We start from the raw sequence: 55,902 nt of genomic DNA, 5'->3' as shown, positions 1-55,902 counted from the left end.
CCAGTGCATCGCGCTTCACGTAGTACTCGGCGACGCTCAGGTCATATTTGGCCAGACGGTTCTTCAGGCCAATCATGCGGGCACGAGCATCGGCGGCATAGACGCTGTTGGGGTAGTTCTGCAACAGGGTCTTGAAGTCCTGGAATGCCTGGCGGGCATAGGCCGGGTCTTTGTCATCGCGGGAGATACCAAAGAGGCTCTGGAAGAAGTTGTAATCCGCCGCCATGTTGGTCAGGCCGCGCATATAGAAGACGTAATCGATGTTCTTGTGCGCCGGATTGAGGCGGATAAAACGGTCGATATTGGCGATCGCCTGAGCGGTATCATCCTGCTTGTAGTAGGCATAGATGAGGTCAAGCTGCACCTGGTTGGAGTAGGCGCCGAACGGGTAGCGAGAGTCCAAGGCCTCAAGCAATTCAGTGGCTTGCACGTAATTGCCAACGTCCAGTTTGAGGCGTGCTTTCTGGTACAGGGTCTCCGGCGGTTCGTCGGGTACCTTGGGTTTGGTGCTGGAACAGCCTGTGATCAAGGTAGCGACCAAGGCGAGCGACATCAGCAGGTGAGACTTCTTTCCCATCAACAACATCCGGTCCATTTCCACGAAATTGGCAAAGTATCCGTTATGCTTGGCTAAAAGAAAAGCTAGAATACCCGGATTATTTCGAATTGATACCCCCCGCTCAAGAGACCATACATGAGCCAGCATATTGAACTGACAGGCGAATTCCAGGATCACCAATTCGGGCAGCGACTCGACCAGGCCCTGGCCGAATTGTTTCCCGACTACTCCCGAACCCGCATCAAGGAGTGGATTTTACAGGACAAAGTGACCCTGGATGGTCAGGTTGCCAACACCCCGCGCGAGAAGGTGATTGCTGGGCAACAGGTGCATGTGGATGTAGAGCTGGAAGATGACACCCGCTTCGATGCGCAGGATATCGAGCTCAACATCGTTTACGAAGACGAACACATTCTGGTGATCGACAAGCCGGCCGGTCTGGTTGTCCACCCGGGCGCCGGTACGCCGGATGGCACCATTCTCAACGCCCTGCTGCACCGCTACCCCGGCATTGCCGAGGTGCCTCGTGCCGGTATCGTGCATCGTCTGGATAAAGACACTACAGGTCTGATGGTGGTTGCCAAGACCGTTCCGGCCCAGACCCATCTGGTGGAAGCGCTGCAGGCGCGCCAGATCACCCGTGAGTACGAAGCGATCGCCATCGGTCACATGACCGCCGGCGGCACCGTTGATGCGCCCATCGGCCGTCACCCGACCCAGCGTACCCACATGGCCGTCGTGCCCAATGGCCGTCCTTCCGTGACTCACTACCGTGTACATGAGAAGTTCCGTGGCCACACCCGTCTGCGTCTGCGTCTGGAAACCGGACGTACTCACCAGATTCGTGTCCACATGGCCCACATCAAACATCCGCTGGTGGGTGACCCGGCCTACGGTGGCCGTCTGCGGCCGCTGCGCAACGCCACGCCGGAACTGACCGAGGCGCTGCGCGGCTTCCGTCGCCAGGCACTGCACGCCACCATGCTGCAGCTGGCCCACCCCATTACCGGTGAGGTCATGCAGTGGCACTCCCCCACGCCGCAGGACATGCTGGATCTGATGGAAGTGCTGCGTGCGGATACTTTGGCCAATCCGGACGAGCTGGTCTGGAAATAGTGGTGAATCTGGCTGTGTTGCGACGACTTCTGCCGTAACCCGCCGATCACACAGAACCTTGAAACGGGGCGTCTTGACTGGTTGCAGCCAAGAGCCCCGTTTTCATTTGAACGATAGAGCGTGAAGGAGTGAGCAATGAAATGGATTGAACCCGACTGGCCGGCGCCAGCACGCGTCCGGGCTCTTTCGACCACCCGTGATGGCGGTGTCAGCGAAGGGGTCTTTGCCGGTCTCAATCTGGGTGCCCACGTAGGGGACGAACCGGCCAGGGTCGAGGCCAACCGGGCCCGGCTGCAGCAGGTGGCCGCTATCCCGGGGCCCCTCAACTGGCTCAATCAGGTGCACGGCACCGTCGTTCATTCGGTCAGCAGCCATTATGAGCAGGCGCCGGATGCCGATGCCGCCTGCGCCCATGAGGAGGATCAGGCCTGCATCGTGATGACTGCCGACTGTCTGCCGGTGCTGTTTTGCGATCGGGCCGGCACAGTGGTGGCCGCCGCTCATGCCGGTTGGCGTGGACTGAAAGAGGGCGTGCTGGAGGCAAGCATCGCTGCCATGAGCTGCGAGCCGGGCGAGATCCTGGCCTGGCTGGGCCCGGCCATCGGCCCCAATGCGTTTGAAGTGGGTGGCGAGGTGCGCGAGGCCTTTATGGCCGAGCAGGCCGAAGCAGAAGCGGCGTTCGTCCCTTCGCCCAATGAGGGGAAATGGCTGGCGGATATCTACCAGCTGGCCCGGCTGCGCCTTGCCCGCGCCGGCGTCACCGCCGTCTATGGTGGCGAATACTGCACCTTCAGCGACAGCGAGCAGTTCTACTCTTATCGTCGCAACGGCCAGACCGGCCGGATGGCCTCCATCATCTGGTTGGCGTCCTGATGAAGCTCCCGCCCTGCATCTGGCAAGGGCGGGGATCCTGCTCTCGCCCCGTCTTGCAGAAAAAATAACCAGTGCAGCCCCTTGAAATAGCCCGTACGGGCCTCATCTTTCATCTCAGAAAGTTATGTTGTTTGCCGCGCAAGCGGCGTCTGCCTGTTTGAAGGGGGAGTGCAATGCGCCTCGATCGCCTTACCAGCAAATTCCAGATTGCTATTTCCGATGCCCAGTCTCTTGCGCTGGGTCGTGACCACCAATTCATCGAACCCGTTCATCTGATGACCGCACTGGTCAATCAGGATGGCGGCTCCATCCGTCCGTTGCTCACTCTGACCGGGATGGATATCAATGCCCTGCGCTCCCGCCTCGGCGAGGAGCTGGATCGCCTGCCGCGTGTCAGCGGTGTGGAAGGGGATGTGCAGCTCTCCAACGGCCTCGGCCGCCTGCTCAACGTCTGCGACAAACTGGCCCAGCAGCGCAAGGACCAGTTCATCTCCTCTGAACTGTTTGTTCTGGCGGCCCTCGACGAGAAGGGGACGCTGGGCGAGCTGTTGCGCGCTCAGGGGCTGACCAAAGAGAAACTCGAAGCGGCCATCGACAAGGTGCGTGGCGGCAAGAAGGTTGAGGATGCCAACGCCGAGGAGAACCGTCAGGCGCTGGAGAAGTACACCATCGATCTGACCGAGCGGGCCGAACTCGGCAAGCTCGACCCGGTGATCGGCCGGGATGACGAGATCCGCCGCACCATTCAGGTGCTGCAACGCCGTACCAAGAACAACCCCGTGCTGATCGGTGCACCCGGTGTCGGTAAAACCGCCATCGTCGAGGGGTTGGCTCAGCGCATCATCAATGGCGAAGTGCCGGAAGGGCTCAAGAACAAGCGGGTGCTGTCGCTGGACATGGGGGCGCTGGTGGCTGGTGCCAAATATCGCGGCGAGTTCGAGGAGCGGCTCAAGGCTGTGCTGAACGATCTCGCCAAGGAGGAGGGCAACGTCATCCTCTTTATCGACGAGCTGCACACCATGGTCGGCGCCGGCAAGGGCGAAGGGGCCATGGATGCGGGCAACATGCTCAAGCCTGCGCTGGCGCGGGGCGAGCTGCACTGCGTCGGTGCCACCACCCTGGACGAGTATCGCCAGTTCATCGAGAAGGATGCCGCGCTGGAGCGCCGTTTCCAGAAGGTGCTGGTGGAGGAGCCGACAGTCGAGGATACCATCGCCATCCTGCGCGGCCTGAAAGAGCGTTACGAGCTGCACCACCATGTGCAGATCACCGACCCCGCCATCGTGGCTGCGGCCCAGCTGTCGCACCGTTACATTGCAGATCGCCAGCTGCCGGACAAAGCCATCGATCTCATCGACGAGGCGGCGGCCAGCATCCGGCTGCAGATCGACTCCAAGCCCGAGGCGCTCGATCGTCTCGAGCGGCGCATCATCCAGCTCAAGCTGGAGCAGCAGGCGCTGATGAAAGAGGACGATGACGCCAGCCGCAAACGGCTGGAGCTGATCAATCAGGAGATTGGCGAAAAAGATCGGGAATACAACGAGCTGGACGAAGTGTGGAAGGCCGAGAAAGCCGCCCTCGCCGGTACCCAGCATATCAAGGCTGCGCTGGAGCAGGCCCGTCAGGATCTCGATGTGGCACGCCGCGCAGGCGACCTGGGCCGGATGTCCGAGCTGCAGTACGGCCGCATTCCGGAGTTGGAGAAACAGCTGGATCTCGCCACGCAAGCCGAGATGCAGGAGACCAGTCTGCTGCGCAACCGGGTCACCGACGTGGAGATTGCAGACGTCCTGGCACGCTGGACCGGTATTCCGGTCGCCCGCATGCTGGAAGGGGAGCGCGACAAGCTGCTGCGGATGGAAGATCAGCTGCACAGCCGGGTGATTGGTCAGGAAGAGGCGGTCGATGCGGTCTCCAACGCTATTCGTCGCTCCCGTGCCGGTCTCTCCGATCCGAATCGCCCTATCGGCTCCTTCCTGTTCCTGGGGCCCACCGGGGTGGGCAAGACCGAGCTGTGCAAGGCGCTGGCCGAGTTCCTGTTCGATACCCAGGATGCCATGGTGCGGATCGATATGTCCGAGTTCATGGAGAAACACAGCGTGGCCCGTCTGGTTGGGGCGCCTCCCGGATACGTGGGTTATGAAGAGGGCGGTTATCTGACCGAGGCGGTACGCCGTCGTCCCTACTCGGTGATCCTGCTGGACGAGGTGGAGAAGGCGCATCCCGATGTCTTCAACATCCTGCTGCAGGTGCTGGATGATGGCCGCCTGACCGATGGTCAGGGTCGTACCGTTGATTTTCGCAACACCGTGGTCATCATGACCTCCAACCTCGGTTCGGATCTGATTCAGGAGCACCACTCCGAGAAGGATTACGACGAGATGAAGGCCATGCTGATGGATGTGCTGACCCGCAGTTTCCGGCCGGAGTTTATCAACCGGATCGACGAGACGGTGGTGTTCCATCCGCTCGGCGAGGAGCACATCAAGTCCATCGCCCGCATCCAGCTCAAGAGCCTGATGGGCCGTCTCGAGGCTCAGGGTTACGAGGTGGAGGTGAGCGAAGCGCTGCTCAACAAGCTGGTTCACGCCGGGTTCGACCCCGTCTACGGGGCACGACCCCTCAAGCGGGCAATCCAGCAGAAGGTGGAGAACCCGCTGGCGCAGGCGCTGCTCTCCGGCCGCATCGTTCCCGGCAAGAAACTGCTGCTGGGAGCCGACAGCAACGGCCTCACCATGACCCAGTAACGGGATTGTCGATGGAAAACGCAGGCCTCGTGCCTGCGTTTTGTTTTCTGAGGGATTGAGATGCTGAAGTTTTCCGTGCTGGTGGATGACGACGTTCATCTGCCTGGCTGTCTGCCCGAACGGGGGTTGGCGCTGCTGCTGGAGTGTGACGGCCTCAGGGTGCTGTTCGACAGCGGCCGTGGCCGGGCGCTGTGCCACAACGCCGCCGTGATGGGGATCGATCTCGCCTCGCTCACCCATGTGGTGCTCTCTCACGGTCATTACGACCACGTGGGTGGGGTCGGCTCGCTGCCCGTCTATCCAAGACCCATCCCGCTCATCGCCTGTCCGGATGTGTTCTGCGAGCGGGGCTATTTCTTGTCGCTTCCCTTCTGGCGGCGCAACCTCTATCGCCTGTCGGGGGAGCTGGCTCGGGAGTCGCTGCCGGCCAGAGGTTTGCTCCCCCATTGCTCGGCCGAGCCGGTGTGGCTCTCGGATCGTCTGGTGTTTCTCAGTAGCATCATGCGGCGTGACCGGGCTGTGCCTTCGCTGCTTGGCTACATAGTGCGGGGTGGGCGGGTGGAGAAAGACCTTATCAGCGACGACTCGGCGCTGGCCTACAAGAGCGAGCAGGGGCTTATCGTCTTTATCGGCTGCGGTCATGCTGGGGTCGAAAACATCATCGAACGGGCCAAGGAGGTGTGTGGCGACGAGCGGATCCACGCCGTCATCGGCGGCCTGCACCTGAAGTTCTCCGGCCCACAGCGGGCGGCGGCGCTCGGCACCTATCTGCAGGGAGAGGCGGTAGAGCAGTTGTTTGCCTGCCACTGTACCGGCAGCAGAAAGGCGGGGTTGCCGCGCCAGCGCCAGATCGGGGCGGGTTTTGAGCACCTGTTTTCGGCGTAAAAAAAACGGCAATCCGAAGATTGCCGGGAGGAATGTAGTGAAGCGACCTGACGTGGGTTGAGCGGGTCGCAGGGGCAAGCCCCCGATTGCGAAGCGTGGCCACAGCTGGCCTCGCTTCTTACAGCCTGCCGGGGATGCGCTCGCTCAACCCCGACGGCCACCTGCCTGTTGCCATGCCGGCTGCGATGGCGCCGGCATGGCCTTCATTCGTTACAGCATGCCTTGCACGGCGGCTTTCATCTCGGCTGGCCAGACGCCGACCTGGACCTGACCAATATGCTCTTTTTGCAGCAACAGCATGGCCAGACGGGATTGGCCGATACCGCCACCGATGGTTTGCGGCATCCGTGCTGCCAGCAGATCCTGATGCCAGTCGTACTGCAGGCGATCCTCGTCACCTGTGATGGCGAGCTGGCGGCGCAGCGCCTCGGCATCGACCCGGATCCCCATGGAGGAGATCTCGAAGCTGTCTTGCAGTACCGGGTTCCACACCAGAATGTCGCCGTTCAGACCTGCCAGACCCAGCTCGCTGTGGCTGCTCCAGTCGTCATAGTCCGGGGCGCGTACATCGTGGCGCTCACCGTGGGAGAGGGCACCACCGATGCCGATCAGGAATACGGCACCCAGCTCCTTGGCGATGGCCCGCTCACGCCCCTTGGCATCGAGATCCGGGTAGCAGGCCAGCAGCTCTTCGCTGTGCAGGAACTGGATCTCGGCCGGCAGGAAGGGGGTCAGCTCATGTTCGGCGCAGACTGCGCGCTCGGTGGCCTTGATGGCAGCCCAGATGCCGCGCACGGTTTCCTGCAGATAGGCGAGATCGCGGCGCTCGCTCGGCATCACCTTCTCCCAGTCCCACTGATCCACATAGACGGAGTGGATGGGGGTGAGCTTGTCTTCATCCGGGCGCAGCGCCTTCATGTGGGTGTAGATCCCTTCACCCGGGCCGAAGCCGAAGCGACCCAGGGTCTGGCGCTTCCATTTGGCCAGTGAGTGCACCACTTCGTAGCTGTGCTCAGGCAGGGTCTTCACCTTGACTTGCACCGCATTCTCGTGGCCAGAGAGGTTGTCCTGAGTGCCATCACCGACCCGGCTCAGGATGGGGGCTTGTACCTCCATCAGACCCAGTTGCTGGGCGAGTTGGCGGGAGAACATCTCTTTGACGAAGCTGATCTGCTGTTGGCTGCGAATGTAGTGCTGTTTCATGCTGAATTCCTGTTTCAAATCTCGTTGGATGTGGTGATTCTTCAACGGATCGCCAACTAAATTCAATATTCGATAATAGAAATAGGCTTTGTGTGTTTTTTTCTTCAAAATAATGGTGTTTTTAATGATGTATCGCTAACGGGAGGGCAAAAAAATGCCGGAAAATTACCGGATCGATAATCTCGATCAGGCCATCCTCACCGCCCTGATGGAGAATGCGCGTATTCCTTATGCCGAATTGGCCAAGCAGCTGGCGGTCAGCCCGGGCACCATCCATGTGCGGGTGGAGAAGATGAAGCAGGCGGGGATCATCGAGGGGACGCGGGTGCAGGTTAACCCCAAGAAGCTGGGCTATGACGTCTGCTGCTTTATCGGGATCAATCTGAAGAGTGCCAAGGATTACCCCTCGGCGCTGGCCAAGCTGCAGGCGCTGGACGAGGTGGTGGAGGCTTACTACACCACCGGCCACTACAGCATCTTCATGAAGGTGATGACCCGCTCCATCGATGAGCTGCAGATAGTGCTGATCAACAAGATCCAGACTATCGACGAGATCCAGTCCACTGAAACCCTGATCTCGCTGCAGAATCCGATCCTGCGGGATGTGAAGCCCTGACCGGCTTATCAGGGTTCGATATAGGGAATGCCGTACTTGTCGTAGAGCGCCTTGAGCCGGCCATCCCGTTTCATGCGCAGCAGTTCGGCATCGTAGGCGGCCATCTGGGCCGGGGTATTCTTGTCCGCTTTGGCGCGAGTCCAGGTGTTGAAGTAGGGGCTGCTTTTGAGCGATTTGGGCAGGTAGTCGAGCTTGCCCTCCAGCCCTTCTTCCCTGATCTGGGCAAAGGCGGCGACCAGCGGCATGGGCACGGTATCGATTCGTCCGGCAAGCAGTTTGCGCAGTTGCAGCCGATTCATCGGAATTTGCTGAAAGTGGTAGGTTGGATCGGCCATGGCCGCGGTGAGCTCGGGGGTATAGGAGAAGTCTTTGGTCACGCCGATGCGCCAGGGTTTGAGGTCGGCCAGCGTCTCGTAACGGATCTTCAGCAGGTCTGCCTTGCGTACAAAGAAGTGCCAGCTGTGGCGAACGTGGGCCTGCTGGGGGTAGAGGAGATAGCGCTCGCGTGCGGTATTGTAGGAGTGGGTCAGTACCATATCGCAGAGACCGGTTTCGGCATTGCGGGTGAGGCGGGCGCCGGAGTCGATCAGTTCGATTCGGACAGGGATCCCCAGCTTGCCAAAGATGGCGGTGACGATGTCGATATCGATGCCGCGGGGCTGTTTGTCTGCATCAAGATACTTGAAGATAGGCTCGGGGATGCCACAGAGAACAAGCTCTTTGGCGGATAGGACGAGCGGAAACAAGAGTGGAAAGAGTAGCCACAATCGCTGGATCACACGCAAACTACCTCTCCTGAATCCATTATGCCTATTGCATCGTCGGGCCCCAGTATATTGGGTTGTGCATCATAAGTAAGGGGGGATTCGTTATGGCAAATCCTGAAATCGAGAGCCCGCTGGACGGGATAGACAAATTGACCGTCCTCCTGTATCGCCTTGGCTTGAGCGGTGCGGCGCTGTTGCTACTCTGTCTCGGTGCGGCCTTGCTGAGTCATGGTGACCTGCTGCCACCGGCACAATGGTTGATGTTGCTGGCGCTGGCAAGCGCTATCTGCGCCTTTTCGCTGCACATCTATGACAAACGGATTCGGCTGATACTTCAGGGGTCTGGATGGGCCGCACTGGCCTTGCTGTCCATCGGAGCACCGGATGCACTGGTGCTGGGGGCCGCCCTGGTCACCCTGTCCGGGCTGGCCTTCAAGGAGCAGTTCTGTTTTGCGATCCCCGGGATCAAGCTGGTGCCATTGCTGCTGCCGTTGTTGTGGTTGCTGGAGTGGTTGCAAGTGGCATGGGCCGCTGCTCTGGTTGCACTGGTGAGCGGGGCTCTGCTCACCCTGCTGGCGCTGGCCAAGTGGCGGATGCCCCTCCATTTTGATATTGGTGACAAGAGGCGTTACCAGATCTAGTTCTGTTACCGGAAGTGGCGTCGGTGCGACTCGGCTGATACTGCGTTAACGGCGCAACTCATGGATGAGGATGAAAGGAGAGGGAGGTCTTATGCGTGCATTGGTAACCGGTTGTGGCCGTCGGCTAGGGTTTTATCTGTGCGAGCAGCTGGTGGCTGCGGGCTGGCAGGTGACCGGCAGCTATCGCAGCGAGCGGCCGGAGCTGGCCAGACTGGCGGCGCTGGGTGTCGAGCTGGTGCAGGCCGATCTGGCAATTGAAGAGCAGGTGGGCAAATTGATCGACGTGCTGGCATCCCATCAGGATCTGGCGCTGGTGATCCACAACGCCTCGGCGTTCGAGTCGCAGGCGGCCGAGTCCGCGGCGCAGCTGGCCCAGTTTGATCAGTTCTACCGGGTGCACATGGCGGCCCCCTTCCAGCTCAATCGGGCGCTGGCGCCGCAACTGGCGAGCAACGCCAACGCCAGCATCATCCACATCACCGATATCTACATCCACGCCCCAGCCCCGCGTTTTGCCAGCTATGTGGCCACCAAGGCGGGAGCCCATTCGCTGGCCATGAGCTTTGCTCGCGAGCTGGCCCCGGCAATCCGGGTTAACACCATAGAGCCGGGCCCAATCCTGTTTCTCGACGAGCATGACGAGGCGTGGCGCCAGCAGGTGTTGGCGAAAACGCCGCTGGCGCGGGAGGGAGGGTTGGAGCCTATCTGGCAGGCGGTGCAGTTACTGATGGCGAACAGCTATATGACCGGGGCCAGCATCAAGGTGGATGGGGGGCGCGCTCTGGCCGTGCTCTGATGGCATGCAAACCGTGGTTGGCTCCAGACCTATCGACTGGATATGTACGGTTTTACCCGAGCCGGCGGGCAGATGCAGCTCCAGCGCAACCTTGGGATCGTGCACCTCGCCGCGTCCGTAGAGTTCGGCCAGCAGCTCGATGAGGTAGGAGTCGACCTGCTCAGCAGCAAAGTCGCCGTGCGGGTTGCTGGCGAGAATGTCGATGTCGAGCGGGCGGTCGTGCACCTTGCAGAGGGGATCGCTGCGGTCGCGGCCATGACCCACTTCCATGGCCACAAAGGTCTGTTTCAGGGCGGAGGCATCCAGTTCGCTCTCCAGGATCAGCAGACAGTTGAGAAAGTCATGGCTGGAGTGCATCCCCACCGGCTTGGTGCTGATCACCGAGCTGGTTTGCAGACGGCCAAAACGGCTGAGCAGCTCCTCCAGCACCTTGGTGACATGGCTATTTGGGTCAAGATTGGAACCAATGCTACACAGATAGAACATGTTCACCATCCTTGGTTGGGGCTCATCTGAAATGTATACGCAGCTCACGGTTATCGGATTAACTATGGCGTAACATTGTCTTATCTATTGTGATCCGGCACTGATTGGCAGAAAGGAGGTTTGCATGAGTGTTGAGCTGAAATGGGCGCTGTTGACCGCCTCGGGCGCGCTGGCGATGATCCTGACCATCTGTCTGGCTTCTGTCGCTTTGGCGTGAGTCACCACAATCCAGATAATCCGAACCGGCCTGTTGGCCGGTTTTGTTTTTTGGGCGCTGAGGGCTATGCTGGCGCACCGGTGAGAACGCAAGAGAAGAGACGATGACCAAGGTTCGCCCACGCTCCCTGCTGCAGGTGGTATTGATAGGGTTTGTGCTGGTGCTGATGCCGCTCGGTGGGATGATCTGGCACAACACCAATGCCCTGACCCACCTGAGCCAGCTCACCAGCGACGAGATGGAGCGGGCGGTCAAGGATACCCGCCGTGCCACCCTGCTTACTGCACAAGCCATCGATATCGAGCGCACCCTGCGCCGCTTTGCGGTGCTGGGGGACAGCCGCAGTCTGGCCAGCTACCGGCTGCAGCTTGAGGGGTATCACCGCCTGCTGGCGGAGCATCGCAACTCCCTCTCCGACCCTCAGCTCTATGGTGGCCTTGATGAGCTGCTCGCGCAATTTGGCTCGTTGCAGGAGGGGGCGCAGGCCAAAAAAGCGGTGGCGGGTGACATCCTCGACCAGTTCAATCGCTTGAGTCAGCAGCTGGAGGTGGGTACCCGCAGCCGGGTTGACGAGCAGATGGATCGGGTGCGTCTGGCCATTGATGCCCTGACCAAAGAGCTCTGGTGGGTCAGCGCGGTGGTGGCGGTGATCAGCCTGCTGCTGGTCTTTATCTTCACCTACCTGATCACCCATCCGGTACGACAAATTGAGTCGCGTATCTTGAGCTTGGGCGCGGGGGTCGAGCCGGATCCGCAGCCGGTGGATGGCCCCGCCGAACTGGTGTTGCTGGGGGAGCGGATCCTCTGGTTGCACGACAAACTCAAGGAGCTGGAGCTGCAAAAATACCAGTTCCTGCGCCATGTTTCCCACGAGCTGAAGACCCCGCTGGCGGTGTTGCGCGAGGGTTCGGATCTGCTCTGCGAGCAGCTGGTCGGGCCTTTGACACCGGATCAGCTGGAGATCTGCCAGATGCTGGATGAGAACAGTCGCCGCTTGCAGACCCTTATCGAGCGGCTGCTCGATTTCAACCGACTCACCCAGCAGGAGACGTTCGAACTGGAGCCGGTTCCCCTGTTGCCCATGCTGGCAGAACTTTCTGCCGAGTATCGGCTGGCATTGGAGTCCAAGCAGATCCGTGTACACTTGCCGACCGAACCGGTTACCTTGTGGGCAGAGCCCTACCGGTTGAGGTTGATCCTCGATAACCTCTTCTCCAACGCCGTCAGTTATGGTGCCCAGGGTGGCAATATCTGGATCCGCGCCGGAGCAGAGGAGCAGGCGAGCTGGTTGGAGGTTGCCAATGAGGGGCCCGAGATCCCCGAGGCAGATCGGCAGCGCATTTTTGAACCCTTCGAGCAGGGCAGCACAGTGCGGCAAGGTGTCCTGAAAGGCTCTGGCATGGGGCTTTCCATCGCTCGCGAGTCTGCCTCCAGCCTGGGAGGGGAGTTGGTTCTGGTGAAGGATGAACAGGCAGATGTCTGCTTCAGGTTGACGTTGAAATGAGGTCTATGAAAATACAGCGCGTATTTCCAGCCCTGCTAGCCGGGCTGCTCGCGGGTTGCTCCTGGCTGCCGCCGCAGGCACGGCAGGAGTCCTCCGATATCGCTTTTGCCAAGCGAATGGAGTTTGCCAACAAGGAGATGCAGGTGCGCCTGCAATACTCCGACTGGTTGCTGGCCAGCCATCCCCAGCAGCGGGTGCAGGAGCGGCAGCGCCTCAAGGGGGCTGACGATCTCGAGAGCCGGGTCAGTCTGGCGATGGTCGATTCCCACCCCGCCGAGGCAGTCGCCACTCGCCGCGCCGGCCTGGCGCGCCTGAAGAAGATGCTGCCGGAGCTGGGGCTCGACGCTCAGGCGTTTTTGCGCAGCTGGATCGCCCTTGGCGAGGAGCTGCTGGCCCGCGATAGCCGGCGCGATGACCAGAGTCAGGAGATCCAGAAGCTGCGCCGCCAGATCGAGCAGCTCTCGGCCATCGACGAGCAGCTCAACCAGCGCAAGCTGAATGAACATCGCGAGGTAGTACCATGAGCCGGATCCTGCTGGTGGATGACGACGTCAGCCTGCTCAAACTGATGAGCATGCGCTTGCGCAGTCAGGGTTATGAAGTGGATACCGCCGACAGTGCGGAGGGGGCGCTCGACCGTTTGCGGCAGCAGCGCGCCGATCTGGTGCTGAGTGACTTGCGCATGGGTGGCATGGACGGGCTGGCGCTGTTCGAGCGGATCCAGGCCCAGTGGCTCGGCTTGCCGGTCATCATCATGACCGCCCACGGCACCATCCCCGATGCCATTCAGGCGACCCGTTCCGGGGTATTCAGCTTTCTGACCAAACCCATCGACAAGGATGAGCTGCTGGCCACCATAGAGCAGGCCCTCAGCCTGACCCGCCCGAAGCAGCAGCTGGAGTGGCAGTCGTTGATCCTGACCCGCAATCCCCAGCTGGAGCAGTTGCTGATCCAGGCGCACAGCATCGCCACCATGGAGGTGCCCGTGCTGATCATGGGGCCGTCCGGTTCCGGCAAGGGGGCGATGGCACAGGCGCTCTATCAGGCGAGCCAGCGGCGTGATCGGCCGCTGCATACCATCAACTGTGCCGCCATTCCCTGGGCAGCCCTCGACCTGCAGCTGTTCGGGGAAGATGGTCACTCCGGTCTGTTCGAGCAGGCCAAGGGGGCGACCCTCTTTCTCGACGAGATCGGCAGCCTGTCGGAGTCGCTGCAGGCCAAGTTGCTGCAGGTGATGGAGGAGTATGGTCAGGGTACGCCGGAGGTGCGGGTGCTCAGCTCCAGCCATCAGGATCTGGTCAGAGCGATGGAGGAGGGGCGCTTTCGCGAAGATCTCTTCTACCGCCTCAACGTCGCCAATATTACCCTGCCATCCCTCAGCGCCCGCAGCGAGGATATCCCCCTGCTGGCCCGTCAGGCCCTCGATGACTACCGCAGTCGCAACAGTGACTGCGCCGCCATGGGCTTTTCACCCGAGGCGCTGGCGATGCTGGCAGCGGCGGCCTGGCCCGGCAACGTGCGCCAGCTCTGCAACGTGGTGGAGCAGCTGGCCAGCCTCTGCTGCAGCCCGGTGATCGGGGTATCCATGGTGGAGTCTGCCCTGAGCGGTGGTGGCGGTGGCATCCCCTCGTTCAACGAGGCGCGGGCCGAGTTCGAGAAGGAGTATCTGATCCGGCTGCTGCGCACCACAGAGGGCAACGTGACTCTGGCAGCCAATATGGCGGGGAGGAATCGTACCGATTTCTACAAGCTATTGAACCGGCACGGCATCGAGGCGGCAAACTTCAAATCGAAAGGGTAACTCTGTGCGAAACGGCCCTGAATGGGAGGGCCGCTTCGCCGTGGATATCGCTCAGGCTGGGTCGGTGACGCCATCCGCGTTGCGGGGCTTCAGGGTCTTTTGGGAGAGCCAGAGTCCGCTCGCCTTCATCAGATAACCGAACAGGGCACCTATCACCAGCGAGGGCAGCACCAGCCGCCACTCACCCGCCGCCCCGAAGGTGGCGCAGCAGCCGGCGAAGGTGCCGGGAATATAGCCGAGCCACTGCTGCTTGGCCTGCACGCACATCAGGGTCGCCACTACGCCCGTCATCACATAACCCGCCACGCCGGCCCCCCACAGGTCACCGCCATGGATCAGCAGCAGCGCCCACAGCATGCCGCTGGCGTTGCAGAAGATGGTCTGCAGCAGCGCCTTATAGCCGCCGCTGGAGGCGAAATAGCTGGTGCAGCCGAGGAAGCCGACCCAGGAGAGCAGGCCTAGCGCGACGGCCAGCCAGCCCCATACGGCGGAGAGAATACCTGTGGTGATAGCGATGGCGATCAGTGGGCTCATGGCGTGACTCTTCAGTTGGCTTCACGAAAACGGGCAGCCTACCCCTGGCAATCGGGGCGGCAAGCGGGGGCGGAATTGTGTGTGATCTCCATCACCTTTTTCAACTCAGGAATACGCTTGCGCTCGCGAAAAAAATTCATTGGTGACCGGCCAAACCCTCGACCATAGTTAGAGGCCCTGTCCTGCTCATGGAGTGAGTCTGATGGTGCCAAATGTGATCGTTCCCCTGCTGGTATTCGTAGTGCTGTTTCTGGTCGGAACCATGGCCAAGGCGCTGCCCCTGTACCACCTGATGTAATCCGGTGTGAAATAAAAATCTGCCGGGGCGGGTCTTATCTCTGTCGCCTCTAACTGCCCCGGGAGTTTTTCATGTTGATCAAACGTCGTGCCCCCCATCATCTCACCGAACAGGATGTCACCCCGGAAGCCGTCTATCAGGATCGCCGTCTCATTCTCAAGGGACTGGGTCTGGGCGCCGCCACCCTGGCGTTTCCCACTCAGGCCGGTGTGTTCGACCTGCTACGCGGTAAAGAGGATGCGCCCCAGCTACCCACCAAGCCGCTCAACAGCAAGCAGGCCACCCGGCCAGCCGGTCTGGTGCTGACACCGGAAGAGAAGGCGACCAGTTACAACAACTTCTACGAGCTGGGTACCGACAAGACGGATCCGGCCCGCAACGCTCATTACCTCAAACCGGAACCCTGGACGTTGAAGGTGGAGGGGGAGGTCGCCAAACCCTTCACTCTCGATGTGTGGGATCTCATCAACAAAACCGAGTTGGAGGAGCGGATCTACCGGCTGCGCTGCGTCGAAGCCTGGTCGATGGTGCTGCCCTGGAATGGCATCTCGCTGGCCGAGATCATCCGCCGTGCCGAACCGACCAGCCGCGCCAAGTTTGTCGCCTTCGAGACCCTGTTCGATCCGAAACAGCTGCCCGGTCAGGCCTCTGCCTCGCTGGGCGGCGGCATCGACTATCCCTACGTCGAGGGGCTGCGCATCGACGAGGCGATGCACCCGCTCTCCTTCCTCGCCATGGGACTCTACGGCAAGACCCTGCCCGCCCAGAACGGAGCGCCAATCCGGCTGGTGGTGCCGTGGAAGTACGGTTTCAAGAGCATCAAGAGCATCGTCTCCATCCGCTTGGTGGAGGAGATGCCGCCCACCACCTGGAATCTGCTCGCCCCCAACGAATATGGCTTCTACGCCAACGTCAATCCGCAGGTGGATCACCCGCGCTGGAGCCAGGCTAGCGAGCGGTTCATCGGCGAGGGCGGGCTGTTCGGTGCCAAGCGCCAGCCGACCCTGATGTTCAACGGCTATGGCGATGAGGTCGCCTCGCTCTATCAGGGGATGGATCTGCACCAATGGTACTGAAACTGAAACCCTCACATATCAGCGGCTTGCGGGCGCTGGTGCATCTGGGTTCCCTCGGCTTTCTGCTCTGGCTGGGGTACGCCCTGCCGGCCGGTCTGCTGGGGGGCGACCCCGTGCCCGAGCTTATCCACTACCTCGGCAAGGGGGCGCTCAACCTGCTGCTGCTCACCCTGCTGGTCTCGCCACTGGCCAAACGCTGGCGGCAGGGGCAGCTCATCAAGCTTCGCCGCCCCCTCGGGCTCTGGTGCATGGTCTGGGCGCTGCTCCACTTCATGGTGTGGCTGGGGCTGGATCTGCAGTTTGACTGGGGGCTGATTGGCGGCGAGCTGGTCAAGCGCCGCTATATCGTGGTGGGAATGGTGGCGCTGCTGCTGTTGCTGGCGCTGGGTATCACCTCGCTGCCGGCGTTGCAGCGGCGGATGGGGGCGGCGTGGCAGAAGCTGCACAACTGGGTTTATGCGGTGGCCCTGCTGGTGCCGGTGCACTACTGGTGGTCGCTCAAGAGTGGTTGGCTGGAGCCGCTCATCTATCTGCTGCTGGCCTGCGCCCTGCTCTGGCCGCGGCGGGAGAAGCTGCTGCGCCCGTGGCGGCTGCGCTGGAAAGCAAAAGAGGCCTAATCGGCCTCTTGTTTTTTGATCTCGCCAGTGTAGGCATCGACGATGAGATGTACCTTTTCATTCTGGCGGTCGAGGGTTTTGACCTCGAATTTGTCCCCTTCCAGCTCCACTTCGCGAATGTCGTGGTACCCTTGCGCCAGCAACAGTTTGACCAGCCCGGCCATGTCGAGGCGGCTCTGGGCAGCCCAGCTTGAGGCACTCAGCAGGCAGAGGATCAGCAGGAAACTGCGCGGGATCATATTCATTCCGGATTCATGGCTGGCAGACTATAAACGCCATTATGTTAGGTTTTTGGAGATGAATCATCCATGAATAGAGCGCTCCCTCTGATCGGGTTGTTGTTGCCAGTGCTGGCGCAGGCGCTGACGCCTGACGAAGCCCTGTTGCAGCAAGCTGTCCATGAGGGACGGGTTCGGCCCTTCCACGAAATGATGGAGGTGGCATCCAGATTGCCGGTGCGGGTGTTGCGGGTCGATCTGGGGGAAGAGGATGGTATCTGGCTCTATGAACTGCGCGTGATCGATCGGGAGAACAGCGTGCTCAAGGTGGCCTATCGGGCCGACAACCTGGAGATGGTGTGGGCCAAGGGCCACCATCTGGAGCGGCTGTTCGAGCCACCCAAGCCCCCGGTCGAGGATGATGAGTAACCTCTTTGTGGAAGCCTGTTCATGCGAATTCTGATTGTTGAAGACGAAAAAATTCTGGCCGGCCAGCTGGCTGAACAGCTGCGCCTCTCCGGCTTTGTCACCGACCTCTGCCACGATGGCAACGAGGCCGGTTTTCTCGGCGAGACCGAGCCCTACGACGCCATCATTCTCGACCTCGGTCTGCCGGGGCGCGATGGCCTGAGCGTGCTGAAGGAGTGGCGCAGCAAGGGGATCGATACCCCGGTGCTGGTGCTGACCGCCCGTGGCCAGTTGCACGAGAAGATCGAGGGGCTCAACGCCGGTGCCGACGACTACCTCACCAAGCCGTTCCAGGTGGCCGAGCTGGTTGCGCGGGTGCATGCGCTGGTGCGCCGGGCGGCGGGCAACGCCAGCTCCATTCTGGAGATCGGTGGGGTGCGCCTCGATATGGCGGCGTCGCAGGTGTGGTACGAAGGGACCCCCATCAAGCTGACCGCCCACGAGTTCCGGGTGCTCGGTTATCTGATGCAGCACCGGGGCAAGGTGGTGTCGCGCAGCGAGCTGATCGACCACATCTACGCCCAGGATTTTGACCGCGACTCCAACACCGTCGAGGTGTTCATCGGCCGGATCCGCAAGAAGACCAACCCCGATCTGATTGAGACAGTGCGCGGCCTCGGGTACCGGATCAACGAATGAGACTGGTGAGAACCCTGCGGGGGCGACTGCTCGCCATCGCGCTGGTGTGGTGCGGGCTGTTTCTGTTCGCCACCGGCTTCAGCCTGCAGACCATGATGCGCAACTACTGGCAGGAGGCGGAAGCCGACGGTCTGCGGTTGCAGCTCTATGATCTGCTCTCCCGGCTGGAAGTGGCGAAAACCGGCTTGCCGGTGGTCACCGAGCCGATGTCAGATCCCCGTTTCAGCCAGCCCTACTCCGGCTACTACTGGCAGCTGGAGCTGGATCACAAGGTAGTGGGGCGCTCCCGCTCCCTGTGGGACACCCATCTGGAGAGCCGCGGCCTCAAGTCCGCCTTTGGCGACCCCGACCTCTTCTTTGGCAAGGGGCCCAACAAGGAGCCGCTGCTGATCATGACCCGCGCCGTGCTGCTGCCCGGTTCGGATCGGCTGTTTACCCTGGTGATGGCGAAAGACAGCAGCGCCCTGACCCAGACCCTCAACAAGACCCGCATCAGCCTGTTCCTCGGCCTCGGCTTTGCCGCGACCGGTCTGGTGCTGGGCTTCATGTTCCAGATTGTCTACGGTCTGCGCCCCTTAAACCTGTTGCGGCGGGAGCTGGGGCGGGTTCATCAGGGCCATCAGGAGGGGTTCCGGCTGCGCTATCCGCTGGAGATCCAGCCGCTGGTGGAGGATATCAACCGGCTGCTGCACCACTACGGCGAGCTGTTGCAGCGGGCGCGCTCCCACACCGGCAATCTGGCCCACGCCCTCAAGACGCCGCTCAGCATCATGCGCAATCAGGTGGCCCAGCTCTCGCCCGAGGATCAGGCCGCCATCAGCGAGCAGCTCGACCAGATCCAGCGCCATATCGATTACCACCTCGGCAAGGCGCGGGTGACCGGCGCCGCCAAGATCCTCGGTGTCTCGACCCCGGTACGGGCACGGGTGGAGTACATCTGCCGCGCCTTCTCCCGCCTCTATCCGGGCAAGACGGTGGACTTGCAGGTGCCGGCCGAACTGGCGGTCGGGGTGGAGGAGCAGGACTTCGACGAGATGGTGGGCAACCTGCTGGAGAACGCCTTCAAGTGGTCTGCCAGCGAGCTGCGCATCTCCAGCGCCGAGCTGGGGGGCTGGATCACCTTGCGCATCGAGGATGACGGCCCCGGTATGAGCGAGGATCAGATCGCCAAGGCGGTGCTGCGCGGGGTGCGGCTCGACGAGAAGGTGCCGGGCTCGGGCCTTGGCCTCAACATCGTCTCCGATCTGGCGGAAGCCTACCGCGGCAGCTTCATCATGGGGCGCGCCGAACTGGGCGGGCTGGCTGCTTCACTCTCGCTGCCCAAGGTGGCAAGAGTGGAGAGCTAGGCATAAGATATGGCACCTGTTTTAGCCTGAGGAAGAGAACCATGACTGATGATCCATGGGCACTGTGTCACCTCGACGACTCATTCGATGCTTCGGTTCTGGGGATCAAGGGTGCCCAGATCCAGTGGTTTGAAGATCGGGATGGCCTGATTGCCTACCTGCTGGAGGATTATGTCGATCTGCTGGCCGACGTGGGCGAGCTGGAAGAGGAGCAGACCGAGCAGGCGCGCGACCGCTTCACCCTGCTGGTGGAGCAGAGCTTCGACGATCGTACCCTGATGGATGCCATCAACGATCTCGCCTCCGGCCTGCGTCGCATCGCCTGGCTGGGGCCGCTCTCGGAGCTTGCCGAGATCAGCGACGACTTTGCCTCCGGCCTGCGCCGCTACTTCTGGAGCCAGTACGATGGCGACGAAGATGACCCGGATGCCTGGGTGCCGGAAGAGCTCTGGCCGCAACTGGTGGAGTGCGCGCAGGAGTATATGGAAGAGGGCGAGTTCTGATTTCCCTCTCTCCTGTCATCGCAGCGATAAAGGATCGGCGCCTTCGGGCGCCGTTTCTATTGGCGCGGATGGCGCGTCCTTATGGTGATCGGGCGCAGCCCTGTGGGGCAGTAGAAGAGCCGGGCAGGGCAGCCAGAGGGCGGTTGGTCATTGGTATAAGTAAAAATCGGGTCATTATCGGAAAAGTCATAAATTAAATTTATGTAGGATAATCAGGCTCCCTCACGGTGCCTGCGAACTATGCCAGCGCCCCGCAAGGGGATCTGCCGATCCTCGGGATTGGTGCTGACGGTGGCGCTTATCCCGACAAGGGATCTCCCGCCACAACCGGGATAAAAAAACGGCGCCATGATGGCGCCGTTTTGTCCGGTTGCAACCGCCTTAGCCGTTGGCCGGTACCACGTGGGCGGTGTTGGCCAGCATCGGGCCTGTGTACTTCTCGATCTGCAGCTGGGCCATGTGGCCGCAGTTGCCCTGCGCCAGACTGGACGAGCCCTCGTCGAAGGTGAGGCAGTTGACGTTGCCGTTCTTGCAGATGCTGCCCGCTTCGCCCGGCTTGGCCGGGTCATACCAGGCCCCTTCGCAGATCCGCACTACCCCCTGACGCACATCTTCGGAGAGCAGGGCGCCCACCAAAATCTGGCCGCGCTCGTTGAAGGCCCGCACCAGATCCCCTTGGGCGATGCCGCGAGCCTTGGCGTCGGCGGGATGGATCATGATCGCCTCGCGGTCGGCGATGGCGAACTTGTCCCGCAGCGGGGTGTTGTCGAGCTGGGAGTGCAGCCGCTGGGTCGGGTGGGAGGTGTTGAGCGACAGCGGATAGCGCGCCGCCACTTCACTCTTCACCCACTCCTTGGGCTCATACCACTTGGGATGACCGGCGCAGTCGGCATAACCCATCCCCGCCACCGTGTTGGAGAAGATCTCGATCTTGCCGGACGGGGTACCGAGCGGGTTGAGCAGCGGGTTCTCGCGAAAATCGGCGTGACGGATCCACTGGCGGTTGGCCTCCGGGATCGGGAAGCGGATGTAGTTGTTGGACTCCCAGAACATATTGAACGGCGGCAGCGCCACGCGAGCGCCGCGAGCCTGCGCGGCCATGCCGTCGTACATCTGCTTGAGCCACAGCATCTCGTCCTTCCCTTCGGTGTACTGCTCCTGCACGCCCAGCTTGGCGGCGATGGCGCTGAAGATGTCGAAGTCGTTGCGAGCTTCAAACTGGGGCGGCACGCACTGGTGCATCGGGAACACATAGCGCTGGGAGTAGTCGCCGCCCATCTCCAGATCGTTGCGCTCGTAGCTGGTGGTGACCGGCAGCACGATGTCGGCGTGCTTGGCGGTGGCGGTCCAGTAGGGCTCGTGGACGATCACGGTCTGCGGCTTGCGCCACGCCTGCAGCAGGTTGTTGGTGTCCTGATGGTGGTGGAAGGGGTTGCCGCCCGCCACGTAGACCAGCTTGATGTCCGGATAGGTCACCTTGCGGCCGTTGAAGTCGATGGTCTTGCCCGGGTTGGCGAGACAGTCGGCGATGCGCGCTACCGGGATCGGGGCCGGGCTGTTCTTCGGCGCGTTGCCGGCGGAGATGCCCGCCAGAATGCCGCCCTTGGCGGTGGGGCTGCCACCGGAGGAGTAGTGGTAACTGAAGCCGTAGCCGCCGCCTGGCAGGCCGATCTGGCCCAGCATGGAGGCCAGAGTGACCAGCATCCAGTTAGGCTGTTCGCCATGCTGCTGACGCTGCATGCCCCAACCGGCCATGATCATGGTGCGCTTGGCGGCCATGTCGAGGGCCAGCTGGCGAATAACCTTGGCATCGACGCCGCAGACGCTGCTCGCCCACTCGGCGCTCTTCGGCTGACCATCATCCTTGCCGAGCAGATAGGCGAGGAACTTGTCGAAGCCGACGGTGTAGCGATCGAGGAAGGCTTGATCGTGCTTCTTCTCGCTGTAGAGGGTGTGGGCCACCCCCAGCATCATGGCCACGTCGGTGTAGGCGTTCGGGGCAATCCACTCGGCACCGACCAGCTTGGCAGTCTCGTTGTAGACCGGATCGATGCTGATGACGCGGGTGCCTTTCTCTTTCAGCGCCTTGAAGCCAGCCTGACCTTCGTGATCCGGCATGTTCCAGCTGTTCTTCAGGGTGACCTGAGCATTGACCCCCCACAGCACCACCAGTTCGGCGTTCTCCACCACGTTGGGCCAGGCGGTCTGCTGCTCGTACACCTCGATGGAGCCCATCACGTGGGACATGATCACCTGAGCCGCGCCGGTGGAGTAGTCACCGGCATAACCGGTGAAGCCGCCGGAGAGGTTCATCAGGCGGTGCAGCAGGGTGCGGCTGTTGTGGAACATGCCGACACTCTTCCAGCCGTAGGAACCGGCGTGGATCGCCTGCGGGCCGAAGTCAGACTGGACGCGCTGGATCTCGCCGGCCACCAGTTCAATGGCTTTCTCCCAGCTCACCCGTACCCACTCGTCGGCGCCGCGCAGCTCGGGTTTGGCGCCCGGGCCATGCTCCAGCCAGCTCTTGCGTACCATGGGGTACTTGATGCGGTTCTTGGCGTGCACCTGGAACGGCGCCATGTCGATGAGATCGTTCGGCGCCGGGTCATCGGCCACCGGCTGGACGCGCACCATGCGGCCATCCTCGACGATCGCCTCGAAGGCACCCCAGTGGGCGCCGGTCAGAATGCCCTTCTGGGCGGGCACCAGAGTCGGGAATTGGCTCAATGCGGTGCTGATGGCTTGCGCCAGCGCGCTTTTCGGGAAAATGCCGCCAAGCAGGGGCAGGGCGGCGCAGGCACCGAGCCCCTTGAGCAGGTTGCGGCGGGAGAGATTGGTCTGCTTGTCGTTAAAACGGGTCATTGGGATTCTCCTCTACCAGCCTCAGTGGGCCGCGTTCATGTCGCTGGCGTGTTTCTGGACATACTGGGTCAGCATGCGTGCCTGTTCCGGGGTGAGGGAGGTACGAGACTCCATCCCCTTGATGACGCCGATCCACTGGTTGGCGTTGAAGTGATCCAGCGCGGTGAGGCCGTGGCAACCGGTGCAGTTGTTGGACATCAGGGTGGAGGCGTATTGCCACAGCTTGCCCTGATCGCCGATGAGCTGGCTCTCGTCTACCCAGGCGGTCAGGCTGACCTGATGCCAGGTGAGGTTGGTGGCGCTGTCGGTTTCGCTCTTGCCGGTGACCAGCGCTTTCTTGGCGGCATCGCCGACCAGCACGCTGAGGATCCGTTTGCCGGGGGCGGCGTAGAACACTTCGCTCACGCCATCCTGCTGCCAGCCGTCGATGCGCACCCGGGCGCGGCCATTCTCCTTGCCCATCATTTCAACCTGAGTGGAGGGCATCAGGGTGCCTTCATCGGTCTTGGCGCTGGCATCCAGATAGAGCGGGGTGGTGGCGATGGCGTAGCGGGTGGTGACGCTGGCCGGGGTCTGGGCGGCGGCTTGCGCCAGTTCGCTGGCACCGGCGGCAGCCAGACCGCTCATGTCGGGCATGATGTGGGCGACGCCGCGGTGGCAGTCGATGCAGGTCTGGCCATCCTTGATGGCGATGGGGTGCTCGGCGCGGGCGTTGGGGCGCTGGGCCAGAATGTCCATGGCTGCGTAGCTGTGGCAGCTGCGGCAGGTGGCGGAGTCATTGGCTTTCAGCTCGTCCCACACGGTCTGGGCCATCCGCAGCTTGTGGGCCTCGTATTTCTCGGGCGTGTCGAGGGTGCCGATCGCCTCGTGATAGATATCCTTCACGGCGCGGATCTTGGTCCACAGATAGGAGGTGGGGTCGCCCGGGATGTGGCAGTCGGCACACTCGGCGCGGATCCCCTTGGTGTTCTGGAAGTGGACGCTGCCCTGATACTCGGCCAGCGGGGTCTGCATGGAGTGGCAGGAGACGCAGAATTCGGTGGAGCTGGTCTTGTGCAGCACGGTCACGGTGACGCCGAGGGCGGCGATACCCAGCATGGCGCCCAGCAGCAGGAGCCAGAACCAGGGTTTTCTTATCAGTTTTCCAATCATGGGGGCTGTGTCCTGTGGTCGATGAATACCAACATAGTAGTAGGTACATAGTAGTCATCGGAGGCGCAGGGGGCGTTGACCTCAATCATGGTTTGAATTTTAAGATGCGCGTCACATTGTGATTAATGTTTTGTTATTGACTGATTTGTCGAATTTAGTTCTGTAAATTGTCGATTTTATGATTGTTTTACTTTCTTCTGCCGCTGTTAGCCCACTCGCAAAACCCTGACGGATTCGTTGATATAGTCGGGATCGAGCCTCAACGGAGTGTCGCTGATGAGCCCTTTCTCCCTGCTGTGTGTCGCCGCCGATGTCCAGCTGCTGGCCGAGTTCGAACAGGAGCTGGCCCCGCTGCTCAGCCGCTTTGCGCTGGTGGTCGCCACCGGGCAGGAGTCGGCCGAGCTGGCGCTTGAGGAGCTGGAGCGCAAGGGGCAGCCGCCGGCCGTGGTGGTGTGCGACAGCGATCTGGGGGATGGGCGCGGGGCTGACTTTCTGATCCGCCTAGGCAGTCAGCACGAGGCGTGCCGCAAGATCCTGCTGGGCAGCCAGCCCGAGATGAAATCGATCATCGAGGCGGTCAACCTCGGCCGCCTCGACTACTACCTGCAGCGCCCCTGGCGCGATGGCAGCCTGCGCCGCGCCGTTATCGAGCAGGCGAGCCAGTTCGTGCTGCACTGCCCGGAGGCGGATCTGCTGAGCTATGCGACCGTGCTCGATAACCAGCGGCTGCTGCGGGCCCATGTCGATCGCCAGCTGGCCGAGTATCGTCAGGGCTTTATGGATTACACCCGCTGCAGCGACGAGGAGTTGTCGCGGGTGGTGATCGACGGCCTCTACCAGTTTTTCGAAGGCAACGACGAGGCGCGGGTCTGCCGCCACTACAGCCCGGGCCATGTGCTGACCCGCGAGGGGGAGCCCAACAGCTTCCTCTGGTTTATCGCCAAGGGGGAGGTGGTGCTGCGCAAGCGCGACGCCCATGGGGTCGATCAGGAGGTGGTGCACTACCGCTCAGGCGCGCTGGTAGGGGGCATGTCCTTCGTCACCGGCGAACCCGCCTTTACCACCGGAGTGACCCTGACCGGCGCCGAGGTGATCAAGCTCGACAAGCTGCAGTTCTCCCGCGTCATGGAGGCGCGCAGCGAGCTGCTCCCCTCCTTTACCAACCTGCTGCTGCGTCACTTCAACCGCCGCCTGCAGAACAGCATCCGCACCGAGATGCGGTTGCAACAGACCCTCGACTCCCTCGAAGCGGCTCATGCTCAGCTGATGGAGAGCGAGAAGATGGCGATGCTGGGCCAGCTGGTGGCCGGTGTTGCCCACGAGCTCAACAATCCGGTGGCGGCCATCATTCGCGGCAGCGAGACCCTGCGCGCCGCCATCCCCGATCTCATCAACCTCGAACTGCCCGCCCCCCTCAAGGGGCTGGGCAATCAGACCCTCTGTCAGGCGCTCTCCTCCCAGCCGGTTTCGACCAGCGAGATCCGCGACAAGACCCGGCAGGCCGAGCGGCGCTTTGGCGAGCGTCAGCAGGCGCGGCTGGCAGTGCAGATGAATCTGGATGACGAGCTGAGTTGGCAGCGCTGGTTTGCCGGGCGCACCGCCAGTGAGCGGGAGGCGCTGCTGGTGCAGCTGGAGCTGTTCCAGCAGACCGGCAGCTTCCTGCGCAATATCGAGGTGTGTGCCCGCCGCATCGGCGATCTGGTCAAGAGCCTCAAGCAGTATGCCCGGCAGGACAGGGACGAGCCCTCGCTGGTGGATCTGCACGAGGGGCTGGAAGATACCCTGCTGATGTTCGAGAACCGCCTCAAGCAGCATGAGCTCTGCAAGGAGTACCAACCCCTGCCGCTGGTGCGCTGCCATCCCGCCGCCCTGCAGCAGGTGTGGACCAACCTCATCGCCAACAGTCTGGATGCCATGAGCGAGCCGGGTAGATTGACGGTGCGCACCGGCCTGCCGGAGCCCGGCTGGGTGATGGTGGAGGTGGAGGATAGCGGCTGCGGCATCGAGCCCGAGCTGTGGCAGCGGATCTTCGATCTCAACTTCACCACCAAGCGGGAGGGGCACTTCGGTCTCGGCATTGGCCTGAGTGTCTCGCTGCAGATAGTGCAGCAGCATCACGGCCGGATCGAGGTGGCCTCCGAGCCGGGGCGTTACACCCGGATGCGGGTCTGCCTGCCGCTGGGGGATATCGGGATGGCCGACTACGGGGGGGAGCCCCGCCACAACGAGCATGCGGCCTGAGCGGGCGCATCAGCCAACAGAGGGCGTGCCGTGGTGCGCCGCCAAGGAGGAGCAATGAACAAACACTATCTGATCCTGTGCGTGGACGATGAGCGGGAGGTGCTGGAGGCGGTGCTCCACGACCTCGCGCCGTTTCGCAGCCATTTCGAGCTGGATGGGGCCGAGAGCGTCGATGAGGCGCGCGAGGTGGTGCACGAGTGGGAGCGGGAGGGGGGCCGGCTGGCGCTGATCCTCTGCGATCACATCATGCCGGGAACCTTGGGGGTCGACTTTCTGGTAGAGCTGAACCGGCGTAGCGCGACCCGGGCCAGCCGCAAGCTGCTGCTCACCGGACAGGCGGGGCTGGAGGCGACCATAGAGGCGGTCAATCGCGGCGGATTGCACTACTACCTCGCCAAGCCGTGGAAGCTGGAGACCCTGCAAGAGGCGGTGCGCGAGCAGCTGACCGACTATCTGCTGACGGAGGATGGCGACAACGCCTTCCACTATGCCCCCGTGCTCAATCAGGCGCGGCTGTTTGCCGCCATTCACGACAATCCGTTCGACGAATAGTCGCGGTTGGGCTTTACCGGTAGGCGCTGTATACTGTCTGCATATACAGTATTTCAGGTAGTCACCGATGCGACTCTTCATCGCCGAGAAGCCCACTCTGGGGCGCGCCATTGCCGATGCCCTGCCCAAGCCCCACAAGAAGGGCGACGGTTTTATCGAGACCGCCCAGGGGGATGTGGTCACCTGGTGCATCGGCCACCTGCTGGAGCAGGCCGAGCCCGATGCCTATGACGCCGCCTTCAAGCAGTGGCGGATGGAGCATCTCCCCATCGTCCCCGCCCAGTGGCAGCTGGTGGCCAAACCCAAGACCAAAACCCAGCTCACCGTCATCAAGCGGCTGATCAAGCAGGCTGACTGCGTGGTCAACGCCGGTGACCCGGACCGGGAAGGACAACTGCTGGTGGACGAGGTGATCGACTTTCTCGGCTACCCGAAAACCAGGCCGGTGCAGCGCTGCCTCATCAGCGATCTCAACCCGCCCGCGGTGCGCCGTGCCCTCGACAAGCTCAGAGACAACAAGGAGTTCGTGCCGCTGGCGGTCTCGGCGCTGGCTCGCAGTCGGGCCGACTGGCTCTACGGCATCAACATGACCCGCGCCTACACACTGCTTGGACGCAAGGCCGGTTGCAGCGAGCTGCTCTCGGTTGGTCGGGTGCAAACCCCGCTGCTCGGGCTGGTGGTACGGCGGGATCTCGAGATCGAGGCCTTCGTCCCCAAACCCTTCTACGAGGTGCTGGCCCATCTGCTGACCGACGGCAACGAGCGTTTCACCGCCAAGTGGCTGCCGTCCGAAGCCTGTCTGCCGTGGCAGGACGAGGAGGGGCGGGTGCTCAACCGGGCGCTGGCCGACAAGGTGGTGAGCCGGATCAATGGCCAATCCGCACAGGTCGAATCGGTGGAGGAGCAGGCCCGCAAGCAGGCGGCGCCGCTCCCCTATAACCTATCCAGCCTGCAGATCGATGCCGCCAAACGCTTCGGCATGGATGCCAAGCGGGTGCTCGACATCTGCCAGAGCCTCTACGAGCGCCACAAGCTCATCACCTATCCGCGCTCTGACAGCCGTTATCTGCCGACCGACCACTTCAAGCGGGCCGAGCAGGTGCGCAGCGCCATCGCCGCCACTGCTCCAGCGTTGGCCAGGGCGGTTGCCGAGGCTGATGGCAATATCCGCAGCAAGGCGTGGAACGACAGCAAGGTGGATGCCCACCACGCCATCATTCCCACCGAGAAGCAGGGCAATCCCGCCACACTGGGGGCCGACGAGGCGAAGCTTTACGGCCTGATTGCCCGTCAGTACCTGCTGCAGTTCTATCCCCCGTTCGAATACAACGACAGCAAGGTGCTGCTGCGCATCGCCGGTGGCCTGTTTCAGGCCAAGGCACGCCGCATTCTGAAGGCGGGCTGGAAGGCGCTGCTCGGAGTGGAGGAGGATGACGACGAAGAGAAGGCAGGCACGCTGCCCGCTCTAAAGGAGGGCGAACAGCTGCTCTGCGAGCGGGGCGAGTTGCAGGAGAAGATGACCCAGCCGCCCAAGTCATTCACCGATGCCACCCTGCTGGCGGCCATGACCGGCATCGCCCGCTATGTGCAGGATCCCGAGATCCGCAAGACCCTGCGCGACACCGACGGCCTTGGCACCGAGGCGACCCGGGCCGGTATCATCGATCTGCTGTTCAAGCGCCGCTTTCTGGTGCGTCAGGGCAAGAGCATCAAGGCGACCCCGACCGGGCGGGCACTGGTGCAGGCGTTGCCAGCCACCGCCACCACGCCGGATATGACGGCGCTGTGGGAGCAGAGCCTCGCCCAGATCGCCGAGCGTCACGGCAGTTACCAGCAGTTTATGGGGCCGCTCACCGAGCAGCTGCACGGTCTGATCGAGGGGGCGCGGCAGGACTCTGGCGCCAGCTTCAGCGCCCTGCCCAAGGAGGCGCCGGGGGCCGGCAAGCGGCGCTTTGCCAAGCGCAAGAGTCCGGCTGCTGGCGGCGCTGCAGCTCGCAAGAGTTCAGGCAAAAGTGCAGGCAGGAGCACGGGCAAGCGGACGACCAAAAGCCAGGCGGCCTGACCATGGGGTGTTGGCAGGAAAAAAAGAGGGGCCATGATGGCCCCTCTTTTTTGTCGGCGTAATGATCAGCAGCCATTAGCCGGTGTAGACACTCTCTTCCGGATACTTGATGCGGGTCTCGCTCGGGCGGGCCAGCATAAAGGCGAGGGTGAGCGGGCCGAGACGGCCGCAGATCATCACCAGCACCAGAATGAACTTGCCCGGGCCGCTCAGGCTCGGGGTGATGCCGGTGGAGAGACCGACGGTGGCAAAGGCCGAAATGGTTTCGAACATGATTTTGTCGAACGGCAGCGCGTCGGTGATCATCAGCAGGAACATGGCCAGCATCAGTACCATGGTGCTGACGATGATGATGGCCAGCGAGCGGGTGACGATCTGGGGCGACAGGGTGCGGCCGAAGGCGGTGACGTGAGGGCGCTTGGTAAGAAATGCCTTGGTCGCCAGCAGCACCACGGCAAAGGTGGTCACCTTGATACCGCCACCGGTGGAGGTGGCACCGGCACCGATAAACATCAGCATCATCATGAACAGCAGCGAGGCGGGCACCATCTGGCCGATGTCGATGGAGTTGAAACCTGCGGTACGGGCGCTGGCCGACTGGAAGAAGGCCGCCAGCAGCTGGCCGCCAATACCGGCGTTGCCAAAAGTGCCCGGGTTGTTGCGCTCCAGCAGCCAGAAGACCACGGTCCCCAGCAGCAGCAGGGCCGGCGTCATCAGGATCATCAGCTTGCTGTGCAGCTTCAGTTTGCGCCAGCGACGGTTGCGCACCAGATCGACGATAACGGTAAAGCCGATACCGCCGAGGATCAGCAGGCCGGCGATGGTCAGACAGATGAGGGGGTCATCCCGGTAGCTGATCAGGTTGTTGGCAAACAGCGAGAAACCTGCGTTGTTGAAGGCTGAGACAGCGTGGAAGAAGCTGACATAGAGGCCGCGACTCCAACCCATTTCGGGCACCCAGCGAATGGCCATCAGGCCGGTGCCGATCAGCTGGGCGATGAAGGCGAACAGCACGATACGCTTCACCAGCTGGATGATGTTGACCGAGCCCTCCTGTCCCAGCGCCTCCTTGGCGAGTACCTGCTGGCGCAGGCCGACCCGCTTGCTGAAGATGGCGATGAGCAGCAGGGTCATGGTCATCTGCCCCAGCCCGCCAATCTCCATCAACATGATCAGAAAGATCTGCCCCTGCAGGGTGAAGGCGGTGCCGGTGTCCACCACGCCAAGACCTGTCACGCAGATGGCCGAGGTGGCGGTGAACAGGGCGTTGATGAAGCTCACCTCGCCGTTATGGCTGGAGGGCTGCACCAGAAAGATAGTGCCTATCAGCAGGATGATCAGAAAGCTGCCAAGGATCAGCTTGGCCTCGCTCCAGCGGGAGTCATCCTCCCGGTGAAGGGCGAAGGCAAAGCTGTTGCGCCAACGGGTCATAGGGTTTCCAGCCAGTGGTCGATCGCGTGTTTGTTGCCTGCCAGGATGAGGATGTCACCCAGTTGCAGCTCCATCTTGCCGGTCAGTACGTTGTGCAGCACCTCGCCGCGCTTGATGGCGAGCAGCTGGAAGTCGTTCTGCTGCAACAGGTGGAAGTCGCTGAGCGCCTTGCCATTTTGCTGCAAGCCGATGACGAACTCGGTCAGCACCATGTCGTGACCCAGCTCGAGATAGTCGAACAGGCGGTTGTCGAGCATGCTCTGCGCGACCCGGCGGCCCATGTCCCACTCGGGGTTGATCACCTTGTCGGCGCCCACTTTCTGCAGGATCTTGGCGTGGAACTTGTCGCGTGCCTTGACCCACACCTTCTTCACGCCCGCTTCTTTCAGCACCAGGGTGGTGAGGATGCTGGTCTCCAGGTTGTCACCGATGGCGACGAAGACGATGTCGAAGTTGGCCAGCCCCAGCTCGGCGACGGTGGCCTCATCGGTGGCATCAGCCACGACGACGTGGTTGCAGAGGGTGGCGATTTGGCGGGTCTTGCTCTCGTCGATATCGATAGCCAGCACCTCGGCATCCTGCCGCTGCAGCTCTTCGCACAGCGCGCTGCCAAACAGGCCCAGGCCGATGACGGCAAACTGGTTGTTCATGAGTTATTCCTCAACAGTTGAAGCTGACTACTCTAAACCACTGTTATTCGTCCGAAAAGAGCACAGATTTTTCGTCACCGGCAACTTGAGGTAGACTGCGTCCTTGCACCAAGCCGGGATAGACAGATGAAACTGAATGCCAACGCCTCCTTGTTGAAACTCAACACCCTCGCCCTCGATGCTTACTGCCTCTGGTTGGCCGAGGTGGAGCTGATCGCTGATCTGGCTGCCCTGCGAAGTGATGCCGAGCTGAACACACTGCCCCGTCTGAATCTTGGTGGTGGCAGCAATGTGTTGTTTACTACCGACTTCCACGGTCTGGTGGTGCTCAACCGCCTCAAGGGCATTACAGCTCAGGATCAGGGCGATCACTGGCTGCTCCATGTCGCAGCGGGTGAGGATTGGCATCAACTGGTCTGCCATAGCCTGCAACAGGGGTGGTACGGACTGGAGAATCTGGCGCTCATCCCCGGCACGGTCGGTGCGGCTCCAGTGCAAAACATCGGCGCCTACGGGGTCGAGTTGGCGAACTTCTGTGCCTATGTCGAGGCCTTCAACTGGCAGAGCGGCGAGATCGAGCGGATTGAGGCGCAGCAGTGCCGCTTCGGCTATCGCGACAGTATCTTCAAGCACGAGTATCAGGACTCCCATCTGATCACCGCAGTCGGCCTCAAGCTACCCAAAGCATGGCAACCGGTGCTGGGCTATGGCCAGCTGGCCTCGCTTGGCGACCAGCCGAGCGCGCAGGCCATCTTCGACACCGTCTGTGCAACTCGCATGGCCAAGCTGCCGGATCCCGCCGTACTCGGCAACGCCGGCAGCTTCTTCAAGAATCCGGTGGTGTCCGCCGCGCTGGCCGATTCGCTCAAACTGACATATCCGCAGATGCCTTGTTATCCGGCCGGGGAGGGGCAAGCCAAGCTGGCGGCTGGCTGGCTCATCGATCAGTGCGGTCTCAAGGGATTTGCCATCGGCCGCGCCGCCGTTCATCAGGAGCAGGCGCTGGTACTGGTCAATCTGGGGGGCGCCAGCGCCATGGAGCTGATCGCGCTTGCGGCCCACGTGCGCGACAGCGTGGAGCAGAAGTTTGGTGTGGTGCTGGAACACGAGGTGCGCTTCATGGACGCGCAGGGTGAAACCTGGCTCGATGAGGTGCTCTCATGACGTTGACTCCTATCAGACAGACCTTGATCACCCTGCTCAGTGACGGCCAGTTTCACTCCGGCGAACAGCTGGGCGAGCAGCTCGGCATCAGCCGGGCGGCAGTGAGCAAGCACATGGCTGCACTCAAGGAGCTGGGGCTGGATCTCTTTAGCCTGACCGGCAAAGGTTACCGGCTGGCGGTGCCGATGGCGCTCTATGATGAGGCGAAGCTGCAGGCGCTGGCACCGATGGCGCCGGTGCACTGCTTCCCGGTGATCGGTTCGACCAACCAGCATCTGCTGGAGAGGGTCAATCAACTGCGCTCTGGCGAGAGTTGCCTTGCCGAGTGCCAGACCGCCGGGCGCGGTCGTCGTGGCAAGCCCTGGGTCTCGCCGTTCGGTTGCCAGCTGATTCTCAGCATGTACTGGCGGCTGGAGCAGGGCATGGCTGCCGCCATGGGGCTGAGTCTGGCGGTCGGTGTTGCCGTGGTAGAGGCGCTGGAGTCGCTCGGTTATCACGGTGTCGAGCTGAAGTGGCCCAACGATCTTTACTATCAGGGGCGCAAGCTGGCGGGCATTCTGGTGGAGATGAGCGGCAGCGCCGGAGCCAGTTGCCATCTGGTGATCGGTATCGGCCTCAATCTGGCGATGCCGTCCCGCGAAGGGGAGAAGATCGATCAGGCTTGGGCCGAGTTGCGCCACATCAATCCCGAGCTGGTTGATCGCAATGAGCTCGCTGCCCGGATGATCGCCTATCTGCAGCGGGCGATGCAGACCTTCGAGCAGAGCGGATTGGCGAGCTTTGTCGATCAGTGGAACCGGCTCGACCACTTTGCCGGTCGCCCTGTCCGTCTCTTGATGGGGGAGCAGGAGATCCGCGGTATCGCCCGTGGTATCGACGATCGCGGCGCACTGCGGCTGGAGACGGAGGAGGGCACCAAGTTCTATCTGGGTGGCGAACTATCCCTGCGTCGGGGTGATTAAGCATTGCGCATGGCGATAACCGTTAGCGACAAAAAAGAGAGGGGACCTGCGGGTCCCCTCTCTTTTATCCGGCTATCTGCAACGGTGGGAACTACCGTGCTTATTTGCGCAGCTTGATCTGTTCGATGGCGTGCTCGTTGCCCTTGGTCAGGATCAGGTTGGCCCGCTCCCGGGTCGGCAGGATGTTCTCCTGCAGATTGAGATAGTTGATATCCTGCCAGATGTTGTTGGCGATCTGGGTCGCTTCGCTCTCGGTCAGCTTGGCGTAGTGGTGGAAGTAGGAGTCCGGGTCCGAGAAAGCGCCACTGCGGAACTTGAGGAAGCGCTCGATATACCAGGTGCGCAGCAGGTCGGCTTCGGCATCCACATAGATGGAGAAGTCGACGAAATCGGAGACAAACACCCGGTGCGGTTCCTGCGGATAATCCATACCGCTCTGCAGTACATTGAGCCCTTCCAGGATCAGGATGTCCGGCTGCTCCACCACCTTCTTCTCGTCAGGGATGATGTCGTAGATAAGGTGGGAGTAGACCGGCGCTTCCACCTTCTCGTGGCCAGCCCGGATATTGGCAACAAACTCCACCAGATGGCGGATGTCGTAGGATTCTGGGAACCCCTTGCGGCGCATCAGGCCACGCTCCTCCAGCACCTTGTTGGGATAGAGGAAGCCATCGGTGGTGACCAGCTCCACCCGCGGGTGCTCCGGCCAGCGCTCCAGCAACGCCTGCAGGATACGAGCCGTGGTGCTTTTGCCCCCCGCTACACTGCCGGCAATGCTGATGATATAAGTACCCTTGCCGCGTGACTGGCCGAGGAACTGTTCCAGTACCCGGCTACGGCGCTGCTTGGCTTTGACATAGAGATTGAGCAGGCGGGAGAGGGGCAGATAGATCTCCTCTACCTCCTTCAATGACACCTTTTCGTTGATCCCGCGCAGGGTTTGCAGATCGTGTTCGGTCAGGGTCAGGGGGACCGAATCGCGCAATAACGCCCATTTTTCGCGGGTGAATTGCAGATAGGGGTTATGCTCTGTCGTCATGGTGTCATCACTGTTTCTTTGGCACGGCGACCATACACCAAGGGGTGGAGAGCGACAAGGGACGCATCCAGATTGGCCTGAATCCCTCCACTTTTTTGCCCGGATCCCGGCAATAATCCACATTTTGCAAGGTGCAATGGTTGCATCCCCCAAATCCTTACAATAAAATGCGCGACGCTTGGATGTCTGTCGCCTGTTTGCTCGGCAAAAGCGATAAAAAAAACAGTGGGTGCAAGCAGAATTACCACTGTGACAATCTGGCATCTGGAGGGGTTCCCGAGCGGCCAAAGGGATCAGACTGTAAATCTGACGGCTCTGCCTTCGAAGGTTCGAATCCTTCTCCCTCCACCATATTTCTCTGCGGTTTGAGTTCTTTGGGTTAGAGAAATGCGGGCATCGTATAATGGCTATTACCTCAGCCTTCCAAGCTGATGATGCGGGTTCGATTCCCGCTGCCCGCTCCAAGATGCTGATATGGCTCAGGCGATACCAAGAGCTACGCCCTCAGGGTGAAGTCGGCAGTCGAACCTGTCTGTCAGCACCAGCCTCTCTTCCCCACCAGATTCAAATCCATCATATAAACTGTTCTGTGGTTAGCTTGCCACCGCGTACTCAGCGTTAGTTTAGAGGGACGATCATGTCTAAAGAAAAATTTGAGCGTAATAAACCGCACGTTAACGTGGGTACCATCGGCCACGTTGACCACGGTAAAACCACCCTGACTGCAGCTATCACCAACGTGCTGGCCAAGCACTTCGGTGGTAAAGCTTTCGCCTTCGACCAGATCGACAAGGCACCGGAAGAGCGTGAGCGTGGTATCACCATCAACACCTCCCACGTAGAATACGACACCGCTACCCGTCACTACGCGCACGTAGACTGCCCGGGTCACGCCGACTACGTTAAAAACATGATCACCGGTGCTGCCCAGATGGACGGCGCGATCCTGGTAGTAGCAGCGACTGACGGCCCGATGCCGCAGACTCGTGAGCACATCCTGCTGGGTCGTCAGGTAGGCGTTCCGTACATCATCGTGTTCATGAACAAGTGCGACATGGTAGATGACGAAGAGCTGCTGGAACTGGTCGAGATGGAAGTTCGCGAACTGCTGTCCGAGTACGACTTCCCGGGTGATGACCTGCCGGTAGTCCGTGGTTCTGCACTGAAAGCGCTGGAAGGCGAAGCTCAGTGGGAAGAGAAGATCCTGGAACTGGCTGGCCACCTGGACAGCTACATTCCGGAGCCGGAGCGTGCAATCGACCTGCCGTTCCTGATGCCTATCGAAGACGTATTCTCTATCGCTGGCCGTGGTACTGTAGTTACCGGTCGTGTAGAGCGCGGTATCGTTAAAGTTGGTGAAGAAGTGGAAATCGTTGGTATCAAAGATACCACCAAGACCACCTGTACCGGCGTTGAAATGTTCCGCAAACTGCTGGACGAAGGTCGTGCAGGCGAGAACATCGGTGCACTGCTGCGTGGCGTGAAGCGTGAAGACGTAGAGCGTGGTCAGGTACTGGCCAAGCCGGGCACCATCAAGCCGCACACCAAGTTTGAATCTGAAGTGTACGTACTGTCCAAAGAAGAAGGTGGTCGTCATACCCCGTTCTTCAAAGGCTACCGTCCGCAGTTCTACTTCCGTACTACCGACGTGACCGGTACCATCGAACTGCCGGAAGGCGTAGAGATGGTAATGCCGGGCGACAACATCAAGATGGTTGTTACCCTGATTGCGCCGATCGCGATGGACGACGGCCTGCGTTTCGCTATCCGTGAAGGTGGCCGTACCGTAGGTGCTGGTGTTGTAGCTAAAGTTATCGCTTAATCTTTGGCTTACATAAATAAAGCAAAGCCCCTATAATAGGGGCTTTCTTATGCAGGGGCGTAGTTCGAATTGGTAGAACAGCGGTCTCCAAAACCGATGGTTGCGGGTTCGAGTCCTGCCGCCCCTGCCATATACCTCGTCTCGTACGGGGCTTTTGTGTCTTTGGTTACGTCAGATACAGGTGGGTTGTATGAGTGTTAGTTCTGAGAGCCAGGGCGGAAGCAAGGATACCCTGCTTTGGGGCCTGGTTTTCATTATCCTGGCGGCTGCTGTAGTGGGTAATTACCTGCTCAACGATGTTGTCGCTGCCGTCCGCGCCCTGGGTGTGGTCGTTGTCGTTGCTGCTGCTGGTGCAGTAGCCCTGCAAACCACCAAGGGAAAGGCTACGCTGGCATTCGCCCGTGAGTCTCGCCTGGAAGTCCGCAAGGTCGTATGGCCAACCCGTCAGGAAGCCATTCAGACAACCCTGATTGTGCTGGCGGTGACCGCCGTGATGGGGCTGCTGCTGTTCGTTCTGGACGGCGCCTTGGTCTGGTTGGTCAACCTGATTACCGGTGTGTAAGGATAAGCCATGACTGAACAACGTGAACAGCGTATGAGATGGTATGTCGTGCAGGCGTTTTCCGGCTATGAAGGCCGTGTTGCCAAATCCCTGCGTGAACATATCAAGATGCATGGCATGGAAGACATGTTCGGTGAAGTACTGGTCCCGACCGAAGAAGTGGTCGAGATGCGTGCAGGCCAGAAGCGCAAGAGTGAGCGCAAGTTTTTCCCGGGTTATGTCCTGGTCCAGATGATCATGGATGAAACCACATGGCACCTGGTACGCAACGTACCGCGTGTAATGGGCTTCATCGGCGGTACCTCCGACCGCCCGGCACCGATCTCCGACAAAGAGGCCGATGCCATCCTGAACCGTCTGCAGGATGCCCACGACAAGCCGCGTCCGAAAACCCTGTTTGAACCGGGCGAAATGGTGCGGGTTGCCGATGGTCCGTTTGCCGACTTCAACGGTACCGTTGAAGAGGTGGATTACGAGAAGAGCCGCGTGAAGGTCTCTGTACTGATCTTCGGTCGTTCTACTCCGGTTGAGCTGGATTTTGGTCAGGTCGAAAAGGGCTGATTGATTTCTGTTCACTCAACAGTTGTCAGGGGCAGCGAATATCTCTATAATTCGCTGCCCCTTTATTAGTTGGGGAGCCGTTTGCAGGAGCATGTCTCCGAGGCGCTAGAACCCATTTTTGAGGTAATTTCCTAATGGCTAAGAAAGTCACAGCTTATATCAAGCTGCAGGTTGCTGCTGGTGCAGCAAACCCGTCTCCTCCCGTTGGTCCTGCACTGGGTCAACACGGTGTGAACATCATGGAATTCTGTAAGGCGTTCAACGCCCGTACAGAGAAGCTGGAAAAAGGTTCACCGACTCCGGTCGTGATCACCGTTTACAGCGACCGTTCCTTCACCTTCGAAACCAAGACTCCGCCTGCTTCCTTCCTGCTGAAGAAAGCTGCTGGCATCAAGTCTGGTTCTTCCAAGCCGAACAAAGACAAGGTTGGTAAGGTGACCGTTGCCCAGCTGCAAGAAATCGCCAAGACCAAAGAGCCGGATATGACCGGTGCCGATCTGGATGCAAAAGTACGTTGCATCGCCGGCTCCGCTCGTTCCATGGGTCTGGTAGTGGAGGAGTAAGACAATGGCTAAACTGTCCAAGCGTATGCGCGTTATTCGCGAAAAAGTTGACGGTACCAAAGAGTACTCCATCAACGAAGCCATTGCCCTGCTGAAAGAACTGGCTACCGCCAAGTTCGTTGAAAGCGTTGACGTTGCTGTCAACCTGGGTATCGACGCTCGTAAATCTGACCAGAACGTACGTGGTGCAACTGTACTGCCGCACGGTACCGGTCGTGACGTTCGCGTTGCCGTATTTACCCAAGGTGCCAACGCCGAAGCTGCTAAAGCTGCCGGTGCTGACCTGGTAGGTATGGATGACCTGGCCGATCTGGTTAAGAAAGGCGAGATGAACTTCGACGTAGTTATCGCATCTCCGGATGCCATGCGCGTTGTTGGTCAACTGGGTCAAATCCTGGGCCCGCGCGGTCTGATGCCGAACCCGAAAGTTGGTACTGTAACCCCGAACGTTGCCGAAGCCGTCAAGAACGCCAAGGCTGGTCAGGTTCGTTACCGTAACGACAAGAATGGTATCATCCATACCACTCTGGGTAAGGTTTCTTTCAACGAAGTTCAGCTGAAAGAAAACTTGGAAGCTCTGCTGGTTGCCCTGAAAAAAGGCAAGCCCTCTTCCGCCAAAGGTCAATTCATCAAGAAAGTCAGCATCTCCACCACCATGGGTGCCGGTGTTGCCGTAGACCAAGCTTCTCTGGAAGCTCAGGCCTAATTGATGGGTTTTACAAGGCGCAAAATTTAATCTATAATTTTGCGCCTTGATTGGTTGGGGGTTTCGACCTCCGTCCAAGACCGCAGGAGGCTGCAAAGCCTTAATGTTTCCTGCGTAGACGGTGCCGGAAACCCAGCGAGAAAGATTCTTTCTCTTCTGGAATCCTGCTACCGCATCGTTCCCCTCTGTTGTAAAGGTAGGGGGGATGTGTCAGTACTGGGTCATTTGACCCGGATTCAATCCAGGAGTTAAGCCAATGGCATTGGGACTCGAAGACAAAAAGGCAATTGTTGCTGAAGTCAACGAAGCTGCCAAAGGCGCTCTTTCTGCAGTTGTTGCCGATTCTCGCGGTGTAACTGTAGACAAGATGACCGTCCTGCGTAAAACCGCTCGTGAAGCCGGTGTGTACATGCGCGTTGTGCGTAACACCCTGCTGCGTCGCGCGGTAGAAGGTACCGAATACGAGTGCCTGAACGACGCATTTACCGGTCCTACCTTGATTGCTTTCTCTAATGAACACCCGGGCGCTGCTGCTCGTCTGTTCAAAGAGTTTGCCAAAGCGAACCAAAAGTTCGAAATCAAGGCTGGCGCTTTTAACGGTGAGTTTATCGCCGCAGCACAAATTGATCGTCTGGCCACGCTGCCGACTTACGAAGAAGCAATTGCGAAGTTGATGGCTACCATGAAGGAAGCCTCTGCTGGCAAGCTGGTTCGTACTATCGCTGCTGTTCGCGACCAGAAACAAGCTGCTGCTTGATTCTCGCCTATCTAGGCTGTTTGAGTTTATTCAACATCAGGAATTTTTGTCATGTCTATCACTAAAGACCAAATCATCGAAGCCGTTGCTTCCATGTCCGTAATGGAAGTTGTTGAGCTGATCGAAGCTATGGAAGAGAAGTTCGGTGTTTCTGCCGCTGCTGCCGTAATGGCTGGCCCGGCTGCTGCTGAAGCAGTAGAAGAGAAGACCGAGTTCGACGTAGTTCTGACTGCTGCCGGTGCTAACAAAGTTGCCGTTATCAAAGCCGTTCGTGGCGCTACCGGTCTGGGCCTGAAAGAAGCCAAAGATCTGGTAGAAGCTGCTCCGGCTAACCTGAAAGAAGCCGTCTCCAAAGACGAAGCTGAAGCTCTGAAGAAAGAGCTGGAAGCTGCCGGTGCTTCTGTTGAGATCAAATAATCTGCATTTATGTAGATTAGCCTGATAAAACAGGCTAGGGCTGGTGAATTTTTGTTCACCAGCCTTTTTGCGCTGTAGACTGAGAGCATTTCACACCGTTTACGACTCTCGGTGCACCAGCAATCCGGACTGTCTTCTTTCGTCCGGGCCAACACAAAACGGTGTTGAGACAGAGCTGTCCCGCGGGACAGAGTGGGTCACTTATCAGCGAGCTGAGGAACCCTATGGTTTACTCTTATACCGAAAAAAAACGCATTCGTAAGGACTTCGGTAAGCGAGACCAGGTACTGGACACGCCTTATCTGTTGTCCATTCAGCTGGACTCCTTCAAGCAGTTCATCGAGGCTGACCCGGAAGGTGAATATGGCCTAGAGGCCGCTTTCCGTAGCGTTTTCCCGATCACCAGTTACTCCGGTAGTGCTGAGCTTCAGTATGTCAGCTATCGCCTGGGTGAGCCGGTATTTGACGTAAAAGAATGCCAGATCCGTGGAGTGACCTACTCCGCGCCGCTGCGTGTCAAGCTTCGTATGGTTCTGTACGACCGTGAAGCAGCTGCCGGCACCGTCAAAGACATCAAGGAACAAGAAGTATACATGGGCGAAATTCCGCTCATGACCGAGAACGGCACCTTTGTTATCAATGGTACCGAGCGGGTTATCGTTTCCCAGTTGCACCGCAGCCCGGGCGTCTTCTTCGACCACGATAAAGGCAAAACACATTCATCCGGTAAGGTGCTGTATAACGCTCGCGTTATCCCCTACCGTGGCTCCTGGCTGGACTTCGAGTTCGATGCGAAAGACAACCTGTTTGTCCGTATCGACCGTCGTCGCAAACTGCCGGCATCCATCATTCTGCGCGCCCTGGACTTCACTTCCGAAGAGATCCTGGCCACCTTCTTCGAAACCATCGGTTTCGAGGTCAAAGATGGCAAGTTGATGATGGATCTGGTGCCGGAGCGCCTGCGTGGCGAAACTGCGACCTTCGACATCGTGGCCAATGGTGCCGTGGTTGTTGAAACCGGTCGTCGTGTGACTGCCCGTCACATCCGTCAGCTGGAAAAAGATGCCGTTACCCAGATTGAGGTACCGGTTGAGTACGTTGTTGGCAAAGTTGCTGCCAAGGACTACGCACATCCGCAAACTGGCGAACTGGTAGTGGCAGCCAACCAGGCTCTGAGTCTGGAAGCGATTGCCAACCTGTCCCAGGCCGGCTTCAAGCATTTCGAGGTTCTGTTCACCAACGAACTGGACCACGGTGCCTACATGTCCGAGACCCTGCGCGTCGATTCCAGCACCAACCGTCTGGAAGCGCTGGTAGAAATCTACCGCATGATGCGTCCGGGCGAGCCGCCGACACGTGAAGCAGCAGAGCAGCTGTTCGAAAACCTGTTCTTCTCTGCCGAACGTTACGACCTGTCTACCGTAGGTCGGATGAAGTTCAATCGCCGTCTGGGTCGTGAAGACGAGACTGGCGCGGGCGTACTGACCAAAGACGATATCGTCGATGTGATGAAGCGCCTGATCGACATCCGTAACGGTAACGACGAAGTGGACGATATCGACCACCTGGGTAACCGTCGTATCCGTTCTGTCGGTGAAATGGCTGAAAACCAGTTCCGCGTCGGTCTGGTGCGTGTCGAGCGTGCGGTCAAGGAGCGTCTCTCCCTGGGCGACCTGGACACCCTGATGCCGCAGGATCTGATCAACGCCAAGCCGATCTCCGCCGCAGTCAAAGAGTTCTTTGGTTCCAGCCAGCTGTCCCAGTTTATGGACCAGAACAACCCGCTGTCCGAAGTGACCCACAAGCGCCGTATCTCTGCGCTGGGCCCGGGCGGTTTGACTCGTGAGCGTGCCGGCTTTGAAGTCCGAGACGTACACCCGACCCACTACGGTCGTCTGTGCCCGATCGAGACTCCTGAAGGTCCGAACATCGGTCTGATCAACTCCCTGTCCGTGTACTCTCGTACCAACGAGTACGGTTTCCTCGAGACTCCGTACCGCAAGGTCATTGACGGTGTGATCACCGACGAAGTGGACTACCTGTCTGCTATTGAAGAAGGCAAGTACGTGATCGCACAGGCTAACGCCGCGACCACCGAAGATGGCCGTCTGAAAGATGAATTGATCCCGTGCCGTCACAAAGGTGAATCCACCTTTATGAACGCCGACCAGATCCAGTATATGGACGTGAGCCCGCAGCAGATCGTATCTGTGGCAGCGGCCCTGATCCCGTTCCTGGAACACGATGACGCGAACCGCGCATTGATGGGTTCAAACATGCAACGTCAGGCTGTACCGACCCTGCGCGCTGACAAGCCGCTGGTAGGTACCGGTATGGAACGCGCTGTGGCCGTTGACTCCGGTGTAACCGTAGTTGCCAAGCGTGGCGGCATGATCGACTACGTCGATGCCTCCCGTATCGTTATCAAGGTAAATGAAGATGAGCTGATGCCAGGCGAAGCCGGCATCGACATCTACAACCTGACCAAATACACCCGTTCCAACCAGAACACCTGTATCAACCAGCGTCCTTGCGTGATGTTGGGTGAGCCGGTCATGGCTGGCGACGTACTGGCTGACGGCCCGTCCACCGATCTGGGTGAACTGGCTCTGGGTCAGAACATGCGCGTCGCGTTCATGCCGTGGAACGGTTACAACTTCGAAGACTCGATCCTGGTGAACGAGCGTGTTGTTCAGGAAGATCGCCTGACCACCATCCATATCCAGGAACTGGCCTGTATCTCCCGTGACACCAAGCTGGGTCCGGAAGAGATCACTGCTGACATCCCGAACGTGGGTGAAGCCGCTCTGTCCAAGCTGGACGAGTCCGGTATCGTCTACGTGGGTGCCGAAGTGAAGGGCGGCGACATTCTGGTCGGTAAGGTAACGCCGAAAGGTGAAACCCAGCTGACTCCGGAAGAGAAGCTGCTGCGCGCCATCTTCGGTGAGAAGGCGTCCGACGTGAAGGACTCCTCCCTGCGTGTACCGAACGGTGTGTACGGTACCGTGGTTGACGTACAAGTCTTTACCCGCGATGGCGTGGAAAAAGACAAGCGCGCCAAAGAAATCGAAGAGATGCAGCTGAAGGAAGCGAAGAAGGACTTGACCGAAGAGTTCAAGATCCTGGAAGACGGCATTTTCGGCCGCTCCCGCAACCTGCTGCTGGCCGCCGGTTACAGCGAAGATCGTCTGAACAAGCTGGAGCGTTCCAAGTGGTTTGAACTGGCCATCGAAGATGAAGCCAAGCAGACCGAACTGGAGCAGATCGCTGAACAGCACGTTGAGCTGAAAGCCGAGTTCGACAAGAAGTTCGAGAACAAGCGTCGCAAGATTATCCAGGGTGATGATCTGGCGCCGGGCGTACTGAAAATCGTCAAGGTTTATCTGGCAGTCAAGCGTCGCATCCAGCCGGGTGACAAGATGGCGGGCCGTCACGGTAACAAGGGTGTTATCTCCAAGATCTGTCCGGTCGAGGATATGCCTCATGACGAGTTCGGCCGTCCGGTCGACATCGTACTGAACCCGTTGGGCGTACCGTCTCGTATGAACATCGGTCAGATCCTCGAAGTGCACCTGGGCCTCGCGGCCAAGGGTATCGGCGAGAAGATCGATCGCATGGTCAAAGAGCAGCGCGAGCTGCACGAGATGCGCAACTTCCTGCAGCAGGTCTACGACCTGGGCGAGAAGGACACCCAGCAAGTGAACATCGCCGAACTGTCTGACGACGACGTACGTACCCTGGTGGGTAACCTGCGTAAGGGTCTGCCGGTTGCTACTCCGGTCTTTGATGGTGCCAAAGAGCGCGAAATCAAAGCCCTGCTGAAGCTGGCCGATCTGCCGGAGTCCGGTCAGATTGATCTGTTCGACGGCCGTACCGGTAACCGTTTCGAGCGTAAAGTAACCGTTGGTTACATGTACATGCTCAAGCTGAACCACTTGGTCGACGACAAGATGCACGCGCGTTCTACCGGTTCTTACAGCCTGGTTACCCAGCAGCCGCTGGGTGGTAAGGCTCAGTTCGGTGGTCAGCGTTTCGGTGAGATGGAAGTGTGGGCCCTGGAGGCTTACGGTGCGGCATATACCCTGCAGGAGATGCTGACCGTCAAGTCTGACGATGTGAATGGCCGTACCAAGATGTACAAGAACATCGTGGATGGCGACCACCGTATGGAGCCGGGCATGCCCGAATCCTTCAACGTATTGCTGAAGGAAATCCGCTCTCTGGGTATCAACATCGAGCTGGACGAAGAGTAAGAGCTCGCTCTTATTGTTCGAGAATTGACGTGGGCGCCCCGAGAGGGGCGCCGAGGTTAGACTCCTGACAGGGGAAACACGTGAAAGACTTACTCAAGTTTTTGAAGGCTCAGACCAAGACCGAAGAGTTTGACAGTATCAAGATCGGTCTGGCCTCTCCTGACATGATCCGCTCCTGGTCATTCGGTGAGGTCAAAAAGCCTGAGACCATCAACTACCGGACTTTCAAGCCGGAGCGTGATGGTCTGTTCTGCGCCCGTATCTTCGGACCGGTGAAGGACTACGAGTGTCTGTGCGGCAAGTACAAGCGCCTGAAACACCGTGGTGTGATCTGTGAGAAGTGCGGCGTTGAAGTGACCCAGACCAAGGTCCGTCGTGAGCGTATGGGCCACATCGAGCTGGCCAGCCCGACTGCCCACATCTGGTTCCTGAAGTCCCTGCCGTCCCGTATCGGTCTGCTGCTGGACATGACCCTGCGCGACATCGAACGCGTGCTCTACTTCGAATCTTTCGTAGTTATCGAGCCGGGCATGACCAACCTCGAACGCAGCCAGATGCTCTCTGAAGAGCAGTACCTGGATGCGCTGGAAGAGTGGGGCGACGAATTTGACGCCAAGATGGGTGCCGAAGCAATCCTGGCATTGCTGCGCGCCATCGATCTGGAAGGTGAAGTCAAAGCGATGCGTGAGGAGCTGGATCAGACCAACTCCGAGACCAAGCGCAAGAAGACCACCAAGCGTCTGAAGCTGATGGAAGCTTTCCTGCAGTCCGGCAACAAGCCGGAGTGGATGATCATGACAGTGCTGCCTGTGCTGCCGCCGGACCTGCGTCCGCTGGTACCGCTGGACGGCGGCCGTTTCGCGACTTCCGATCTGAACGATCTGTACCGTCGCGTGATCAACCGTAACAACCGCTTGAAGCGTCTGCTGGATCTGGCTGCTCCGGACATCATCGTGCGCAACGAAAAGCGCATGCTGCAAGAGTCCGTCGATGCGCTGCTGGATAACGGCCGTCGCGGTCGTGCCATCACCGGTTCCAACAAGCGCCCGCTGAAATCCCTGGCCGACATGATCAAGGGTAAGCAGGGTCGTTTCCGTCAGAACCTGCTCGGTAAGCGTGTCGACTACTCTGGTCGTTCCGTTATCACCGTAGGCCCGACTCTGCGTCTGCATCAGTGCGGTCTGCCGAAGAAGATGGCGCTGGAACTGTTCAAGCCGTTCATCTATGGCAAGCTGGAAACCCGCGGTCTGGCGACCACTATCAAGGCCGCCAAGAAGATGGTGGAGCGCGAAGAAGCTGTCGTTTGGGATATCCTGGACGAAGTTATCCGCGAACACCCGGTTCTGCTGAACCGTGCACCGACTCTGCACCGTCTGGGTATCCAGGCATTCGAACCGACTCTGGTCGAAGGCAAGGCAATCCAGCTGCACCCGCTCGTTTGTGCTGCGTATAACGCGGACTTCGACGGTGACCAGATGGCTGTTCACGTACCGCTGACCCTGGAAGCCCAGCTGGAAGCGCGTGCGCTGATGATGTCTACCAACAACATCCTGTCGCCTGCATCCGGTGAGCCGATCATCGTTCCTTCTCAGGACGTGGTCTTGGGTCTGTACTACATGACCCGCGCCCGCATCAATGCGAAGGGTGAAGGTATGGTGCTGTCCGGCCCGAAAGAGGCCGAGAAAGTGTACCGTGCCGGTCTGGCCGACCTGCATGCTCGCGTCAAGTGCCGCATCACCGAGTACGTGAAGAACGAAGCCGGTGAACTGGTTGCCAAGACCGAGATGAAGAACACCACCGTTGGTCGTGCGATCCTGAGCCTGATCCTGCCGAAAGGCATGGAATACGCCCTGATCGACGAGCCGAAGGTGCTGACTGCTGCCGAGCAGGCCGATCTGGACGCCAATCCGCAGAACTGGATCAAATCCGTATCCAACAAGGCGCTGGGCAAAAAGCTCATCTCCCGTCTGCTGAACACCTGCTATCGCAAGCAGGGGCTGAAGGACACCGTTATCTTCGCTGACCAGCTGATGTATACCGGTTTCCACTACGCGGCGCTGTCCGGTGCTTCCGTTGGTATCGATGACATGGTCATCCCGGATGCCAAAAAAGACATCATCGCTTCTGCCGAAGCCGAAGTTGCCGAGATCCAGGACCAGTTCCTGTCCGGTCTGGTAACTGCGGGCGAACGTTACAACAAGGTTATCGATATTTGGGCCAGCGCCAACGAGCGCGTCTCCAAGGCCATGATGGAGAACTTGTCCAAAGAGCGTAACGTCAACTCGCTGGGTGATGAAGAAGAGCAGGCATCGTTCAACAGCATCTTTATGATGGCCGACTCTGGTGCGCGGGGTTCCGCAGCCCAGATCCGTCAGCTGGCCGGTATGCGTGGCCTGATGGCCAAGCCGGATGGCTCCATCATCGAGACCCCGATCATCGCGAACTTCCGCGAAGGTCTGAACGTACTGCAGTACTTTATCTCTACTCACGGTGCTCGTAAGGGTCTGGCGGATACCGCACTGAAGACTGCGAACTCCGGTTACCTGACTCGTCGTCTGGTAGACGTGGCGCAGGACATGGTGATCACCGAGGACGATTGCGGCACTACTGAAGGTCTGTGGATGACACCGCTGATCGAGGGTGGCGACGTGGTCGAGCCGCTGCGTGAGCGCGTGCTGGGTCGTGTGGTGGCAGAAGATGTCATCAAGCCGGGTACCGAGGACGAGATCCTGGTTGCTCGCAACACCCTGCTCGACGAGCAGCTGTGTGACCTGCTGGAACGCAACTCCGTTGACCGTGTGAAGGTACGTTCTGCCATCACCTGTGAAACTGACTTCGGTAACTGTGCTCACTGCTACGGCCGTGATCTGGCCCGTGGTCACCTGGTTAACAAGGGTGAGGCTGTCGGTGTTATCGCCGCCCAGTCCATCGGTGAACCGGGTACCCAGCTGACAATGCGTACGTTCCACATCGGTGGTGCCGCATCTCGTGCCGCAGCCGAGAGCAGCATCCAGGTGAAGAACACCGGTAGCATCAAGCTGCAGAACGCCAAGTTCGTTCACAACAGCGATGACAAACTGGTTATCACCTCCCGTTCTACCGAACTGACCATCATGGACGACATGGGCCGTACCAAGGAAAGCCACAAGCTGCCTTACGGTTCCGTGCTGGAAGTGAAGGACGGCCAGGCAGTGAACGCTGGCGAAACCGTTGCTAACTGGGATCCGCACACTCACCCGATCATCACCGAAGTGGCAGGTCGTCTGCACTTCGAACACATGATCGATGGCGTGACCATCACTCGTCAGACCGACGAGCTGACCGGTCTCTCCTCTATCGTCGTGCTGGACGTCAACGAGCGTCCGAGCGCCGGTAAAGAGATGCGTCCGACCGTTAAACTGGTCGACCTGAACGGCAACGACGTGATGATCCCGGGTACCGATGTAGCCGCCCAGTACTTCCTGCCGGGCAAGGCGATCGTGAACCTGGAAGATGGTGCCAACGTGGGCGTGGGTGACGCGGTAGCGCGTATCCCGCAAGAGTCCGGCGGTACCAAGGACATCACCGGTGGTCTGCCGCGCGTTGCGGATCTGTTCGAAGCACGTCAACCGAAAGAACCGGCTATTCTGGCCGAGATCTCCGGTACCATCTCCTTCGGGAAAGAGACCAAAGGCAAGCGCCGTCTGGTCATCACCCCGACCGATGGTGGCAACGTCTACGAGGAGATGATTCCGAAGTGGCGTAACCTGAACGTGTTCGAAGGTGAAAAAGTTGAGAAGGGTGAAGTGCTGGCGGACGGTCCTGAGTCTGCTCACGATATCCTGCGTCTGCGCGGTATCAGCCCGGTCGCCAACTACATCGCCAACGAAGTGCAGGACGTTTACCGTCTGCAAGGCGTTAAGATCAACGACAAGCACATCGAAGTCATCGTTCGTCAGATGCTGCGCAAGTGCGAGATCCTGACTGCTGGCGACACCGATCTGATCGAAGGCGAACAGGTTGAAGTGGCTCGCGTGAAGATTGCCAACCGTAAGCTGGTTGCCGAGGGCAAGACCCCTGCGACCTACCGTCATGTTCTGATGGGTATTACCAAGGCATCTCTGAGCACCGAGTCCTTCATCTCCGCGGCTTCCTTCCAGGAAACCACTCGCGTTCTGACCGAAGCCGCCGTTGGTGGCAAGCGTGACGAACTGCGTGGCCTGAAAGAGAACGTCATCGTGGGTCGTCTGATCCCGGCTGGTACCGGCTTTGCCTACCACCACAGCCGGATCAACCAGCGTGCTGCTGCAGCTCGTGCTGTTGGCACCCCGCAGGTGACCGCAGATGAAGCTGAGCAGAACCTGGCGGATCTGCTGAACGCTGCCGGTAGCTTCGACGAAGAGTAACTCGTCAACAGTGATTAAAAAGGGCTCCTTCAAGGAGCCCTTTTTGTTGGCCATTTGATCGGCAAAGACTGACGCCACGCGGGTTTCAGGATGATCCAGAGCAAAGTTGCAGAGTAAAAAATCAAAAAAAGTTGACTTTGCTCTCCTGCGATTTGACACTCGGCAAAGTTGAATGGTTATTACAGGGGTAGAACATGACTGTCGGTATCGAGGAAGCCATGCTTCCCGAAGAACAGCTGATCAGCCGCACTTTTACAGATGAAGACAGGGAATTGTTGCGCTCATACGATGGGCTCATCGACGGCTTGGCCGAATTGTTCGGCAAGCATTGTGAAGTGGTGCTCCACTCCCTGGAAAATCTGCACGAGTCGGTGATCAAGATCGCCAACGGCTTTAACACCGGACGCACCCTCGGGGCGCCCATCACCGATCTGGCACTGCGGATGCTCAAAGACATCGAGAGCACCGGCCAGGATTACACCCAGAGCTATTTTGCTCGCAGCCGCACCGGCGCCCTGATGAAGTCGAGCACCATCGCCATCAGGAACAGTGAACGCCAGGTGATCGGTCTTATCTGCATCAACCTGCATATCAATGCACCTTTCCACGAGTTCGTGGCCGAATTTTTCCCGACGCCCCAGCAGGCGGCACGCCAGTCACCAGAGACCTTTGCCAACAGTGTCGAAGAGCTTGTTGCCCAGACTGTGGACAATACCATCGACGAGATCAACCGCGATCCCACTGTGGCCAACAATGCCAAAAACCGCTTCATCGTCACCCAATTGTTCGAGAAGGGTATTTTTGACATCAAGGACTCCATCAACATGGTGGCGGACAAACTCAATATTTCGAAACATACCGTTTATCTCTACATCCGACAGCGCAAGCAGGGTGAAGACGAAAACGAGTAACTCAATTCCATAAGGGGATAGATGAATGGCTAAAGAAGTGATTGCAACCGACAAGGCGCCTGCCGCCATTGGTCCTTATGTTCAGGCGACCAAGGTAGGCGAGATGATCTTCACCTCCGGGCAGATCCCGCTTGATCCTGCCACCATGGAGATCGTTGCCGGTGGCATCGAAGCTCAGGCCGAGCAGGTAATGAAGAACCTGATCGCCGTATTGCAGGCTGCCGGTGCCGATGCTGGCAAGGTAGTGAAAACCACCTGCTTCCTGAGCGATATGAACGACTTCGTAGCCTTCAATCAGGTCTATGCCCGTTACTTTGGTGATGCCGCACCGGCTCGCTCCTGCGTGGAAGTTGCCCGTCTGCCCAAAGATGTGCTGGTCGAGGTTGAGGCCATCGCCCATCTCTGATCGGCAACTGCTAAAAAGCCCCTCATGGCAGGGGCTTTTTTGTTTTTGGCGTAAAATGGACAGGCATCAGTACAGGAGCCATGTTATGAGTCTGAGTTTTGCCCTGCTGGTGACCGGGCCTGCCTATGGCACCCAGTCCGCCAGCACCGCCTACCGCTTTGCCCGCAGCCTGTTGGCTCAGGGTCATACCCTCTCTCACCTCTTCTTCTATCAGGAGGGGGTCTGCAACGCCAACGGTCTGCATCTTCCCGCCACCGATGAGACCGACCTGGTGCGCCTGTGGCGAGAGCTGGCAGAGGAGCAGGGGATCCGCATCGATGTCTGTGTCGCTGCCGCCATGCGGCGCGGGGTGGTCGATGAGCAGGAGGCCAAAGGGGCAGGGCAGGCCCACTTCAATCTGCAAGCGCCATTTTGTCTGAGCGGGCTTGGCCAGCTGGCCGAAGCTGCCCTGACCGCCGATCGGCTGGTTCAGTTCTAGGGAGTGACCATGAACAAGAAAATCGCATTTATTTGCAGTCGTGGCCCCCATGGCCACGCTGCCGGTCGGGAGGGACTGGATGCCTTGCTGGCCACCTCGGCCATGACCGATGAGCTGGCACTCTTCCTGATTGGTGACGGCGTGTTGCAACTGCTTAAAGAACAACAGCCGCAGGGTATCTTGCAGCGCCACTATGCGCCAACCTTCAAGATGCTCGAACTCTATGACATCGAGGAGGTGTACGTCTGTGCCGACTCGCTGGCCGAGCGCGGCGTGACGGTCGAGGATCTGCTGATCCCGGTCGAAATCCTGTCGCGGGCAGAGATGGCGAGCCAGTGGTCACAATGCGCGACGCACATCAGCTTCTGAGGTCCCCATGTTGCATCTGATCTTGAATTCCCCTTTCCAGAGTCAGACACTGGCTCAGGCGCTCTCATACATGCAATCTGGCGATGAACTGGTGTTGATGCAGGATGCCGTCATTGCGGCCTGTGCGCCTCAGTGGTGCGAACAGCTGGCCGGGATCCAGCTACACGTCATGACCGAGGATCTGCAGGCGCGTGGTTTGCGTCATCAAGTGGGCGATCTGCTGGATATGGCCGGTCTGGTTGAGCTGATTGCACAAAAAGGCTCCCCCAGAACCTGGGCTGGCTGATTTCCATATTTTTACGTTAATTCAATGAATTATGGAAAACCCATGCGGATCCGATTTGCCCTTCCATGCCACAAACTGTATAAATCTTGACTCCCCAGACAACAGGGCATAAAATTTCGCGTCCCCGTATATGCGGGGAGGATTTTCCACACGTTTATGAAGTCATTATCAGGAGCCTTTTGATGGCAACTATTAACCAGTTGGTTCGCAAGCCACGCATCAAGCTCGTTGTGAAAAGCAACGTGCCGGCGCTGGAAGCGTGCCCTCAGAAGCGTGGCGTATGCACTCGTGTATATACCACCACCCCGAAGAAGCCTAACTCTGCACTGCGTAAAGTGTGCCGTGTACGTCTGACCAACGGCTTCGAAGTCACCTCCTACATCGGTGGTGAAGGTCACAACCTGCAAGAGCACTCTGTTGTTCTGATCCGTGGCGGTCGTGTAAAAGACTTGCCAGGTGTTCGTTATCACACCGTTCGTGGTGCGTTGGACTGTGCCGGTGTTAAAGACCGTAAGCAGGCTCGCTCCAAGTATGGCGTGAAGCGTCCTAAAGCTTAATGGTTCTCCGTTAAGTAAGGCCAAACGTTAATTCGTTTCTAGTTAGATAGCTTTCTAGTTTTGGGTAATCCCTGAAGTTACGGAGAATTTGAAATGCCAAGACGTCGTGTTGTTGGTCAGCGTAAAATCCTGCCAGATCCCAAGTTCGGATCAGAGCTGCTGGCTAAATTTGTCAACGTAGTAATGGTTGACGGTAAGAAATCTGTTGCAGAAGCCATTGTTTATGGCGCCCTGGACATCATTGCCACCAAATCTGGCAAAGAGCACCTGGCCGTATTCGAAGAAGCTCTGGATAACATTCGTCCGGCGGTCGAGGTTAAATCTCGTCGCGTCGGTGGTGCAACCTATCAGGTGCCGGTAGAAGTTCGTCCGGTACGTCGCAATGCTCTGGCAATGCGCTGGTTGGTTGATGCCGCTCGTAAACGTGGTGAAAAATCAATGGCTCAGCGTCTGGCTGGCGAGCTGCTGGATGCCGCTGACAATAAGGGTTCGTCTGTCAAGAAACGTGAAGACGTTCACCGTATGGCTGAAGCGAACAAAGCCTTCGCTCACTTCCGCTGGTAATCCGCTTGCGCAGGGTCTTTTGGCTCTGCGCACCTTTAATTATCTAGGGACAAGCGCCTTAGTAAGAGGATGACAATGGCTCGTACAACCCCCATTGAGCGTTATCGTAATATCGGTATCTCCGCTCACATTGACGCCGGTAAGACTACTACTACCGAGCGCGTACTGTTTTACACCGGTGTAAGTCACAAGATCGGTGAAGTTCACGATGGCGCTGCCACCATGGACTGGATGGAACAGGAACAAGAGCGTGGTATCACCATCACCTCCGCCGCGACCACCGCTTTCTGGTCCGGTATGGGTAAACAGTTCCAACCGCACCGTATCAACATCATCGATACCCCCGGCCACGTTGACTTTACTATCGAAGTAGAGCGTTCAATGCGTGTTCTGGACGGTGCCGTGATGGTGTACTGTGCCGTAGGTGGCGTACAGCCACAGTCTGAAACCGTATGGCGTCAGGCTAACAAGTACAAGGTTCCCCGTATCGCGTTCGTCAACAAGATGGACCGTACCGGTGCCAACTTCCTGCGCTGCGTTGAGCACATCAAGACCCGTCTGAAAGGCGTTCCGGTTCCCCTTCAGCTGAACATCGGCTCTGAAGAGAACTTCAAGGGCGTTGTTGACCTGGTCAAGATGAAGGCCATCAACTGGAATGAAGCTGATCAGGGCGTATCCTTCGATTACGAAGACGTCCCGGCCGAGCTGCTGGAACAGGCGCAAGAAATGCGCATGAATCTGGTTGAAGCCGCTGCTGAAGCGTCTGAAGACCTGATGGAAAAGTACCTGGGCGGCGAAGAGCTGACCGAGGAAGAGATCAAAGGTGCTCTGCGTCAGCGTGTGCTGAACAACGAGATCATCCTGGTAACCTGTGGCTCCGCATTCAAGAACAAGGGCGTACAGGCAATGCTGGATGCCGTGATCGAGTATCTGCCGGCGCCGACTGACGTTGCTGCTATCGACGGCCTGAAAATGGACGGCGAGACCAAAGACGAGCGTCACGCTTCCGATGACGAGCCGTTCTCTGCTCTGGCGTTCAAGATCGCTACCGACCCGTTCGTTGGTAACCTGACCTTCTTCCGTGTCTACTCTGGCGTAATCAACTCCGGTGACACCGTACTGAACTCCGTCAAGGACAAGCGCGAGCGTTTTGGTCGTATCGTTCAGATGCATGCCAACAAGCGTGAAGAGATCAAAGAAGTACGCGCTGGTGACATCGCTGCTGCTATCGGTCTGAAAGACGTGACCACTGGTGACACCCTGTGTGACCCGAACGCACCGATCATCCTCGAGCGTATGGAATTCCCGGAGCCGGTAATTTCTATCGCGGTTGAGCCGAAAACCAAGGCTGACCAAGAGAAGATGGGTCTGGCTCTGGGCCGTCTGGCTCAGGAAGATCCGTCCTTCCGCGTATGGACTGACGAAGAGTCAGGTCAAACCATCATCGCCGGTATGGGTGAGCTGCACCTGGACATCATCGTTGACCGTATGCGTCGCGAGTTCAAGGTAGAAGCGAACGTAGGTAAGCCGCAGGTTGCCTACCGTGAAACCATCCGTACCGCCGTTAAAGACATCGAAGGCAAACATGCCAAGCAGTCTGGTGGTCGCGGTCAGTACGGTCACGTTGTGATCGACATGTACCCGCTGGAAGAAGGCAAAGCCTACGAATTCGTTAACGACATCAAAGGCGGCGTCATTCCTGGTGAATTCATCCCGGGTGTTGATAAAGGTATCCGCGAGCAGCTCAAATCTGGCCCGCTGGCTGGTTACCCGGTTATGGATCTGGGTGTGCGTCTGCACTTCGGTTCCTACCACGATGTCGACTCTTCCGAACTGGCGTTCAAAATCGCTGCTTCCATGGCCTTTAAGGCTGGCTTCATGAAGGCCAACCCGGTTCTGCTCGAACCGATCATGAAAGTAGAAGTTGAAACTCCGGAAGATTACATGGGCGACGTTATCGGTGACCTGAACCGTCGTCGTGGCCTGATCGAAGGTATGGAAGATGGCCCGTCCGGCAAGATCGTACGTGCTCTGGTGCCGCTGGCCGAAATGTTCGGTTATGCAACTGCACTGCGTTCCGCTACCCAAGGTCGTGCTTCCTACGCCATGGAATTCGCCAAGTATCACGATGCACCGACCAACGTTGCACAAGCCGTGATCGAAGAGCGCAAATCCAAGTAATTTAAGATTCCCCGCCTACGACGGTAGGCGGGTTTAACCTAGAAGGACTACGTCGTGTCTAAAGAAAAATTTGAGCGTAATAAACCGCACGTAAACGTCGGCACCATCGGCCACGTTGACCACGGTAAAACCACCCTGACTGCAGCTATCACCAACGTGCTGGCCAAGCACTTCGGTGGTAAAGCTTTCGCCTTCGACCAGATCGACAAGGCACCGGAAGAGCGTGAGCGTGGTATCACCATCAACACCTCTCACGTAGAATACGACACCGCTACCCGTCACTACGCACACGTAGACTGCCCGGGTCACGCCGACTACGTTAAAAACATGATCACCGGTGCTGCCCAGATGGACGGCGCGATCCTGGTAGTAGCAGCGACTGACGGCCCGATGCCGCAGACTCGTGAGCACATCCTGCTGGGTCGTCAGGTAGGCGTTCCGTACATCATCGTGTTCATGAACAAGTGTGACATGGTAGATGACGAAGAGCTGCTGGAACTGGTCGAGATGGAAGTTCGCGAACTGCTGTCCGAGTACGACTTCCCGGGTGATGACCTGCCGGTAGTCCGTGGTTCCGCACTGAAAGCGCTGGAAGGCGAAGCTCAGTGGGAAGAGAAGATCCTGGAACTGGCTGGCCACCTGGACAGCTACATTCCGGAGCCGGAGCGTGCAATCGACCTGCCGTTCCTGATGCCTATCGAAGACGTATTCTCTATCGCTGGCCGTGGTACTGTAGTTACCGGTCGTGTAGAGCGCGGTATCGTTAAAGTTGGTGAAGAAGTGGAAATCGTTGGTATCAAAGATACCACCAAGACCACCTGTACCGGCGTTGAAATGTTCCGCAAACTGCTGGACGAAGGTCGTGCAGGCGAGAACATCGGTGCACTGCTGCGTGGCGTGAAGCGTGAAGACGTAGAGCGTGGTCAGGTACTGGCCAAGCCGGGCACCATCAAGCCGCACACCAAGTTTGAATCTGAAGTGTACGTGCTGTCCAAAGAAGAAGGTGGTCGTCATACCCCGTTCTTCAAAGGCTACCGTCCGCAGTTCTACTTCCGTACTACCGACGTGACCGGTACCATCGAACTGCCGGAAGGTGTAGAGATGGTAATGCCGGGCGACAACATCAAGATGGTTGTTACCCTGATTGCGCCGATCGCGATGGACGACGGCCTGCGTTTCGCTATCCGTGAAGGTGGCCGTACCGTAGGTGCTGGTGTTGTAGCTAAAGTTATCGCTTAATCGATACTTTAAATGCACACATGAAAGGGGTGGCTTCGGCCGCCCCTTTTGTTTTTGGGCTTTATCTGCCCTGTGAGATACTGGGCAAAACCATTGATTGAGGTAGTTTCCGTGAGCAAACCCGCCATTTTTCTGGATCGTGACGGTGTCATCAATGAAGACACTGGCTATGTCAGCCAGGTCGATGACTTCCATTTTCTGCCCGAAGTCATAGACGCCCTGCAGCTCCTCAAAAAGAAAGGCTATCTGCTGGTTGTAGTGACCAACCAGTCAGGGATTGCCCGCGGTTATTTCACCGAAGATGATTTCATGAACCTGACTGAGTGGATGGATTGGTCGCTGGCCGATCGCGATGTGGATCTCGATGGTATCTACTTCTGCCCACACCATCCGGATCACGGAGCTCCCTGTGACTGCCGCAAGCCGGAACCGGGAATGTTGTTGCTCGCCAAGCAGGAACTGAACATCGACATGAGCCGTTCCTATATGGTGGGTGACAAGCCTTCCGATTTGAAAGCAGCGAGCAATGCCGGGGTCGGTCACAAGATCATGGTCAGAACTGGTAAGCCGGTTACCGAAACGGGTAGCGCACTGGCAGATGCCATCTATGACAACCTGCACGATTTTGCCATCGCGGCACCTACAGCAAGCTGATCCCGCCGGTTTAACATGCTGATTGGTGGCTTTGTGAGCGAACGAACAGCGAAAGCCATCTTTTTGCAATTATCCGCTTGCCAGAACGAATTCACTCCCTATAATGCGCCTCCATCGACACGGCAAGCGGCAACGCAAACAACCGGGTCGGTAACCTCGAAAAGCCTTTGCAAATAAGGCTTGACTCGAGAAGGCGGTTGAGTAGA

At 59.2% G+C, this 55,902-nt stretch carries 52 protein-coding genes and 3 tRNA genes (1 of these 55 only partly in view); 44 read left to right on the top strand and 11 right to left on the bottom strand.

The annotated features are described in order from the left end of the window. A protein-coding gene (locus tag AAHA39_RS11790; RefSeq protein WP_033114826.1) for an outer membrane protein assembly factor BamD crosses the window boundary here: on the bottom strand, positions 1 to 577 show its 5' portion. The gene continues 179 nt to the left of window position 1, outside the view; only the first 577 of its 756 coding nucleotides appear in the window; its start codon is at positions 575 to 577; its stop codon lies off the left edge, out of view. 117 nt (positions 578 to 694) lie between these two features. Here AAHA39_RS11790 and rluD point away from each other — a divergent pair, with 117 nt between their 5' ends. The 4 genes from rluD (at position 695) to AAHA39_RS11770 (ending at position 6,180) form a co-directional block, all read left to right on the top strand. Continuing rightward, the gene (gene rluD, locus AAHA39_RS11785) at positions 695 to 1,675 is read left to right on the top strand and encodes a 23S rRNA pseudouridine(1911/1915/1917) synthase RluD (protein WP_041209551.1); all 981 of its coding nucleotides are present in this window, start codon (positions 695 to 697) and stop codon (positions 1,673 to 1,675) included. A 135-nt stretch (positions 1,676 to 1,810) separates the two neighbouring features. Continuing rightward, positions 1,811 to 2,548: a peptidoglycan editing factor PgeF gene (gene pgeF, locus AAHA39_RS11780; protein WP_320655709.1), complete on the top strand. Its 738-nt coding sequence runs from the start codon at positions 1,811 to 1,813 to the stop codon at positions 2,546 to 2,548. 173 nt (positions 2,549 to 2,721) lie between these two features. After that, positions 2,722 to 5,295, top strand: a complete 2,574-nt coding sequence (clpB, locus tag AAHA39_RS11775; protein WP_279009319.1) for an ATP-dependent chaperone ClpB — start codon at positions 2,722 to 2,724, stop codon at positions 5,293 to 5,295. Positions 5,296 to 5,355: 60 nt separating this feature from the next. Beyond that, on the top strand, positions 5,356 to 6,180 hold the full coding sequence (locus AAHA39_RS11770) for an MBL fold metallo-hydrolase (RefSeq protein ID WP_320655708.1): 825 nt from the start codon (positions 5,356 to 5,358) through the stop codon (positions 6,178 to 6,180). Positions 6,181 to 6,390: 210 nt separating this feature from the next. On the opposite strand, the gene asnA is transcribed toward AAHA39_RS11770, so the two are convergent. Next, positions 6,391 to 7,383, bottom strand: a complete 993-nt coding sequence (asnA, locus tag AAHA39_RS11765) for an aspartate--ammonia ligase (RefSeq protein ID WP_320655707.1) — start codon at positions 7,381 to 7,383, stop codon at positions 6,391 to 6,393. A 154-nt stretch (positions 7,384 to 7,537) separates the two neighbouring features. Between asnA and asnC the strand changes: the two genes are divergently transcribed. Continuing rightward, positions 7,538 to 7,999 (top strand): transcriptional regulator AsnC, encoded by a 462-nt coding sequence (gene asnC / locus AAHA39_RS11760; RefSeq protein WP_005339783.1) that lies wholly within the window; start codon positions 7,538 to 7,540, stop codon positions 7,997 to 7,999. Between the two features lie 8 nt (positions 8,000 to 8,007). Here the strand turns inward: asnC and AAHA39_RS11755 are convergent, their stop codons facing one another. Beyond that, positions 8,008 to 8,784 (bottom strand): substrate-binding periplasmic protein, encoded by a 777-nt coding sequence (locus AAHA39_RS11755; RefSeq protein ID WP_320655706.1) that lies wholly within the window; start codon positions 8,782 to 8,784, stop codon positions 8,008 to 8,010. 86 nt (positions 8,785 to 8,870) lie between these two features. Here AAHA39_RS11755 and AAHA39_RS11750 point away from each other — a divergent pair, with 86 nt between their 5' ends. Next, a complete protein-coding gene (locus tag AAHA39_RS11750) occupies positions 8,871 to 9,407 on the top strand; it encodes a DUF2301 domain-containing membrane protein (protein ID WP_320655705.1) in 537 nt (178 codons plus the stop codon). Positions 9,408 to 9,498: 91 nt separating this feature from the next. Further along, positions 9,499 to 10,203, top strand: a complete 705-nt coding sequence (locus AAHA39_RS11745) for an SDR family oxidoreductase (protein ID WP_320655704.1) — start codon at positions 9,499 to 9,501, stop codon at positions 10,201 to 10,203. On the opposite strand, the gene AAHA39_RS11740 is transcribed toward AAHA39_RS11745, so the two are convergent. Further along, positions 10,129 to 10,689: a 2-amino-4-hydroxy-6-hydroxymethyldihydropteridine diphosphokinase gene (locus tag AAHA39_RS11740; RefSeq protein ID WP_320655703.1), complete on the bottom strand. Its 561-nt coding sequence runs from the start codon at positions 10,687 to 10,689 to the stop codon at positions 10,129 to 10,131. The genes AAHA39_RS11745 and AAHA39_RS11740 overlap by 75 nt on opposite strands. 124 nt (positions 10,690 to 10,813) lie before the next feature. Between AAHA39_RS11740 and cydH the strand changes: the two genes are divergently transcribed. The 4 genes from cydH (at position 10,814) to AAHA39_RS11720 (ending at position 14,211) form a co-directional block, all read left to right on the top strand. Next, positions 10,814 to 10,906, top strand: a complete 93-nt coding sequence (gene cydH, locus AAHA39_RS11735) for a cytochrome bd-I oxidase subunit CydH (protein WP_005341891.1) — start codon at positions 10,814 to 10,816, stop codon at positions 10,904 to 10,906. A gap of 103 nt (positions 10,907 to 11,009) precedes the next feature. Next, on the top strand, positions 11,010 to 12,410 hold the full coding sequence (locus AAHA39_RS11730; RefSeq protein ID WP_320655702.1) for a sensor histidine kinase: 1,401 nt from the start codon (positions 11,010 to 11,012) through the stop codon (positions 12,408 to 12,410). After that, on the top strand, positions 12,407 to 12,934 hold the full coding sequence (locus AAHA39_RS11725) for a hypothetical protein (protein WP_370689172.1): 528 nt from the start codon (positions 12,407 to 12,409) through the stop codon (positions 12,932 to 12,934). The genes AAHA39_RS11730 and AAHA39_RS11725 overlap by 4 nt, the downstream gene beginning before the upstream one ends. Next, positions 12,931 to 14,211: a sigma 54-interacting transcriptional regulator gene (locus AAHA39_RS11720; protein ID WP_043850754.1), complete on the top strand. Its 1,281-nt coding sequence runs from the start codon at positions 12,931 to 12,933 to the stop codon at positions 14,209 to 14,211. The genes AAHA39_RS11725 and AAHA39_RS11720 overlap by 4 nt, the downstream gene beginning before the upstream one ends. Positions 14,212 to 14,262: 51 nt before the next feature. Here the strand turns inward: AAHA39_RS11720 and AAHA39_RS11715 are convergent, their stop codons facing one another. Next, positions 14,263 to 14,745: a DUF1097 domain-containing protein gene (locus AAHA39_RS11715; RefSeq protein WP_041209562.1), complete on the bottom strand. Its 483-nt coding sequence runs from the start codon at positions 14,743 to 14,745 to the stop codon at positions 14,263 to 14,265. Positions 14,746 to 15,114: 369 nt separating this feature from the next. On the opposite strand from AAHA39_RS11715, the gene msrP reads away from it, so the two are divergent. Together msrP and AAHA39_RS11705 are read left to right on the top strand one after the other, a co-directional pair. Beyond that, a complete protein-coding gene (gene msrP / locus AAHA39_RS11710; protein WP_320655701.1) occupies positions 15,115 to 16,119 on the top strand; it encodes a protein-methionine-sulfoxide reductase catalytic subunit MsrP in 1,005 nt (334 codons plus the stop codon). Next, a complete protein-coding gene (locus AAHA39_RS11705; RefSeq protein WP_320655700.1) occupies positions 16,110 to 16,736 on the top strand; it encodes a protein-methionine-sulfoxide reductase heme-binding subunit MsrQ in 627 nt (208 codons plus the stop codon). Before msrP ends, AAHA39_RS11705 begins: the two co-directional genes overlap by 10 nt. On the opposite strand, the gene AAHA39_RS11700 is transcribed toward AAHA39_RS11705, so the two are convergent. Continuing rightward, positions 16,733 to 16,981 (bottom strand): PepSY domain-containing protein, encoded by a 249-nt coding sequence (locus AAHA39_RS11700; protein ID WP_041209565.1) that lies wholly within the window; start codon positions 16,979 to 16,981, stop codon positions 16,733 to 16,735. The two genes, AAHA39_RS11705 and AAHA39_RS11700, sit on opposite strands and share 4 nt — an antisense overlap. Before the next feature lie 63 nt (positions 16,982 to 17,044). On the opposite strand from AAHA39_RS11700, the gene AAHA39_RS11695 reads away from it, so the two are divergent. Genes AAHA39_RS11695 through AAHA39_RS11680 form a run of 4 tightly spaced genes read left to right on the top strand, consistent with a single transcriptional unit; the run spans position 17,045 to position 19,910 of the window. Beyond that, positions 17,045 to 17,383 (top strand): PepSY domain-containing protein, encoded by a 339-nt coding sequence (locus tag AAHA39_RS11695; protein ID WP_033114843.1) that lies wholly within the window; start codon positions 17,045 to 17,047, stop codon positions 17,381 to 17,383. 21 nt (positions 17,384 to 17,404) lie between these two features. Then, the gene (locus AAHA39_RS11690; protein ID WP_005339826.1) at positions 17,405 to 18,061 is read left to right on the top strand and encodes a response regulator transcription factor; all 657 of its coding nucleotides are present in this window, start codon (positions 17,405 to 17,407) and stop codon (positions 18,059 to 18,061) included. Further along, the gene (locus AAHA39_RS11685) at positions 18,058 to 19,407 is read left to right on the top strand and encodes a sensor histidine kinase (RefSeq protein ID WP_320655699.1); all 1,350 of its coding nucleotides are present in this window, start codon (positions 18,058 to 18,060) and stop codon (positions 19,405 to 19,407) included. The genes AAHA39_RS11690 and AAHA39_RS11685 overlap by 4 nt, the downstream gene beginning before the upstream one ends. 41 nt (positions 19,408 to 19,448) lie before the next feature. Further along, a complete protein-coding gene (locus AAHA39_RS11680) occupies positions 19,449 to 19,910 on the top strand; it encodes a hypothetical protein (protein ID WP_041209567.1) in 462 nt (153 codons plus the stop codon). 381 nt (positions 19,911 to 20,291) lie between these two features. On the opposite strand, the gene torA is transcribed toward AAHA39_RS11680, so the two are convergent. Next, positions 20,292 to 22,772, bottom strand: coding sequence for a trimethylamine-N-oxide reductase TorA (gene torA / locus AAHA39_RS11675; protein ID WP_320655698.1), 2,481 nt, complete (start codon positions 22,770 to 22,772; stop codon positions 20,292 to 20,294). A gap of 21 nt (positions 22,773 to 22,793) precedes the next feature. After that, positions 22,794 to 23,924 (bottom strand): NapC/NirT family cytochrome c, encoded by a 1,131-nt coding sequence (locus AAHA39_RS11670; protein ID WP_320655697.1) that lies wholly within the window; start codon positions 23,922 to 23,924, stop codon positions 22,794 to 22,796. A 276-nt stretch (positions 23,925 to 24,200) separates the two neighbouring features. Between AAHA39_RS11670 and AAHA39_RS11665 the strand changes: the two genes are divergently transcribed. From AAHA39_RS11665 to AAHA39_RS11655, 3 genes are all read left to right on the top strand, one after another. Then, a complete protein-coding gene (locus AAHA39_RS11665) occupies positions 24,201 to 26,165 on the top strand; it encodes an ATP-binding protein (protein ID WP_201909027.1) in 1,965 nt (654 codons plus the stop codon). A gap of 54 nt (positions 26,166 to 26,219) precedes the next feature. Then, positions 26,220 to 26,717 (top strand): response regulator, encoded by a 498-nt coding sequence (locus AAHA39_RS11660; RefSeq protein WP_201909028.1) that lies wholly within the window; start codon positions 26,220 to 26,222, stop codon positions 26,715 to 26,717. A 67-nt stretch (positions 26,718 to 26,784) separates the two neighbouring features. Continuing rightward, a complete protein-coding gene (locus AAHA39_RS11655) occupies positions 26,785 to 28,779 on the top strand; it encodes a DNA topoisomerase III (protein WP_320655696.1) in 1,995 nt (664 codons plus the stop codon). A gap of 75 nt (positions 28,780 to 28,854) precedes the next feature. On the opposite strand, the gene AAHA39_RS11650 is transcribed toward AAHA39_RS11655, so the two are convergent. Both AAHA39_RS11650 and AAHA39_RS11645 read right to left on the bottom strand, forming a co-directional pair. After that, positions 28,855 to 30,210: a TrkH family potassium uptake protein gene (locus AAHA39_RS11650; protein WP_071913858.1), complete on the bottom strand. Its 1,356-nt coding sequence runs from the start codon at positions 30,208 to 30,210 to the stop codon at positions 28,855 to 28,857. Then, positions 30,207 to 30,860, bottom strand: coding sequence for a potassium channel family protein (locus AAHA39_RS11645; RefSeq protein WP_043850763.1), 654 nt, complete (start codon positions 30,858 to 30,860; stop codon positions 30,207 to 30,209). The genes AAHA39_RS11650 and AAHA39_RS11645 overlap by 4 nt, the downstream gene beginning before the upstream one ends. A 126-nt stretch (positions 30,861 to 30,986) precedes the next feature. On the opposite strand from AAHA39_RS11645, the gene murB reads away from it, so the two are divergent. Both murB and birA read left to right on the top strand, forming a co-directional pair. Further along, entirely contained in the window at positions 30,987 to 32,024 is a 1,038-nt protein-coding gene (gene murB / locus AAHA39_RS11640; protein ID WP_320655694.1) for a UDP-N-acetylmuramate dehydrogenase, read from the top strand. Next, a complete protein-coding gene (gene birA, locus AAHA39_RS11635; protein WP_320655693.1) occupies positions 32,021 to 32,986 on the top strand; it encodes a bifunctional biotin--[acetyl-CoA-carboxylase] ligase/biotin operon repressor BirA in 966 nt (321 codons plus the stop codon). The genes murB and birA overlap by 4 nt, the downstream gene beginning before the upstream one ends. 100 nt (positions 32,987 to 33,086) lie before the next feature. Here birA and coaA read toward each other — a convergent pair whose 3' ends face one another. Next, entirely contained in the window at positions 33,087 to 34,025 is a 939-nt protein-coding gene (coaA, locus tag AAHA39_RS11630) for a type I pantothenate kinase (RefSeq protein ID WP_033114855.1), read from the bottom strand. Between the two features lie 266 nt (positions 34,026 to 34,291). On the opposite strand from coaA, the gene AAHA39_RS11625 reads away from it, so the two are divergent. The 22 genes from AAHA39_RS11625 (at position 34,292) to gmhB (ending at position 55,696) form a co-directional block, all read left to right on the top strand. Further along, a tRNA-Tyr gene (locus tag AAHA39_RS11625) sits at positions 34,292 to 34,376 on the top strand. A gap of 38 nt (positions 34,377 to 34,414) precedes the next feature. Continuing rightward, a tRNA-Gly gene (locus AAHA39_RS11620) sits at positions 34,415 to 34,489 on the top strand. Positions 34,490 to 34,662: 173 nt separating this feature from the next. Next, positions 34,663 to 35,847: an elongation factor Tu gene (gene tuf / locus AAHA39_RS11615; RefSeq protein ID WP_041209577.1), complete on the top strand. Its 1,185-nt coding sequence runs from the start codon at positions 34,663 to 34,665 to the stop codon at positions 35,845 to 35,847. 53 nt (positions 35,848 to 35,900) lie between these two features. Continuing rightward, a tRNA-Trp gene (locus tag AAHA39_RS11610) sits at positions 35,901 to 35,977 on the top strand. Between the two features lie 60 nt (positions 35,978 to 36,037). Beyond that, positions 36,038 to 36,409 (top strand): preprotein translocase subunit SecE, encoded by a 372-nt coding sequence (secE, locus tag AAHA39_RS11605; RefSeq protein ID WP_033114962.1) that lies wholly within the window; start codon positions 36,038 to 36,040, stop codon positions 36,407 to 36,409. 9 nt (positions 36,410 to 36,418) lie between these two features. Beyond that, positions 36,419 to 36,970, top strand: coding sequence for a transcription termination/antitermination protein NusG (nusG, locus tag AAHA39_RS11600; protein ID WP_005306318.1), 552 nt, complete (start codon positions 36,419 to 36,421; stop codon positions 36,968 to 36,970). 134 nt (positions 36,971 to 37,104) lie between these two features. After that, positions 37,105 to 37,533, top strand: a complete 429-nt coding sequence (gene rplK, locus AAHA39_RS11595) for a 50S ribosomal protein L11 (RefSeq protein WP_033114963.1) — start codon at positions 37,105 to 37,107, stop codon at positions 37,531 to 37,533. A 4-nt stretch (positions 37,534 to 37,537) separates the two neighbouring features. Then, positions 37,538 to 38,239 carry a 50S ribosomal protein L1 gene (gene rplA / locus AAHA39_RS11590; RefSeq protein ID WP_005339888.1) on the top strand — a complete coding sequence of 234 codons (702 nt, stop codon included), beginning with the start codon at positions 37,538 to 37,540 and terminating at the stop codon, positions 38,237 to 38,239. Between the two features lie 256 nt (positions 38,240 to 38,495). Continuing rightward, on the top strand, positions 38,496 to 38,996 hold the full coding sequence (rplJ, locus tag AAHA39_RS11585) for a 50S ribosomal protein L10 (RefSeq protein ID WP_005339895.1): 501 nt from the start codon (positions 38,496 to 38,498) through the stop codon (positions 38,994 to 38,996). A gap of 51 nt (positions 38,997 to 39,047) precedes the next feature. Then, a complete protein-coding gene (rplL, locus tag AAHA39_RS11580; RefSeq protein ID WP_011707702.1) occupies positions 39,048 to 39,413 on the top strand; it encodes a 50S ribosomal protein L7/L12 in 366 nt (121 codons plus the stop codon). A gap of 224 nt (positions 39,414 to 39,637) precedes the next feature. Beyond that, positions 39,638 to 43,666, top strand: coding sequence for a DNA-directed RNA polymerase subunit beta (gene rpoB, locus AAHA39_RS11575; protein ID WP_005341838.1), 4,029 nt, complete (start codon positions 39,638 to 39,640; stop codon positions 43,664 to 43,666). A gap of 80 nt (positions 43,667 to 43,746) precedes the next feature. Beyond that, positions 43,747 to 48,051: a DNA-directed RNA polymerase subunit beta' gene (gene rpoC / locus AAHA39_RS11570; protein ID WP_041210877.1), complete on the top strand. Its 4,305-nt coding sequence runs from the start codon at positions 43,747 to 43,749 to the stop codon at positions 48,049 to 48,051. 194 nt (positions 48,052 to 48,245) lie between these two features. After that, the gene (locus AAHA39_RS11565; RefSeq protein ID WP_033114965.1) at positions 48,246 to 48,962 is read left to right on the top strand and encodes a helix-turn-helix transcriptional regulator; all 717 of its coding nucleotides are present in this window, start codon (positions 48,246 to 48,248) and stop codon (positions 48,960 to 48,962) included. A 25-nt stretch (positions 48,963 to 48,987) separates the two neighbouring features. Then, the gene (locus AAHA39_RS11560) at positions 48,988 to 49,368 is read left to right on the top strand and encodes a RidA family protein (RefSeq protein WP_033114966.1); all 381 of its coding nucleotides are present in this window, start codon (positions 48,988 to 48,990) and stop codon (positions 49,366 to 49,368) included. 85 nt (positions 49,369 to 49,453) lie between these two features. Continuing rightward, positions 49,454 to 49,846: a sulfurtransferase complex subunit TusD gene (tusD, locus tag AAHA39_RS11555; protein WP_320657372.1), complete on the top strand. Its 393-nt coding sequence runs from the start codon at positions 49,454 to 49,456 to the stop codon at positions 49,844 to 49,846. Between the two features lie 9 nt (positions 49,847 to 49,855). After that, on the top strand, positions 49,856 to 50,215 hold the full coding sequence (gene tusC / locus AAHA39_RS11550; protein WP_320657373.1) for a sulfurtransferase complex subunit TusC: 360 nt from the start codon (positions 49,856 to 49,858) through the stop codon (positions 50,213 to 50,215). 7 nt (positions 50,216 to 50,222) lie between these two features. Further along, positions 50,223 to 50,501 carry a sulfurtransferase complex subunit TusB gene (gene tusB, locus AAHA39_RS11545; protein ID WP_320657374.1) on the top strand — a complete coding sequence of 93 codons (279 nt, stop codon included), beginning with the start codon at positions 50,223 to 50,225 and terminating at the stop codon, positions 50,499 to 50,501. Positions 50,502 to 50,683: 182 nt separating this feature from the next. Then, positions 50,684 to 51,058, top strand: coding sequence for a 30S ribosomal protein S12 (rpsL, locus tag AAHA39_RS11540; RefSeq protein WP_005306278.1), 375 nt, complete (start codon positions 50,684 to 50,686; stop codon positions 51,056 to 51,058). A gap of 93 nt (positions 51,059 to 51,151) precedes the next feature. Further along, positions 51,152 to 51,622, top strand: coding sequence for a 30S ribosomal protein S7 (gene rpsG / locus AAHA39_RS11535; RefSeq protein ID WP_005339911.1), 471 nt, complete (start codon positions 51,152 to 51,154; stop codon positions 51,620 to 51,622). Between the two features lie 75 nt (positions 51,623 to 51,697). Continuing rightward, on the top strand, positions 51,698 to 53,803 hold the full coding sequence (gene fusA / locus AAHA39_RS11530; protein WP_042032003.1) for an elongation factor G: 2,106 nt from the start codon (positions 51,698 to 51,700) through the stop codon (positions 53,801 to 53,803). A gap of 54 nt (positions 53,804 to 53,857) precedes the next feature. After that, a complete protein-coding gene (gene tuf / locus AAHA39_RS11525) occupies positions 53,858 to 55,042 on the top strand; it encodes an elongation factor Tu (protein ID WP_041209577.1) in 1,185 nt (394 codons plus the stop codon). A 111-nt stretch (positions 55,043 to 55,153) separates the two neighbouring features. After that, a complete protein-coding gene (gene gmhB / locus AAHA39_RS11520; protein WP_320657430.1) occupies positions 55,154 to 55,696 on the top strand; it encodes a D-glycero-beta-D-manno-heptose 1,7-bisphosphate 7-phosphatase in 543 nt (180 codons plus the stop codon). Positions 55,697 to 55,902: the final 206 nt, after the last annotated feature.

The organism is Aeromonas sp. SE22 (genome assembly GCF_038739755.1).
GTDB lineage: Bacteria > Pseudomonadota > Gammaproteobacteria > Enterobacterales > Aeromonadaceae > Aeromonas > Aeromonas jandaei.
The sequence above is the reverse complement of the archived record's forward strand: the minus strand, read 5'-3'. Positions and strand labels throughout refer to the sequence as shown.

Excerpts from the sequence above, each read along its gene's own strand:
- AAHA39_RS11725 (WP_370689172.1), top strand. The coding sequence starts at position 12,407 with ATGAGGTCTATGAAAATACAGCGCGTATTTCCAGCCCTGCTAGCCGGG.
- AAHA39_RS11655 (WP_320655696.1), top strand. The coding sequence starts at position 26,785 with ATGCGACTCTTCATCGCCGAGAAGCCCACTCTGGGGCGCGCCATTGCC.
- AAHA39_RS11685 (WP_320655699.1), top strand. The coding sequence starts at position 18,058 with ATGAGACTGGTGAGAACCCTGCGGGGGCGACTGCTCGCCATCGCGCTG.
- AAHA39_RS11680 (WP_041209567.1), top strand. The coding sequence starts at position 19,449 with ATGACTGATGATCCATGGGCACTGTGTCACCTCGACGACTCATTCGAT.
- pgeF (WP_320655709.1), top strand. The coding sequence starts at position 1,811 with ATGAAATGGATTGAACCCGACTGGCCGGCGCCAGCACGCGTCCGGGCT.
- rpsG (WP_005339911.1), top strand. The coding sequence starts at position 51,152 with ATGCCAAGACGTCGTGTTGTTGGTCAGCGTAAAATCCTGCCAGATCCC.
- AAHA39_RS11750 (WP_320655705.1), top strand. The coding sequence starts at position 8,871 with ATGGCAAATCCTGAAATCGAGAGCCCGCTGGACGGGATAGACAAATTG.
- AAHA39_RS11665 (WP_201909027.1), top strand. The coding sequence starts at position 24,201 with ATGAGCCCTTTCTCCCTGCTGTGTGTCGCCGCCGATGTCCAGCTGCTG.
- rpoB (WP_005341838.1), top strand. The coding sequence starts at position 39,638 with ATGGTTTACTCTTATACCGAAAAAAAACGCATTCGTAAGGACTTCGGT.
- secE (WP_033114962.1), top strand. The coding sequence starts at position 36,038 with ATGAGTGTTAGTTCTGAGAGCCAGGGCGGAAGCAAGGATACCCTGCTT.
- tusB (WP_320657374.1), top strand. The coding sequence starts at position 50,223 with ATGTTGCATCTGATCTTGAATTCCCCTTTCCAGAGTCAGACACTGGCT.
- AAHA39_RS11645 (WP_043850763.1), bottom strand. The coding sequence starts at position 30,860 with ATGAACAACCAGTTTGCCGTCATCGGCCTGGGCCTGTTTGGCAGCGCG.
- nusG (WP_005306318.1), top strand. The coding sequence starts at position 36,419 with ATGACTGAACAACGTGAACAGCGTATGAGATGGTATGTCGTGCAGGCG.
- cydH (WP_005341891.1), top strand. The coding sequence starts at position 10,814 with ATGAGTGTTGAGCTGAAATGGGCGCTGTTGACCGCCTCGGGCGCGCTG.
- AAHA39_RS11720 (WP_043850754.1), top strand. The coding sequence starts at position 12,931 with ATGAGCCGGATCCTGCTGGTGGATGACGACGTCAGCCTGCTCAAACTG.
- tuf (WP_041209577.1), top strand. The coding sequence starts at position 34,663 with ATGTCTAAAGAAAAATTTGAGCGTAATAAACCGCACGTTAACGTGGGT.
- AAHA39_RS11730 (WP_320655702.1), top strand. The coding sequence starts at position 11,010 with ATGACCAAGGTTCGCCCACGCTCCCTGCTGCAGGTGGTATTGATAGGG.
- msrP (WP_320655701.1), top strand. The coding sequence starts at position 15,115 with ATGTTGATCAAACGTCGTGCCCCCCATCATCTCACCGAACAGGATGTC.
- AAHA39_RS11565 (WP_033114965.1), top strand. The coding sequence starts at position 48,246 with ATGACTGTCGGTATCGAGGAAGCCATGCTTCCCGAAGAACAGCTGATC.
- tusD (WP_320657372.1), top strand. The coding sequence starts at position 49,454 with ATGAGTCTGAGTTTTGCCCTGCTGGTGACCGGGCCTGCCTATGGCACC.
- rluD (WP_041209551.1), top strand. The coding sequence starts at position 695 with ATGAGCCAGCATATTGAACTGACAGGCGAATTCCAGGATCACCAATTC.
- AAHA39_RS11560 (WP_033114966.1), top strand. The coding sequence starts at position 48,988 with ATGGCTAAAGAAGTGATTGCAACCGACAAGGCGCCTGCCGCCATTGGT.
- rplK (WP_033114963.1), top strand. The coding sequence starts at position 37,105 with ATGGCTAAGAAAGTCACAGCTTATATCAAGCTGCAGGTTGCTGCTGGT.
- rplL (WP_011707702.1), top strand. The coding sequence starts at position 39,048 with ATGTCTATCACTAAAGACCAAATCATCGAAGCCGTTGCTTCCATGTCC.
- tusC (WP_320657373.1), top strand. The coding sequence starts at position 49,856 with ATGAACAAGAAAATCGCATTTATTTGCAGTCGTGGCCCCCATGGCCAC.
- AAHA39_RS11650 (WP_071913858.1), bottom strand. The coding sequence starts at position 30,210 with ATGACCCGTTGGCGCAACAGCTTTGCCTTCGCCCTTCACCGGGAGGAT.
- AAHA39_RS11690 (WP_005339826.1), top strand. The coding sequence starts at position 17,405 with ATGCGAATTCTGATTGTTGAAGACGAAAAAATTCTGGCCGGCCAGCTG.
- AAHA39_RS11745 (WP_320655704.1), top strand. The coding sequence starts at position 9,499 with ATGCGTGCATTGGTAACCGGTTGTGGCCGTCGGCTAGGGTTTTATCTG.
- AAHA39_RS11660 (WP_201909028.1), top strand. The coding sequence starts at position 26,220 with ATGAACAAACACTATCTGATCCTGTGCGTGGACGATGAGCGGGAGGTG.
- fusA (WP_042032003.1), top strand. The coding sequence starts at position 51,698 with ATGGCTCGTACAACCCCCATTGAGCGTTATCGTAATATCGGTATCTCC.
- AAHA39_RS11705 (WP_320655700.1), top strand. The coding sequence starts at position 16,110 with ATGGTACTGAAACTGAAACCCTCACATATCAGCGGCTTGCGGGCGCTG.
- AAHA39_RS11770 (WP_320655708.1), top strand. The coding sequence starts at position 5,356 with ATGCTGAAGTTTTCCGTGCTGGTGGATGACGACGTTCATCTGCCTGGC.
- asnC (WP_005339783.1), top strand. The coding sequence starts at position 7,538 with ATGCCGGAAAATTACCGGATCGATAATCTCGATCAGGCCATCCTCACC.
- rplJ (WP_005339895.1), top strand. The coding sequence starts at position 38,496 with ATGGCATTGGGACTCGAAGACAAAAAGGCAATTGTTGCTGAAGTCAAC.
- asnA (WP_320655707.1), bottom strand. The coding sequence starts at position 7,383 with ATGAAACAGCACTACATTCGCAGCCAACAGCAGATCAGCTTCGTCAAA.
- rplA (WP_005339888.1), top strand. The coding sequence starts at position 37,538 with ATGGCTAAACTGTCCAAGCGTATGCGCGTTATTCGCGAAAAAGTTGAC.
- murB (WP_320655694.1), top strand. The coding sequence starts at position 30,987 with ATGAAACTGAATGCCAACGCCTCCTTGTTGAAACTCAACACCCTCGCC.
- AAHA39_RS11670 (WP_320655697.1), bottom strand. The coding sequence starts at position 23,924 with ATGATTGGAAAACTGATAAGAAAACCCTGGTTCTGGCTCCTGCTGCTG.
- AAHA39_RS11700 (WP_041209565.1), bottom strand. The coding sequence starts at position 16,981 with ATGAATATGATCCCGCGCAGTTTCCTGCTGATCCTCTGCCTGCTGAGT.
- birA (WP_320655693.1), top strand. The coding sequence starts at position 32,021 with ATGACGTTGACTCCTATCAGACAGACCTTGATCACCCTGCTCAGTGAC.
- clpB (WP_279009319.1), top strand. The coding sequence starts at position 2,722 with ATGCGCCTCGATCGCCTTACCAGCAAATTCCAGATTGCTATTTCCGAT.
- AAHA39_RS11715 (WP_041209562.1), bottom strand. The coding sequence starts at position 14,745 with ATGAGCCCACTGATCGCCATCGCTATCACCACAGGTATTCTCTCCGCC.
- AAHA39_RS11695 (WP_033114843.1), top strand. The coding sequence starts at position 17,045 with ATGAATAGAGCGCTCCCTCTGATCGGGTTGTTGTTGCCAGTGCTGGCG.
- torA (WP_320655698.1), bottom strand. The coding sequence starts at position 22,772 with ATGACCCGTTTTAACGACAAGCAGACCAATCTCTCCCGCCGCAACCTG.
- coaA (WP_033114855.1), bottom strand. The coding sequence starts at position 34,025 with ATGACGACAGAGCATAACCCCTATCTGCAATTCACCCGCGAAAAATGG.
- AAHA39_RS11740 (WP_320655703.1), bottom strand. The coding sequence starts at position 10,689 with ATGTTCTATCTGTGTAGCATTGGTTCCAATCTTGACCCAAATAGCCAT.
- rpsL (WP_005306278.1), top strand. The coding sequence starts at position 50,684 with ATGGCAACTATTAACCAGTTGGTTCGCAAGCCACGCATCAAGCTCGTT.